Raw genomic sequence first — 57671 nt, forward strand, 5'->3', positions numbered from 1 at the left:
ATTTAACTAATTTTGGGTTTATAAAGAATAAAAAAACCGTAGCTAAATTAAAAGCTATGGTTTTTATCGATGAACTGGTGGGCTGCTTAACGATTAAAATAATTAGCAATTCAAGTTATAAAAATTTATATACCTAGTTATAAAAACAGCAAGTAGAACCCAACCAACTCTGATTGGGTTTTGTGATTTATACAAAACAGATGTCCTTCTTACCTCTTTCAACGCTTATTCATTTATTTAGACGAATTCCACTTAAATCATTGTTAATCATTACAACAAGTCCCTTTCTCTTCAATATGACCAGACTTATTAACTTTTGTCTTCAAATACTTCTCGTTATATTCCGAAATATCCCCCCAAATAGATTCTCTACCTGAAACCTCAAGACCTGCTGTTTTTAATGCTTGAAGTTTTTTAGGGTTGTTGGTTATAAGTGTAACAGGTTTTGTGCGTAATGCTTTAAGGACAAGAATTGCATCTCCATAATTTCTAGAGTCATCAACAAAACCAAGTGCCTCATTGGCTTCAACAGTGTCATAACCATTCTCTTGTAAAATGTAAGCCATCGCCTTACTAAATAAGCCAATTCCTCTTCCCTCATGGTTAGCTAGATAAAATAAAGCACCATTCCCGTGTTCTGAAATCATTTTCATGGATTGCTTTAATTGGAAACCACAATCACATCTCTTACTACCAAAAATATCGCCCGTATGACAGATAGAATGCAATCTAATAATAGCATTATCGTCATATTCAAAATCACCATAGACTAGGACGCTGGATTGTTGTAGCTCGGCTAGGTTTACAGAAGATAATTTATCAATAATCCTTTCAAAATCCTCCGTTACCTCATCACAATTCAGCCAGCAATACCAATGGAAAACAACAGTATCTCCATATAAATTAACAGGAAGCCTAATCGGACCAACTAAATAAATAGCACGTTTATTGGTCTTAATTAATTGGATTTTGTCTTCTAAAACCCCTAGGACTTTAGTGTCGAATGTTTTTTTCATATTCCGATCTCCTTTTTTAAAATAGTATTTACTACGACAACAAATAAACTCATGGAATTGTGGCAATCTTACTTTTTTTTCTTATAAGAAACTTTTTTTCATCCCTTTTACATTATTAGTTAGCTGACAAAAGGTTTCTCTAGACCCACTAGATGTTTTTGTTCAATAATATAAATGTAATTAATTAAACGGGGGAAAATTATGTAAGAACAAGCATATTGGATTTAAAAAGAGTAGAACACTTGAGGGAAGCATGTAAAAAAAGATACTGAAACTGTGACACAAAATTACTAAATATCGTGTAAACCTCTGTTATACCCGCACTTGCTGCTCATTAATCTATTGGCATATTGAATTTATTAATTGCTGTTTTTAGATCCTCGTTTCTAATATGAGTATAAATCGTTTCAATGGAAGAATGTCCAGGTCGTCTTAGCTTTGGTACATCATTTATTTCAGCTTGTTATCTTGTAGCAACGAATGGCGCAACTTATGTACAGATTAAGAAGGTTTACCGAATGCTGTGGCGTTAGCAACCTAGTAGGTAACGTTCTTGTTATTAATCTTTTAATATATTAAAAAGTCCCCACCTTCAGAGATGGGAACAATTACATTACAAATAGTCCTTGCCAGTCTTAGCCACTATCATCGTATCCTGAATATACTTTGCTGATTTATGCAGCCACTCAGTTTCCTGCTCGTCCAATTTAATTTCTAATTGCTTTTCCACGCCATTTCGCCCAATTACACATGGCATGCTTAGTGCAACATCTCCATCATAGCCATATTGCCCATGTAAGGTTGTGGAAACTGGATATACACTACGTTCATCAAGCATGATGGCTTTTGCTAATGTAATTGCGGCCTGGGCAACTCCTGCATTTGTCCACCCTTTATTATTTAAAACAGCAAATGCTTCTTTAACGACCTGCTGACCCATTTTCTCTCTGTTTAAAGGTTCTTTTCCATCAAAAACTTGATCCAATTCACCTTCTCCAAACCCTTTCACATTTAAGCGGCTAAAAACAGGGAAGGCTGTATGGCCGTGCTCACCCATCATATATCCTGTTACACTTTTTGGATCAATATTGTAATTCGAAGCAACGACATAGCATAAACGGGCAGAATCCAGCATCGTCCCAGTTCCAAAGACACGACCCTTCGGATAGCCAAATTCATTTTCAGCAATGAAAACCATTGTATCTAATGGATTTGTAATCATGATCACAATGGCTTCCTTCGTATACTTAGTTATCCCAGTCATTACCTCTCGAATAACCACTGCATTCTTTTCAGCCAACAATGCCCGGTCTGGCATTGCATCCTCATCAGTTTTCAGGACACTTGGACCAGCGGCACAAATAATAACATCTGCGTCTGCACATTCTGAATAATCACCTGAACGAACTGTCGTGTTGGACATATATGTAAGGGCAGTTGCGTGAGATTGGTCTAATGCTTCGCCAAAAGCAACTTCCTCTCTACAATCAATTACAGCAATTTCTGAAAAAAGGCCAAGCTTCATAGCATCGGCTAGAACGTATGATCCAACATGCCCTACGCCAACGATGACTAATTTATTTTTTTTCATCCTAATACCTCCTAAGCTTTCGTCAAAGATGTTTCCTTTAAATAATATTTCACAAAAATAGCTACAAGTAAATGGTTTAAAACGATTATTTGATTGAATAATTAAAAATATTAATATTCATACGGTTAAGGCCGTATTTTCCCCGCTAAATAGGAAACATTATACTTGGCAGTCAAAGACAGGAGGGAAAAAATGAATAAGCAGCGTGCAAAACAAATTTCAGAATCACCAGAGATGCATAAAGTTACTTATAACGGCAAGCAAGTTTATATTCAGCATGTAAATGAAGATGATACCGCAAGAATTTACCCCCTGGATGATCCAGCAAATGAGCAGGATGTGTCTTTGTCTCAATTAAAGGAATAAACAACACAAAAGGCGCTATCCTGATTACTTGTCAATAGCAGGAATGCGCCTCATTTAAAATATAATATTAATTTCAGCCTTTTCGAATTAATGTTTCACCTCTTAATCCCAAACAAACCTTTCCCCACAAAAAGGAATAAACATCAGCTTAGTTTTCCCAAGCTCAATTACGTCATATGGTTTCAGTTCGTCAGCTGTAATGACCTCTTCATCATTTAAATAGACAAGTCCCCGTGATTCACCAGGGTACACTCTGAATTGACGTTTTTTTGGACTAAAGCTGACAATGGCATGATTCTCTCTAGAAATTGCTTCATCCCCTGCAATACAAATATCCATTTTATCAGATCGGCCGATAAAGTTTCGTTCACTTCTTATCCGAAAATCCTTGCCTTTATCAGGTCCCTCTACACACACTAACCAACCAACTACTGGATCAATCCCCATTTGCTTGCGGAAAACAGCTACCGTTTTTCCATCCTGTTGGTTAGGTGGAACAGGGGTATTTCGAATATCATTTCGTATCTTGGCTACGGTCTTGCCTAATTCAGCATTTTCATTTGGGATCTTTGCCTGAGTTTTGGAAGGGTCATTTCCAGCAGGCTGCCTCATCGGCATTGTCATCCCAAGATTTAAATCAATATTGACCCCACAATGAGGACATAAACTATGTTTGGCTTCATCATAATAATGACCATTTATACACCTTTTCACTATCCTATCCCCCTTCTACCTCAGTTGCGGAAATAAGCCACTTAAAAATTCCGTCTGAACGAATAAAGCTATGAATTAATGTGCTTTTCGCCTCGAAATTTTGCGTACCGTCCGTGTAAGTCAAGATTTGAACTACTTTTGCTTTTGCAGTCTCTCCTTGTATCTCTAAAACTTCAATACTTTCAATTGTTGCTTGGATCTCGTCATAGGTTTCAAAGAAACTAGTAATGCTCTGCTTTGTAAGGCCTGCTGAACTTGGATCAATGGTACTTAAATAGGTCTCTACATCCTCATCCTCAAACGCAAACCCATTAGCGTAAATGGTGATTTCGATTTCCAAATCATCAGAGTAAACGTCTGTTCCTTGGTTATTATACATATCTTCAATCTTTTCCATATCGGGATGTGTCAGATTATTCTCTTTAAAATATTTAAAATCTGCTAAAACAAAATCCTTAAACGATTTATTTTCCAAAATTATTTCATCTTGATGTGAAGAATAAAGGGCTAATGCCGCATTAAATTGATTAGAAAATAAATAGGCATGGGCAAGATTCGCTTTAAACTCAATATTGCCCGGATCGAGCTCGAGTGCCACTTCTGCTGATTCGATCGCATCGTCAGACATTTTATTTAATAATTGAATATAGGACAACATCCCGTAAGAGTTTGCTAACTCAACATAATCATCTTGAAAAACAGGATCATCTTCAAGCAATTCCTCTAGTATATCCACACTTTCCTCTATATCTTTAAGTGCATATTCGTAATAACCTAAATTACTTTTGATAAGAGAAATATTTCTATATAATACGCCTATCGAATATAGGGCATCAAAATCATATTCATTCACTTCATAAAGAACCTTTGCCATATCCCTAGCTTGAATATAATGTCTTAGCGCATCCTCCTGTTCATTTTTCATATCTAGGTTATAGCCTTTATCCCAATATTCATTTACAATTGAAAGCTTCTTAATTTTTATGGTTTCTACATCGACTGGCAGATCTATTCCCTTACTAACTTCTAGGTGGACTAAATCGTTTTCATTTACCTTTTGGTCGGGGTTAATAGATTGCTTTATTACCCATCCTTTTTCGAGGAATAAACTTTCAACATAAGTGACATTACCGAACTTTAATCCTTCTTTTGCTAATAGTTCCTTTGCTTCTTCCTCGCGGATATCCATAATATTTGGAACAGTTACTTGTTTGGTAACGGGTTTAGGGGCTTCCTGAGTTTTATTGACGGCTACTGGGGCATCCTTCGTTTTCACTATTTCTTTTCCCGCTTTTGCACCGAATAGGATGGTTGCAGCAAAAATACCAGCAAACAAAAGGATCGCAACCGCCGCTCCTCCGCCAATCCAAACCCATTTTGAAATTCCCGTTTTCTTTGCCGATTCTTGATGCTGGGAAACTGTCGCCTTCGTTACCTGCTTAACTGGTCCTTTACTATTGATTTCATTCGTTTTATTCGAAACGGGCGCTGATTCATGTAAATTCTCAAGCAGCTCCTGCTGAAATTCTTCCATTGACTGGAAGCGGTCTGTTGACTTTACAGATAATGCCTTCATCAGTGCGGCTTCTGCTTTTGCAGGAATATCAATACCAAGCTTAGATGGTGGAATGATAGCATCCTCTTCTAACCGATCAAGAGATTCAGGTGGTACATGACCAGCAATGGCGCGATAAAATGTAGCAGCCGTTGCATATACATCTGTCCAAGGTCCTTGTTTTCCTTTACTTCGGTATTGTTCTTCTGGTGCATATCCAGGCTTTAATATAACGGAAATGCTTTTACTAAATTCTGTTATGGCGTGGCGAGCCGCTCCAAAATCCAGTACTTTAACTTGACCTTCGGCGGTAATGTAAATATTATCCGGACTAATATCCCGATGAAGTGTCTCTGACCGGTGAACCTCCCTTAATGCATCCATAACAGGCATCATGATCATAAGGGCAGTTTGATAAGGGACTTTTCCTCCCTGCATTTCTAGGTACTGCTTGAAATCGACACCTTCTAAATAGTACATAACTAAATAGGCGGTTCCATTCTCTCTAAAGAAATCCCGTACTCCAACAATTCCAGGATGATTATTATATTGAGCCAAAGTTTTTGCCTCATCTAAAAACTTATTCAAGCCATGCTCAAAATGAGAATTAAGACTGCCTGAGAATACGGATACCATCGTATGCCCAGGAGATCTTGTTGCAAAATCCCGAGGCATATATTCTTTAATGGCAAGCTTCATATCGAGATTTAAATCCCATGCTAAATACGTTATGCCAAAACCTCCATGTCCAAGAACTCTCCCCAAAAGGTATTTCTCATGCAGAATCGTTCCAGGCGGTAAATGCTGTGGTGCTTCTGCGGCCGACTCTGTAACCCAGCCACAGTGGGGGCATATATGATCGGATCCCTTATCTCCCATACACCCTAAACAAAGATGATTAATATCCGCCATCCCTTCACCTCATTCTGACAAATTATTCACTTACAAACACAGCAATGGCGCTGTAATTATCATTGTTTTCGAGAGTACGCCCCTTTAGATTAATCTCCATTAATTGAAGCCAGTCTGAAGGAGTTGAACATATTAGCCTAGTATTCTCCATTTCTTCTTCTGTGATATATTCCCAAAACCCATCAGAACATAGCAAGAAGGAATCCCCAGGATAAACGGTTATTTCATTTTCAGGAAAAGTTGCTTTGACAGCTCCTTCTGACCCTAACACTCGAAATAACCGGTTCCGATCCTCGTGAAAGCGAATTTGGTCGGCTGTTATTTCTCCTGCATTGACAAGAGCTTGGCATACACTATGATCCTTTGTTTGTACCATTACCTTTCCATTCCTGATCATATATAGACGGGAATCTCCTACATGGGCCCATGTGGCAAAACTATTTTTACATAATAGGACAACGACGGTCGTTCTCATTGGTTTTGCATTTGTTTCTAATAGTAGATGTTTGCGGATAACCTTTTGTGTTTGTTCAATGCCTTCCTTTAGCCATTGAATATCATTTCTCATCTGGGATTCTTGTAAAATAGTTTCTACCGCAAGTCTTGATGCAACCTCCCCAGCCTGATATCCGCCAAGTCCGTCAGCAACTACCCAGCATCCACCGTTTTCCAACTCATTAAAACCAATGAAATCTTGGTTAACTTCCCTTCCGCCTTTATTTGATATTGAAGCTGAGCTATACTGCATTATTTAATCTCCCAGCTTACTTCAAACATATTTTCCTTCGAGGTTAAATAAAAGCGATCACCTGAACGCAATTGAGTTATTTTCCCTTGGGGAATCCGTTCACCTGATACAAGATATGTCCCATTAGAACTGTGATCCTCAATCATGAACGTCTGATTATAATGATCATATCGGATCGTACAATGCTTCCTGCTAATCTCTTCAGAATTATGAGGATAAACAAACTGGCATTGCTTTGCATCCCGTCCAATTGATAAATGAGTCCCATTTAATTCAATTGTTTGGCCGGCAAAATAACCAGAAAGTCCCTTTAATTTTGGCACTGAACTTGGAGAGGAAGGTATAATAGGAACAGAAGGTGCTGCTTTTCCAGGTTTATTTCCTTTTTTCCTTGTCATTAAAATGATCACGACAATGATAATAAATAAGAAAAGTAAACCTGCTGCAGCTATTCCGATTATCCACCATATAGCTGTAGATTTTTCTTCAGTATCGTCAACTATTACTTCGACAATCGGATTACTGGCAGTTAAATAGTTAATTCCTCTAGATTCTAGCATTGGAATCAATTCTTCGATTTGGACGGCTCCATTTATCCCAGAAGCACTAGTAACTCCAAATGTATTAATCCCGATTACTTGACCATTTACATTTAGGAGCGGACCACCAGAATTTCCAGGATTAATATTGACGTCAATTTGCAAGATTCCCCTGCCGCCTTGGGTAGATATTTTACTGATAATTCCTTTCGTGATCGTTACATCATTAGGTTCACCAGATGGAGTATCATCGATTAAATCTGCATCTCCAGGGAAGCCTAAGGCATATACCTCTTGGCTTGCTTTTACCTCATCACTCTTTCCTAACTCCATAGGAGGCCGTTTAAATAGATCCTGCGACAATTCTAATATAGCCAAGTCCTTAATTTTGTCATAAGCGATAACAGTCGCTTCAATTTGGTCCTCCTTTGAAAGGAGAATCGTGACACCATTTAAATTTGGTTCTACAACATGATAGTTAGTGACGATATGACGGACAGGCTCTGAATTGCCAACAGCAAAGCCAGTTCCTGTATATAAGCCTCCATCTGAACCATAGCAAAGAATCCTTACTACACTGTTTCTAAGCTCATCGATCGATCTAGATTCCGCAATTGCTGCATGAGAATAGAAAAACAGTATAACAATGGAACATAGGAAAGTAATTAAAGTCCTATGAAAGGAGCTATTCCGCTTATTCATTTTTGGCATTTCCATCCCCTCTTCCCTTTAAATCTGTCCTAAAGTCAAAATGGCTACGGTCGCATTATCTTGATGAGGCTTTTGTTTCTTTAGCACCAACTCAATTAATCTATCTGCTGCTTCCTGTGTTAATAAGGAACTGCATACATCCATCATCTCCTCATTTGAAACAGATCCATAAAGACCATCGCTGCAGAGGATAATGGAGTTCCCCCTTTCTAGCGGAATCGGGTCTAATGAAACATCGAGCTCCTCGATTTCCTCTAAACCTAGAAAACTCGTTAAACTTTCTCTTTGAGGATCATTTTCTGCCTCCTGCCGGGAGATTTGACCAGAAGCTGCTTTTTCCTCCAGCTCTTTAGCATAAATATGATCCGTAGTCAGCTGCTTTACAGTATGATTTTGGTACAAATAAATTCGGCTATCTCCAACAGATAACCAGTACAATTGATTCTTGAAAACAACGGCAGCAATTAGTGTTGTCCCGACTCCTCTTTCTAACCCATTTTGTTTGGCAAATGCTTTAACAGATTTATTCGCCTCTTGAACTGCAGATACTAATTTGTCCGGTATAGAGTCTATTTCATTGGATTCCTGATAATGTTTGACAAAAGTTTGTACTGCAAGGAAACTAGCTTCCTTTCCACCTATAAATCCACCCATTCCATCAGCTAAAACCGCGAGAACTCCATACTTATTCATGAATGGCTGATCATGAATATCTGTGAACGCAAATGAATCCTGCTGCTCAGAGCGGCTTCCGATATGCTGGGCATTACCAGGAATAACGATAAAAGGTAAATTTGTTTTTGTTATGGGATCAGGTATAGTTGCTATTTGACGCTTCTTTAAAGCTTTAATATGAATAGGCAAATATATAGTCAAAACTAAAATACCCAATATAATAAGGTACCCCCACCATGGCAAGCTTTTAAGTATGTTTTTTACATTTGGAAAATCTTTTGAAACGGTATTCATAGTAGCTGTGAAAAAAACTAGCATCATGTTTAAAGCACCTTCAATCTAAAATAGATTTTGTAAATACAAAGGACGAATTATACTATGTGTATAGGACATGACACTAAGTACCATTAAACTGCTGGCTATTGATAAGCTAATTGATAAAAAGTGATTCTCAAGACGCCTAAATAATAGATAAAAGAATAATGAAATCCATATAAAAAGTGTACTGATAATTAACAATTGAAGGATCGCAAAAGATACAAGGGAATGGAAAGCCAGGTTAACAAAAGCTCCTGCTAATGAGAGGGGAATAAACATTTCACGGATATTTTTTATGATAGGGATGGCCTTTTTTTCCGAAGAATAATTAGAAATAATAGGGATAAGAAAAAAAGGTAACGTACTTCCAAATAAGATTCCAGTTGTGACACGAATAAAGTTATTTGTTGAATAAACACCTAAGTAAGATCCGAACCCGTCAACTACTAATGGCAATAGGAGAATTAATAGGAAAAAGCTATTTTTTTTATTAGGAATGGTTATATTCTTATACCTTTTCAGCACAGTGATAAACATGAGCGAACTAAAAATGCCCAGATAAATTCCTGTATCTCGAGCACAGACAGGTAAGTAATGCCCCTCCATCTGGAATGAACGTACAGGAAGCTGATGACAGATGGCTTTTCCTATGAAGAACGTGAATTTTTCTATACTTGAGAACATATACAACCCCCATTTTGAAGGAAGGGGCTGACCTTTTTGAGAAGATACTATTAAGGAAAGGGTGGTTGAATGCAAGATTTTAAGGGGTCAGCCTTACATATAATTAATAGGTGTAAAATGCTGGCAGCATGGAAAATGCAGATAATGCAAACCAGCATACACAGCTAAGAACAATCGAAATGATACTTATGAGCAAACATTTTTTTCCGACACTTTTTTTGTCAAAATCTTGATCATTCATCCAAACAATTCCTAAAATAATCCCCACGATCGGAATAAAAAAAGAAAGCAGGTAAAATAAAACCCTTTGCCCTCCGGACACTTTATTCACCTCCACGTATTTCTACATTTGGATTTCAATGCTAAAAGTCCTAGTCATATATATGTAAAAAATAGAATAATATTGCTTTTCCAACTTTAAGAATTAAGGTGAAACTTCAATTAGTGAGGTTTTTCCAAAGAAAAGGTGTAGCGGTGCCGACTGACGAATTAGCGGAGTTTACATATTTTTTGAGAAGAAGGGGATTTTATTAGTATCTAAATATAGGGAGATTTGCTTTATGGATTTCAAGATATTAAAGTCAATCAATCAGCTTTCTGGCCGCTGTTATCCAATTGATCTGCTTATGATATTGATATCAAATAGAATTCGTTATTTGTTTATTTTAATTTTGATTTTTATGTGGTTTAGAAATTATTCCAACAAAATTGCATCTCGTAATGCACTGATATCTGCAGGGATTTCATTGTTATTGAACATGTTAATTAAGCTGTTTTATTTTAAACAACGTCCATTTGTAAAACGCAGAGTTGGAATTCTTATTCCCGCCAAATTGGATTCATCTTTTCCCAGCAAACATACCTTGCTAGTGTTCGCAATTTCAACTTCAATTTTTCTTTATGAACGTTTCATTGGTTCAATCATGTGGATTTTATCTATTTTGACGGGCCTCTCTCGAATTTGGGTTGGGCATCATTATCCTTCCGATATTATTGGAAGTGCCCTCTTAGGTACTTTAATGAGTATCCTTATTGATAAAACTGCTCGTTGTGTAAATTTCTTTGCTCGTCCATAGTTTATTTCGATTTTGAATATGAAAATGCCCACAGTAAAGTGGGCATTTTCATTGAATAGGAATACTATTTGTTAGTTAAATTATCAGGTGCTAATTCTTTTGCAAACTCTGCTAAAGCCGCTTTAGGAATTTGCCCCTTAAAAGGGGTTTGCATCGTATTCATAACATTTTGAAGTGGGTTATTCATATTTTTATTGCGATTTCTATTTAATCCGTATGCTGCAGCACTTGCTCCTAGACCCAGTAATGTTGCCCAAATTATTCCGCGGTTACTTCGTTTTCTGCCAAATGCATTTTGTAATATCCTTGTATTTAAAAGCGCTATCATCCATTTATTCAAATCCAAGCACTTCCTCTATAAAAAATTGAAAAGCAATTTGCGGCTTTCCACTTTTAATATGTTCTATAAGAGGAATGTCGATGCTGGTAATAGTATGAAAAATTTATAGAAGGATTTTCAAACTATTTAGATGTTAGCACAATTTACTTGCCTATCGCTTCAGCAACATCATAAAGAGAAAGGTCAATTTCTAATGGTTGGCCAAGGGCAAGCTTTGCTAGTTCAGCACCCAAATAAGGTCCTACAGTTAAACCTGATGCGCCAAGGCCATTAGCAATTAATATTCCCTTATAATTCGGCAATGCCCCTATCACTGGAAGAAATCCAGGTGTGAACGGCCGAAAGCCAACCCTAGTTTCAAGCACCTCACTATTGCTTAAACCTGGGGCAACGGCAATTGCTTTGCTAAATATTTCATTTTGTCCGCCTGCTGTTACCCGGAGGTCAAAGCCTTTGTCATCCTCATGTGTGGCTCCAATCACCACTCTGCCTCCATCAAATGCTAAGATATATTGGTTATTTGGTGGCATGATGACGGGCCATTCACTCGTATCTGATTTTGCCAAATGGAGATGAATGATTTGCGCTTTTTGGGGAGAAACTAAAAAGTTTACACCAAGAGGCTGCATTAATTCTTTAGCCCACGCACCTGCCGTTACGATAACGTGATCTGCGAGAAATGTTTCCCCATTCACCGTTACTCCAGTCACTATTTTTTCATTAAATTGTATGACTGCATTTCCATGCATATACAAAGCTCCGTGCTTTTTAGCAGCATTTATTAAGGATTGGCAGAGCGCTCTGCCATTTACCCTTGCTGCACCGCTTATATATAATGAAGAATACTCCCCTGCCAAAGGAGGAAATCGCTTATTTGTTTCATCAGGAGATAATTTTGTAATTTCTCCTATTTCTGGTGCGCTCTCAAGACGTTTGAACGCTCTTTCCTCCATTTTTTCTAGTTTATCTTCGTCTGTATGGATGCTAATGGCTCCTACCTTTTTATAGCCAGTTTCGGTTTCCCCATCTGCTTCCAATTGTTTTATTAGAGAAGGATAATATTTTGCCCCGTTCTTAGCCAGCTTGTACCATGCTTGATTTCGTCTTTGTGAAAGCCAAGGGCAAACAATTCCTGCTGCAGCATCGGTGGCTTGTCCGCGGTCTTGGCGATCAACCAATATGACTTCTGCACCTGCTTTTGCGAGATGGTAGGCAGTGGATGAACCTAAAATGCCTGCCCCTATGACAATATATGATTTCATTGAATATGCCCCTTTTTCGTTAAAAGTATTTCCCTCGTTCACGAATCCATTATTTATTATACCTTTATTTTCTATGGGACAGAACCTTAATGGATATGGGAATGAGTATCTCTCTTTTTGCATCCTAAAAAAAACCACAATGCGTATACTAATCCATTTAATTGGAAAAATATACTTAAGAATTTATGGGAGGCTCATTTATCTTGGTTAAGCTGAAAAATAGGAAAAAATTATTTGACTTTATAAAAGAGAAATTACCGGAGCCTTCCATTGACCAATCTGAAAAATTAAGTCCTGACCTTTCAGCAAATGAAAGTGCCTTAAAAGAGATTTTTCAAAATTGTTCAGATTTTGTCCTGCGACCTATTTATGTGTTCAATGAAATAAAAATATTACTTGTTTACATTGATGGTTTAATTGATACCAAAAGTCTGGAAGAGGTTTTTCTAAAGCCTTTAATGTTTGAAGGCCCACCTAAAGGTTCGGCTGAGCCTCAATCAATAGGAAAAGTGATCGAACAACAGTTATTTTCAAGTGCACAGGTAAAAAATGTATCCACTCTTAAGGATCTTGTTGACGAGGTTTTAAAGGCGAATGTTGGCGTTATTGTAGATGGAGAAACAAAAGGATTAATTGCTGATTTGAAAGGCTTTGAAAAAAGAGGAATCGAAGAACCGCAGACAGAGGTAGTTATTCGTGGCCCAAGGGATGGATTTACAGAAACAATAAGGACAAACACCTCCCTTATCCGCAGGAGAATTAGAAGTCCAAAGCTTAAATTCGAGCCGTTTACTTTGGGAGAATATTCTAAGACTGATATCGCGATTGCTTATATTGAGGGGATTGCCCCAGACTCTTTAATTGAAGAAGCACGGAAAAGGATAGAGCGAATTCAAATTGATGGAATATTAGATTCTGAGTTTATTGAAGAATTTATTGAAGACTTCCCTTTTTCTCCATTCCCGCAAATCCAAAATACGGAGAGACCAGATGTCGTAACTGCAAATCTGTTAGAAGGACGAGTGGCCATTTTTGTTGATAACACCCCATTTGTACTCATCATTCCAATGACATTTTGGGCAGGCATGCAGGCAACTGAAGACTATTACGAACGCTTTATTTATACAACCTTTATTCGAATTATTCGCTTTATTTTATTAAATATTTCTCAATTCCTACCTTCCATCTATGTAGCCCTGACAACCTATCATCCTGGATTAATACCGACTACTTTGCTCATAAGTGTTGCAGCTGCAAGAGAAGGAGTGCCATTCCCTGCCATTATTGAAGCCTTAATTATGGAATTGGTTTTTGAAGGACTTCGTGAAGCGGGTATTCGGCTTCCAAAGCCAGTCGGTTCAGCGGTCAGTATTGTTGGGGCGCTCGTCATCGGTCAGGCAGCCGTACAGGCAGGTATTGTTTCCTCCCCGATGGTAATCGTTGTAGCAACGACAGGAATTGCCTCTTTTGCCATTCCTCGCTACAATTTCGGAACTGCTTTTCGGATGATCCGGTTTGCCTTATTAATTTTGTCAGGAATTTTCGGTTTATATGGGGTTGTATTGGGATTAATTGCGATTACAATTCATCTCGTAACTCTCCGTTCCTTCGGTGTTCCTTATTTTAGTCCTTTTGCTCCACAGATTTTTTCAGGCTTGAAGGATGTAATTATCAGGGTGCCTAAATGGGCTTATAATTATCGACCGCCATTTACGAGCGGTGTGAATAAAATGCGAATTCCATTTGGACAAAGACCAAATCCTGGTCAAGGCAGGGAAGAAAAATGATCAAAAAATGCATAATCATAATTCATATTTGCATGTTCTTAGTTCTCACCACCGGCTGCTGGGATCGCAAGGAATTAAACGAAAGGGCTATATGGCTCGCAACAGGATGGGATCTCGGAAAGAAAAAAAACATTCAGCTTAGCGGCCAAATCGTCATCCCTTCCAATATGCAATCTCAAAGTGGCAGCAGTGCGGGCGGAAATGAGTCTTTTACAATATCGGCAGAAGGAAAAAATGTTAACGATGCTACACAAGTTATGCAGGAAAAGCTATCAAGACAAGCCTTCGTAGGTCATAGAAGTGTTATATTTTTTGGGGAGGAATTTGCCAAGTTAGGAGTCAAGCATCAACTGGATGCACTTACCCGTGGATCTGATGTAAGTTTACGGACGGATATATTTGTCGTCAAAGAGGCCACAGCACTAGAAGCACTCAATATTTCTGATCCACTAGAAAAGCCTCCTGCTGTTGCTGCCATTAAAGGGCATGAGGAATACGGAGGAAGAGGTGACATTGCTTTAGTAAACTTTTTAATTGCAGCTATCAGCGATGGTATTCGACCATCTCTTCCAGTTATAGAGCTCACAAAAGTTCAAACGGGAAAATCTTCAGGTGGAGAAAGTTCTTCAAATGATGTTTTGAAAATAGGAGGTTTAGCTGTTTTTAATAAAGACATAAAATTAGTTGGCTATTTAAATAATGTGGAAAACAGGGCCTTTCTTTGGATTAAAGGAGTGTTAAGAAAAATAACTATTACTAATCCATATGAAGATGGGAATGCAAGTCTAATCTTAACTAAAATAAATAGTGAAATTGTAACAAAATTGGGAAGAGACAATAAAATAAAAATTACTGTGAAATTGACTGGGGAAGGAGCCATTCTCGAAAACAATACACATTTAGATCTAAATGAACCGAAAAATGTTCATAAGATGAGAAAGGTATTTGAAAAGACAGAAGAAAAAAGAGCACTTAAAACGATAAAGAAAGTCCAACATAAATACGGTCAGGATATTTTTGGATTTGGTGAAGAAATTCATAAAAAATATCCTCGTCAATGGAAGGAGTTAAGCAAGGATTGGGATAGGCATTTTTCAGAAGCTGAAATTATAGTAACAACAAATTTTGAAATCAAGCGGATTGGCATGACTGGCCCATCTATCTTGCTAAAAGAAAGTGAGATTCATAAATGAAAATTACTGGTTTGCAAATTTTTTGGATAATATTCACCTTTCAAACAGGCAATATGCTTCTACTGGCAGTGAATCCAACGATCATTGATGCAAAACAAGATGCATGGATTTCCGCGATTATCAGCATAATATTAGGCATCGTGATTGTTTTGATAGCTACAAGGGTAGCACTGTTTTATCCAAAACAAACCTTGATTGAATTCTGTAAACAAATTTTGGGCAAATGGATTGGGACAACTATTGTCTTATGTTATTTTATTCAATGGTATTCGGTTATTGGTAATATTCTAGGGGAGTTTGCACAGTTTACCATTACCATCCTATTACCTAGTACCCCATCGTGGTCGCTTATTGTAACGATGCTGATTGTCATTATTTACGTCACCAATATTGGAGGAATTGAAGGAATCGCACGCTGCAGTGAAGTATTTGGGCCTCTCGTTCTTCTCATGGTAACTGGACTAGTTTTTTTTACGATACCCAATTTTGATATTCAGAAAATATTACCCATTTATTCTGACACCGGATTTATCCAAATCATAAAAGGGTCCTTATCCCCACTTTCATTTCTTGGCGAGTCTGTTATTATGATGATGCTTGTTGCTTTTATGGATGAACCAAAGAAAGGTCCATCCAGGGCAGTATGGGGGATCATCATCTCTGGTTTCTTCGTGAGCACGGCGACAATCAGTGTATTGATGGTATTCGGCCCTCACATCTCGCAAAAACTATTGTTCCCAGCTATAGATATGGTCCGCTTTATTTCCATTATGAAATTTATTCAAAATTTGGAGATTGTTGCGGTTCTAATTTGGATTCTAAGTGTTTTTATTAAGCTATCTGTATACTTTTTTGCGGCAAGCTATGGAACAGCGCAATTACTAAAAATAAAGGATTGGAAAAAGGCCATTTGGTTTGTCGCAATCGTGACATTTGTTTTAGCGATTTTTCAGCCAACCATTACGTTATTTGGGGCCGAATATGTAAAAAAATATTGGGTGAAGTATGCATTACCGATAAATATGGTTGGAATCCCTATATTGCTGTTAATCGTTGGAGGAATCCGAAAACGTTTTGCTCCTGCCAATAAGGCATCTTAATTTTTTTCTGAAAAGCGCTGATGATCTTGCAAATCAGCGCTTTCTTGAACTCTTTGATAAAAATGCCTATGTTCATTGTATGTCATTTAATATTTGAAAAAGCTCCTCCAAATGACGGATTTCATAGGTAGGAATAACCTCATTTCGTTCTTTATCCTCCCTATTTATCCAAACAGATCGTATGCCTGTACGATTGGCGCCAAGGATATCTGTCATCAGATTATCCCCTACCATTATGACTTCATCTTTTTGCAGCGACATTAGAGATAGAGCATGTTCAAAAATAGAAGGATCTGGCTTCCCTCTTCCAAAACTCCCTGAAATGACAATTTGGTCAAAATAAGGGGCTATTTCAGGGGTAATCGTTAATTTCGTGTTTTGTAAATCAGGGGAACCGTTTGTAAGTAATAGGAGTTTGTAGTTTCCTTTTAACTGGTCTAAAACTTGAATAGTCTCTTCATAGACAAACGGAGTTTTACGGCGCTCCTGTGGGAAAAGCTCTGCTAATTCAAACCCAAAGTCTGGATCATCGATACCCAACCTTTTTAACCCTCTTGTCCATGCATCTTTCCGATAACCAGGAACAATTTCTTTCATTTTTCTAAAATCTTCATGATCATCTAAAAAGTTCCCCCATAGTCCTTCAAAAGGATTGATTCCGATCATTTGAGTAAATTCATAAGTTTCATAGGAAGAGTAAAGATTTCTTGCTTCCTCTCGAACAGCAGCTTCAAACTGGTTATGGTCCAATCCATAACGATCCCCTGCCATTTTACAAGTTGCTGCAAAGGCTTCCTTCACGCTTTTTTGATCCCAAAGTAGTGTATCATCTAAATCGAAAAAAACTGCTTTTATCATTTTGAGCCTCTCTTTAAGTATTATTTTATATACTAGTTTATCATGACCTATTATAGAAAAGTATTATTCTTTTTAATATTCATAAATTATAAACACCATTCAGCAATGCTGAATGGTGTCCGTAAAAATGATTATGATAATATTCTTTTTTCCCCTTCTATTGCTTTTATAGGATCAATATTTTGGGTGAATTCTAATGTGCCAATATATTTTTCGTTTTCGTCCCTTACGGCGAAATAACGAATATACACATATTTATCCCGGAATTTAATCCAAAAATCTTCAGTATCCTTCCGTCCTGATTTAAAGTCAGCTAATAATTCTTCAACAACATGCACGCTTCTTGGCGGATGACAGTTTTGAACAGTACGCCCGATTACAGCCTTAGTTCTCGCAAAAATTCTCTCTTTTCCATGTGAGAAATAGCGGACAACATCGTCTTGGTCGATAAAGGTAATGTCGACAGGTAAATGATTTAAGAGCATCTCCAGTTGCTTTAAAGATAAAATCCCTGTTTCCATTTTAATATAGCCCTCTGAGATGGCGTTCTCCCCTAATTGCTTCCTTTCTGGCTTCCATTCTTCTACAGGGCTAGTAAGGCAAAAACCAATTTCATCGCTTTCATGTGCGATCTTTACCCATTCATCCTCAGTTAGATTTTTCAAAGCCATCGGGAAAAGGATGTGCTCTTCTCTATAGATCATATTGATTACTTCTTCCATGATAAAATGAAAGAGATTCACGATTTCCTGTTTATTGCCATCATAATTGGACAGCTTATGTTTTGCCTCTTTAATGCCATCTCTAATAAAGTCGTCAATTCTCCACATATTGTTTGTCGGACCATAAATCCCGTACTTCTCAAGATACGGAAATAGCAGATTTTCTTTCCGGCTGTAATGCTTATCAATATCTAATAAAAGATTGCAATCCTCCAAAAGCTTGTAAACATTTTCAGCTGAATCTTCATCGATAAACTGTTGTAAGTGTAATTGGACCTTTGATTTTATTAACTTATCAAGCTCATGATTTTCTTGGACGAATGTATAAATAGGATGTCCAGGCTCATTTTCCGGCCTTATAGTACTTTCTGATTCCACAATATACCCCTTGAATATATCCGTATGGGCTTCATACAGACGCTGCAAATCATCCATCGGAATTCCGCCTTCTTCCATTAAATCATGCTGGAGCTGAGTAATTTCCTCAATGGAGACTTTTCCGATAAATGCATTAAAATGAGCTTTTACTTCATCTACATTTCTTCCGTTATGCAGATCAATAAAAATCTGTTTTAAAACGGTTTGACGTTCTGTATTCTTAATTGTATGCTCTCGATTATTAATGATTTCGCTCATAAGGATTCTCCTTTGCAATGGACTTCAATTAATTGATTATTGTTCTCATAAAATAAAGTAACATTTATTTGAGCAAAGGATTGTGATGACCATCATACTCTTTAAGATTGAGTTAAGAATAGTTTCATGATAATCTAACCGTAATCTATTACATAAGCATACACAAATCTAATTAAAGGGTGAGTACTAATGGATAATACTACAACTGTTGATGCCATAACCTATCTTCCGCCAAAAGGGAAATATGAAACCTTTATCGATGAAAACCATTACTCGGAGAAAGTAAGAGAATGGGGCCTATCAACAACGAAAGAGGTCAAAAAACAATTCCTCTATAAGGAAAAGAATCTTCAGTATACTGTTACAGTAAAGGGCTATGAGGTTTATGAGAAAAACAACGAATTAAATACAATCATTATTGAATTTCAAGACGGGAGTTTATGCTGCATCCATCCTGCCTACCTGAAAGAAATGCAGGCTTCAAGCTTCGGAAAAGGAACCTTTACCGATGCGACTGCACATAGCACACCTACCTCTAGTCAAGAGGTACAAATGGAAAAAAAACAGCCTGTGGAAAATAAAAGCATAGAAGAAACAAAAGAGCCTAAAAAGAAAAATGAGAAGAAAGAAAAGCCGGTTAAACTTGAGCTTCCGGAAGAGAAGGTTCATTTTACCGCAGTAGTTAAACAATTCGCTTTAAGCTGGAATAACTTTAATGAAGAAAATGATGAAGTTATTATTCTGGAGAATGTTGTCATCCTTCAAGAAAATCCAATTGATGTTGGACTATCATGGTGCTCACATTCAAAGACCTTGAAGAAATACGAACTGGCACCTGGTGATACACTTGAATTCGATGGGAAAATCGTTAAGAAGAAATTACCGAAAGGCAAAGATGTGGAGGAAGAATTTATCGTTGCCGACCCAGTCTTGTATAAAATTAATAATCCTTCTAAAATCAAAAAAGGCTAAAGGGACGTTCAATCCGTTCCCTTAGCCTTTTTCCTTTAGTTATCATAGCTCATATTCCCATTCATCCTTTAAATGTAAATATAGGACGAGCAGATTGTTTTCTAAGTCCTGAAAGCTTTTCCCTCTTGTATCCACCCTTGCTTTTGGAAGCAATATTTCAGCTACTTGCCTTGTCAGTCTGATACTCTCTTCTTCTGGTAAGTGAGTAAACCGGCTGCAATACGTTTTAACTAAGTTCCAATCCTTCGCTCCGAATGTTTTCAAAACCTGTTCCTCTACAAAGAGATCATTTTTTGCCAATCCGCGTTTTTCAATTTCTTTTTCTATAGGGGATAGCTTCTTTTTCTTTTTAGTATTTCTTTCATGTACAACGATTGTTCCAGCGACAAGGTCCCCTATTCTCTTATGCTTAGAATGAAAAAAGATCATCATCATGCCAAGAAAATAACTGGCTGGCAGTGAATCAATAATACGGAGGAAATTGCGAATAAAGCTTGATAGCAGAGTAATACTGTGGCCATTTTCTTGAATGACTCGCAGACCTAATACTTTCTTGCCAATTGTTCGCCCGCCCGAAAAGTATTCAAATGCAAAAAAGTACCCCCAATTGAGAATGAACAGTAAAATAATCGCGATCGCAACAGGGACAGAATTTAATTCAGCCCATAGCAAGAGATCGGATTGTCCATATAAAACCATAAAAAGAACAATTACAATCAAAATGTTTACTATGATTAAGATGATCTGATCGATTAAATAAGCTGCAGTCCTGCTTCCAAGACCAGCCAGCTGAAAGTTTAATGATACATATTCTGGAGTTTTTATTCCAATACGGTCTTGGTTCATGGGATCCCCTCCATTTTTTCATAATATTTCTCTAGCTGTTTCTATTTTTCTACAAAATTACTATAATAAGGAGAAAAGCAGTAACCAAGAGGTGTCAATATGAATGTTAAGCAATTTATAAAGCAGCACCGTGAAGATTGGCAGAAGCTTGAACAGATGGCAGCATCGATAAAGAAAAGAAAAAGGAATTATTCAGGTACGGACATTCACCACTTTTACAAGCTTTATCAAAAAGCTGCTCACAATCTATCATACAGTCAAACTTATTTCCCTAATGAAGACGTTACCCAATATTTAAATGCTCTCGTTTCAAAATCACACAATCTATTGTATAAAAATCAAGTGACAAGTATGAAACAAATCCGCTATTTTTTTAGGATAAAGTTTATTGGCTTATTAATAGAACAATGGAAATTTATTATTGCCGCCATGCTTCTTTTTACTATAGGCGCGGTAGGCAGCTTCTTTTCAGTTGTTGATGACCCGATGCATATTTACTCCATTCTTCCAGCAGATATCGCACAAGGAGTGGACCCTGCCAAGTTAGGTAGCAGTGATGGAGCGGTTGATTCCTCATTCATGTCTGCCAGCATTATGACGAATAATATTCAGGTAGCGATTTTGGCTTTTGCCGGCGGTGTCACCTTTGGAATATTAACCATTTATTTATTAATTTATAATGGGATCATTGTTGGTGCACTTGCCGCCCTCTTTTGGAATCATGGGAAGTCTTATGATTTTTGGGCATACATCGTCCCACATGGAATGATTGAGCTTACAGCCATATTTATTGCGGGCGGTGCTGGATTGTTAATGGGCTATAAGCTCTTCGTTCCAGGAAATTTCTCAAGAGGCTTTCAGTTAAAGCAGCAAGCCAACCGATCTGTTCAATTATTGCTTGGAACCATTCCGTTATTTGTCATTGCTGGAATCATAGAAGGATTTATAACACCCGCGGCAATACCATTAGAAGCAAAGTATATCGTTGCCTTCATAACGGTCATAGGTCTAATCCTTTACATTGTGATTGGCAAGCTATCATTAATGAAAAAACAAGCTATAATAGATTCCGATTTATAATATCTATGTAATGGGAAACGGCTGTAACTGCTAGTTTTTCCTCAACGGCCTCTACCATTAAGAGGCCTTGTTTTTCCCATTTAAGCTTTTCCCTTTTCTTAATAAGCATTTGCTGCTGTGCGATACTTTTTATCATTGCTTTTTGTACTTGGTCAGGCTTTGTATTGATTGTTTTTAATAGTGTCACATCTTCCAGGCCAATCATTAAAAATAAATGCCGTTGTCTAATCCGTTTTAAATAGGCAAGCGCTGTTTCCTCGTGAAGAAAAGTCGTAACATCACTAAATAGGAAAAGAAGGCTGCGCTTTTTCTGCATCGTTTCTAAATATTGCAGGACAGCAGCAAAATTTGATTCAGCTGCATCCACTTCTAGATTATAAATGGCATGAAGAATCGTCTGTAAATGAGCCATCCCCTTAGCTGGAGGGACAAAGACTTTCACTTCCTTTGAAAATGCCAAGACGGACACATAATCCCCTTTTTGAAGAGCAGCTGCAGTTACGGTAAGAGCTGCTTCTAACGACCTTTCAAGCCGATTTCCCTTCTCCAGCTCAGCTCCCATCATTCGCCCACAATCAATTAATATCGTAATATACTTTCCATGCTCTGGTTCATATTCATTTATCATCACTTCTCGCAGCTTGGCTGTTTGCCGCCAGTTAATTTTACGAGGATCATCCCCTACAACATAGCTGCGAATTTTGGCGAAATCCCCTGATCCACTTTGCATCTTGCGGATTTTTACACCCTCGTATAACAAAAATTGCTGAGCATTTTCTAAATACTGCTTCGTCTCCGATAAATCGGGAATGACTTTAACTGAATCATGTAATTCGACCGTTATCTGCTTTTCCCATAAGCCTAAGGAACTGGTGTAGCGGAAATAAAGCTTATTTATCTCATATCTTCCCCTCACACTTGCCTTCGTTTCATATGAGTGTATGGTGGAAGAACCCATTACAGCCTTTCCTTGAAAAGGAAAAGGACGATGAAAAACTTGAGGGATTCCATCTATGATTCTAAAATGAAAGGATTGCTGTGAATTATTATTTACCTCGATTTGGATGTAATATGTTTTCCCTCTTTCGATCTCTTCAGGAATAATACGTTTAAGAATAATCTGCTTTTTATTTGGTGATAACAGTAAATCTAGAAGACTTGCAGAAAATACAAAAATATTAACGATGATCACAAATTTCCATGAGATATTCAATACAGTTCCCATCAATAAAACGAAAGAAAGGATAAAGAAAATAATCACTAATTTTTTTGTCGGCATTACCCCTCTATCTTGGAACAGGAGTCGACCCCACAAGTTCTTCAATGATTTGGTCAACGGTCACTCCCTCCAATTCTATATGTGGAGATAACTGAATTCGGTGTCTTAACGCCGATTTTGCGACGATTTTAATATCATCTGGAGTTACATAATCCCTACCAGCAAGATACGCCCAGCTTTTCGCTGCTTTTCCAATGGAAATAGCTGCTCTCGTACTTGCCCCAAAGCGGATAGACTCTGATTCACGTGTTTTTCGTACGATTTGCATAATATAGTCTAATACGCCATCTCCAATCGTATTTTTTTGAATTTCCGTTTTTATCGACATAAAACTGTTCATATCAAGTATTGGAGTAACTAAACTACTGTCAAATCTACCTTCAATAACCTGCTTTAAAACATTCTTCTCTTCTTCAAAAGCGGGGAAGTCAATTTGTAGCTTAAATAAGAAGCGATCCTGCTGTGCCTCTGGCAACGGATAGGTTCCTTCAAATTCAATTGGATTTTGCGTGGCCACAACAAAAAAGACATCGGGTAGCTGATACGTTTCTCCTTGAATGGTCACTTGCTTTTCTTCCATTGCTTCTAGTAATGCGGCTTGCGTCTTCGCAGGTGTCCGGTTTATTTCATCAGCTAATAGAATATTAGTAAATACTGGTCCTTTTAATGTTTGAAAATTGCTGTCTTTCATGTTATAAATAGTGCTGCCTGTAATATCACTAGGCAGGAGATCTGGAGTAAATTGAATACGGTTAAAGCTGCCTCCAAGAAGGCTAGCAAGAATTCGTACCATTTGTGTTTTACCAGTACCTGGAACCCCTTCTAACAACACATGGCCCCCCGCTAATATGGCTGATAATAATAGCCTTAGATTCAATCTTTGGCCTATAATGCACTCTTCATATTTTTCCAGTAAGGATGCTAATTCTGTCCTCATCTTTCTTCCACCTCTTTCTTTAAACGATCAAGCTTTCTCGACCAAAGTAAGTATTCCTGTTTGTTTACTTTTTCATTAGCTAAAATTGTGGATAAGCCTAATAGAAAAGTTTGAATTTCATTTCGTGGCATATTTATCCATTTCCGTTCCAGAAAATCGGAGAGGTCCATCCATCGTTTACCATAAGGAATTCCCCATCGTTCCTGCATGAGAAGCTTTACATAATCTGCCTGTATTAATAATGAATCATGATATCTCCGGCCGCGAATATACCAAGCCGACAAAGCCTGAAGGCTCTCATCGCTAAATCGAACCGTTTCTTCCCTTGGAGAATAGATAGGCCCGAATCGCTTTCCTTTGTGCCATAGAAATAGAACAGCAATGAGTATCCCTTGCAGCATCAGCAGCAAGAACCATTTTGGATATAAGACTGACAACTTTGCGGCGTTCTCCCCGCCGTGTATGTATTCATCAAATAATATCGTATGTGCGTCCTCCTCAGTTAAAAGAACAGAGAGGAGAGTAGTATGATCAAAGTCTAATATTTTTTCATTTGCCATCCACTCCGGAGCAATGGAAACGATTAATTGTCCCTCGCCGAAAGGACGTTTTACTGCAATTGTACCTGCTTGATCAGACAATAATATTTCATCCTGCTGATTTGTCTGAAGACGTACAGTTGAGCTAATTTCTGCTCGATAATTATTGCCATCGCGGCTGTATACTTCAGCTGCATCACCAGATGACGATTCTCCGCTAATTGGAGCGGTTGTCAAATCAAACATCCCTTTAGGGTTTTTTTTCAATAATAGAATTGTATGACCAGCTTCCATAAAATTGATGTAAGCTTGCAATTCTTCATTTTTTGGGAAGAAATATGGTTCTGCCATTATAAGTAACTGATCTTTCTCTCCATTGTTCAAAAGATTGGGGGCATGGGACCATTTCTTCACTTTCTTTTCCTTGCCTAAATACGTGTACAATGCCTTTACACCTGTTGGAGAGGGAGAGTCTGTTACATAATTTGGATAATGCATAGGTTCTGGAGAAAAAGAGAAATAACTAATTAGCGTAAATAAGATTAGCATTACGAGCAGATAAATCCATGCTCGTCCCTTTGAAATAGATTTCAACAAATTGACATCCCCCCTTATCCCTCAAGCTCAGCATCCAGTTCCTCCAGCCAATACATAGCGTCACTGCGGAACTTGTCGTATTCTACTTTCATAATTTCACGCTCTCCATATGTTGCTTCATCAAATAATTGGGCAAGATGAAAAAACAGTTCAGCCCACCTAGCATTTACTTTCTGGAGCTCATCATAATACTCCCAGTTCGTTTTCCAAATCCTTGCCTCTAGCCATTCCTTCTCATGCAAATAAAGAAGCAGAGCTAAAAACATATGCCGGGTTGATAATGTGAATTCGCCCAAAGCCTCAAGTTTCTTTGCTTCTAATAAATGCTGCTGAAACGACCAATTCAATTCCTTCATGGATTGAAGGGGTTTTTGGTCACGAAGCATTCGATTTCGTTTCGTATTTCGGGCAATAATAAATACACTGATACTAAGCAAAACAACAACGATAATAAGAATAACAATTAAAATAAACCCAGATGCACCGCTAGTTGGTTCGAAGGAAGGAAAAAGTTTAGAGAGTTGCTCTGCCATCCATTTTTTCGCTTCTTCCCACCAAACCTCTATCATACTTTTAGAATCGTTATAATAGACTCGATATTCCTTGCCATCTAATATACGCTGAAGCTCATCCTTTGCCTTGTTCGTTTCCAACATTAATGATCACCTAACTTTGATAGGTAATTAATATTTATGATAGTCATCAATCATTTCCTTTAAGTCATCTGCATCATGCCTTATTTTTAAATCAAGATACATCACTCCATAGCCCACTGATAGAATCATAGTAGTAAATAAAGTGACCAAATTTGAAATGATTGACAGTAATACACTATAGCCTAGGAATATACTAAACGTCATTTCCACTGCAAAACTAATGCTCGAAATAATTAGAAAGAATAAAAGATATAGCCCTATTAATATCCACGTCCGATTACTTGTAAGCCTCCAGCTATTTGAAAATCCAGGGGATTCCCGATCTAGTACAACGGAACCAAAATAAAAGCTCCAGCGAGTTAATAAATAGCCAATTCCAACTGCACAGCCCAGGAAGAGAATAATAGCTAATAGAATTCCAATGGCCGGATGCAAAATAGATCCAATGAATCCAGTTATACTAACAAAGAAAATGGGAACAATCACTAAACCAAATGTGATTAAACCAAACAAGATACTGCTGCCAATCATGGGCCAGAACCTAGAAAAGGCTTCTTTAATAACAGATCCAACTGTATATTCTTCATTTTTTCGAATATGGTTAATGGCGAATAGAATCGCTCCCTCTGCAACCGGAAATAATAGGAAACCAAGTAAACCTGTGAGGATTAAACCAATATCCGCTCCTATACTAGATACGGATGTTTCGGTTTCAACAAGACCAGATAGAATTTGTTCATACCAAACATCCCCACTCCTTAACTCTCTGAAGAAGCTAACTCCGGAAAATAGCTGAATAATCGCCTGAAGCAAATAGATCGGTCCTATTAAAATAAGTAAAATCATAAAAAAATCTTTAAATCGATTTTTACTTAAACTAAAGGTGTGATCTAATATTTCACTGAATCCTTTTGGCTTGTTAAACTTTGAGTTCAATTGTAGTACTCCTCCTGACTTCGAAAACTAAATGGTAATATTGCCTATTTTATCATTATTCTGGGTTAATTTGAGTAAGGAATTGTAAAAAATTATTATAAAGTTTTTAAGAATATTTTCTCTGATAATGTGCTAAGGCAAGTAATGGAAAAATATAGCGATAGCTATGGTAGTGAATATAAAAGTCACCTGCCAATCCTTGGCCCTTTGGGTATTCAGTTGTCCAGTCATCTTTATTAAGGTTATTTAAAATAAACTGTATCCCAGAATTTATTTCTTTAGTTGGCTGTTCATATACCGAAATTAGTGCATCCACCGCCCAAGCAGTATGCGTTAATGTACTAATATTTAAAGGTATATACCTTTTCTCACTATCACTATTACAAGACTCTCCCCAGCCGCCATCTGGATTTTGGATTTGCTGCAACCAGTTGACCGCTTTTATAATAGTCCGATTTCCGGGTAAAACACCAGCTGCTCTTAGCCCTGTTACGGCGCCCCACGTCCCGTAAATATAACAGATCCCCCATCTTCCATACCAAGAACCATCCTTTTCTTGGCTTGTAGTTAGCCAGTTTATTCCCTTTTGGATTGCAAAATAATTCTTTGCTAGATTTGTATAGTTTCCGAGAAATTCAAGTGTTCTCCCTGTCAAATCTGCAGAAGAAGGGTCAGCCAAAATATACTCAGCCTTTTCAATTGGCAATAACTGCAGAAACTTGCTATTTGTATTTTTTTCAAAAGCAGGCCAGCCCCCATCGTTGTTTTGCATGGATATTACCCATGAAACCCCTCTTTCCCATGATTGACGGTAACTCGGATTCGTTATGACACTTCTGGCAATCGATCTTAAAGAAGAAGTAGTATCATCAACATCTGGGTGGATCGTATTCATATCAGCAAAACCCCAGCCTCCTGGAAATGCATTTGGATTATTTACGACCCAGTCTCCATATTTATATTGCTGTTTTTTCAGCAAATAATGGTTTGCTCTTCTCACCATTGCGTCTTTATCATAAACGCCTGCCTCCTGCAAAGCATAATTGATTAATGAAGTATTCCACACGGTTGCGGTTGTGTATTGCATATGGGGAAGTCCTTTAATTTCACACTTCATAGTCAATAATCCACTTATTGCCTTTGTAATTAAGGAATCTTTTTTTGAAACTCCAAGGGATAAAAAAGCAAAAATCATTAGAAATGTAGAACTAAAATATCCATAAAGGGTTCCATCCGGCTCAATACGATCAAGCATAAATTGTTTCGTCTGTACTGTTGCCTCTTTATGAATTTGGCTTGGCAATCCTATTAAACTTTTAATCCCTTTTTCAATGGTTGAGAAAATAGAACGCCATTCATCCCATTCACCTTCAAACTCAGATCCTCTCTGAATGATTAAATCTGATAAATCGGGACTGAAGCTGGATTTAAGCTGAAACTTTCGATCTGCAAGAATCATGATTGGGGCAAGATTTACCTTTCCGTAATCGGAAAAACTGTAGAAATTTACTGGGAATGATAGCGGAAGCAGAATCATTTCCAATGGAACGGGAAAGAACCTTGGCCAATTCATTTGTCCAGTTATTGCCAGCATGATTTTTGTAAACATATGTGCTTTCCCAATGCCGCCTTTTTTCAAAATAAAGCTTTTGGCTGCTTTCAATCTATTGTCCTTTTTCTGATAGTATCCGGATATTAGCAACGCATAGTAAGCCTCTATAGTTGCAGTGAGATTTCCATCGCCCTCATCATAAAATAGCTTCCAAGCCCCGTTCCCTTCTTGTCTGCTTAAAATTCTCTTCGTTAAATCCAAAATTAACTTTTCATCATTTATTTCTAATGTCCTTAATAAAATAATCATATAGCAATCTGTGGAAATGCCTGTTTCAAATGGATAATCCCAAGTTCCATCGGGTTTTTGGTCTTTCCTTAGTATCTCAATAAGTTCATTAATTCCATCCAAAATGGCATTATTCATCAATCTCATTCATCTCCTCGTAATATGAGTCTTACAAATACATATTCATCACAGAACAGGAGAATTCTTTGAGAAGGTGATTATCATCTTATTAAAAATATTTCAACAAAACAAACCTCCACTTTCCGAAACGCTTATTCATATAAAGAAAGATTTAAAGAAAAAAAACGGGACGCTTAATTTCAAAACTGAGCTCTCCCCCGAAGAAAAGTCTCTTATTCAGAAAATTAATGATCGGACAAGACTATTAAATAAAAACAATATCACCCGAACGAAAGCTTATTTAGATTTCTATAACCGGTTTCCAGAGATTCACTGGGCCTTTCTCGGGCATATGGTATCGCGAAATGGCGGCTGGAATATGACGGATCTAAAAGGCAGCTTCCTGAAAAGACTGCTTTCAAGAAAAGAAGCAGATTCTTTTTTTTCCTTTTTAGAACGAGGAAATTGGCTGATTTTTCAAGATGCTTACCCGCAATTTTTAATCTATGAAGAAAGTCTAAAGAGGGGAAGAAATTTATTTCACCTTTTGCCTCATTTAAATATATCCTCGTTCATGGAAACTATTTGGAATCATTTTTTGTATAATCATGATCCATATATTCTTACTATGGCCCTAGTTGTTAATGAACAAAGCTATCTTGAAGAAAGGGTGCTCAAACATCCCGCTTATAAAAAGAATGTCTTTGAGACATTAGAATTTATGCTGCAGGATTTCCTTTCGATGAACCATATTCTTTTTCCATTTATGGAAAATGGGAAACTGAAGCTAGTTGGGCAGACGCTACACCATTTTGAAAGCTTGCATGAACGGATCCTTTTAGGAAAGAGACTGTATGCCGTTTTATTTAGTCATAAAGAACGGCATATATTTGTGAAGAATTGGGCGAATGAACATCCACATACAGGTTCCCGAAAGGATTACTGGCCGCACATATTTAATGATATCAATGAAGGGGCCCCTGGAACGTTGCTGAAACCTAGTATTAAATCTTGCCAACACGCACCTGGTGCATCTAAATTTTATAGTCCGAGGCTAGAATTTGCATGGAAAAATAGAGTGCATCCGCCAGCTGAACCGGGGGACTGGTTTAAAGATTGGAAGGTCATTCAATACTTGGTCGAAACAAATGAAAAATTTGATGGGGAGATTGAAAATGACTATTGCAAAACACTTGAAAGGCTCGAACTTGCAGCAATTACAAAAAAGGCCATTTTTCTTCGAGATTAAAAAAATGGTCCCTGCAATACTTCTTGCTTCATTATTAGGAACTTATCTTGATCTTTTTTTTGTTGGCATAGGTATGTATTCTTTTCCAGAAAGATTTCTGCCGGATGTTTTTTCTATTAATATTGTGTTTACTCTAATCGGATTGCCTTTGTTTGTTGTCTTTTTTTTATTTATGATGAATAGGATCAATGTCTGGAAAAAAGCGGGTTTTATTATAGTTATAAGCTTATTAATGGCATGCGCAGAAAAGCTCGCGGAGGAAATCGGATTTTTTATCCATAAAGATTCTTGGAAGCACTGGTTTTCTTTTTGCGGATATATCATTTTTCTTATTTGTGTTTATTTATTTAATCGAATAAGCTTTTTATCAGATTCACGAAAAAAATAATCATAAACAAGAAGCAGCCGTGTTTACAACTGACTGCTTCTTAATGTTACGACATATTAATCATTTAATTCCTTCCAAGCTGTAACACCGCCTGATAGCAGAGTAACATTAAAGCCTTTCTCTGATAATATGTCAGCACATTTTCTTGCCGAATTTCCAGTCGTACAAGTGACGATGATCTCTTCGTTTTTGGGCAAGGATGAAATCACGTCCATATCATCTTCGTTTAAAGAAAAAATGTTCGATTTTTCAATGTTTAAACTACGTACATTTTCATTATCAATATGGTAGGTATTGTATTTATCAGTAGATCTTACATCCAGAATAATAACTTCTTCATTCTTTGTGATTTTTTCAGCAAGTTCTGATGCTGTAATTGTTTTCATTTCGTTAAAGCCACCTTAAATGTTTTTTATACAAATATCGTATCACATTTGCGTATCGGTGATAAAATTTGAAATTTTTTCGATATCAACATTTCCGCCTGAAATTACTGTAACGATCTTTTTTTCTTGGAATGGCAATTTATTAAACATAGCTGCTGCAACTGTTGTAGCACTTGAAGGTTCGATTAATTGTTTCATTCTTTCCATCACAAAGCTGAAGGCCCTGCGGATTTCAGCTTCACTGACGAGAACGATATCATCCAAATACTTCATTAGTATAGGGAAAGTGACATCTCCGGGCTGATTCGTTCTTAAACCATCAGCAATCGTATTCGTCCCTGGAATGGAAATAATCTGTTTCTTTTCAAAGGAAAGATATGTATCGTTAGCCAAGGCAGGTTCTACTCCGATTACTTTTATTTTGGGATTCCTTTCCTTTATAGCTGTTAAAATGCCCGAAATAAGACCGCCGCCGCCAATTGGAACAATAATTGCATCTACATCGTGGATTTGGTCTAATATTTCTAATCCAATTGTTCCTTGCCCAGCCATAATATAAGTGTCATCATATGGAGGAATATAGATCCCGTTCTCTTGTGCTGCTATTTCCTTCGCTCGCGGTAATCGCTCAGCTGAAGTTGTGCCGCATTTTTCAATACGGCCATTGTAACCTTTTATAGCGTTTTCTTTACAAAAGCTTATATCTTCAGGGACGACAATTGTCGCCGGAACTCCGTATTGGTTCGCAATATAGGCCACTGCCTGCCCATGATTTCCAGAAGAAGCTGCGGTCACATATTTTGCCCCATCTTGAACGGCTTGAATCACTTTATTGGCAGCCCCTCTAATTTTAAAGGAACCTGTTTTTTGTAAATGCTCTGACTTCAAATAGATTTGATTGCCACAAACCTTCGATAATTGATCTGATTTCAATATCGGTGTGACATAAGTAAAATCTTTAATTATCTCTCTTGCCGCTTGTATATCAGTTAATGAAATCATCGGTCTCTCCCTTCCTACTCCCTTATGGCAATGATAAAGTCAATCTCAATGGGAGTATTGCTTGGAAGCTCGGCTACCCCAATGGCCGTTCTTGCGTGGCGCCCTCTTTCATCGAAAATTTTCACTAGTAGTTCAGAAGCAGCGTCTAAAACATTTGGCTGCTGTGAAAATTCAGGGGCCGATTGCACATAACCAGTTACCTTTAAAACCTGCTCCACCTTATCAAGACTCCCAATAGCTTCTTTTAAGCAGCTTAATGCCTTTAACACACATATTTCTGCTAATTCACGCGCTTGTTCAATCGTTACCACTACACCTACCTTGCCTTTATAAGGGATATTCCCGTTCACCCGGGGCACTTGGCCGCTAATATACGCAATATGATTGTGGATCACAATAGGTACATAGCTATAAAGTGGAGGGACTGCCTCGGGTAATGTTAAACCAAGCTCTTGTAATCGTTGTTCAATCATCACTATTTCTAAACCCCTTTTATCTTATATGTTGCTTATATTATCATTCTGTAATGTCTAGAAAAATCCCTTTAAAAAAGGACAATTCCTGTGTAAGGAATTGTCCCAGATTCTATTTCCACGGAATAAGCTTTCTTTCCAGCCACTGAAGCACTCGATTAAAAAGCAGTCCTAAAAACGAAAGTAATAAAACGCCTACCATTAATTTATTGGTGATCATCAGGTTTCCGTAATGCAGCACCATTGCGCCAATCCCATATTGTGCAGCAATCATTTCAGCAGATACCAATAGCAAAAGAGCTGTACCGGCTGCTAATTTAAGACCAGCAAAAATAGTCGGAAGTGCACCAGGCAATATGACCTTCCGAATCACATTAAAATGATTTGAACCAAATGTGACCGCTGCTTTTATTAATATTTGATCTACGCTTTTTACACCAGAAAAGGTGTTAATTAGGACTGGAAAAAATACACCTAGAGCAATAATAGCGACTTTTGGCAATTCCCCAATTCCGAACCATAAAATAATAAGCGGGAGTAAAGCAATTTTTGGAATCGGATAAATTGAATACACGATTGGTGTAAAGATCGCGTCAGCCCATTTTGAAAAGCCAAGAATGAGACCAATAATAATACCTAAAGTGGCACCAAGAAGGTAGCCCCAACCAATTCGGTATAGACTTGCTAAAAGGTTTTTTAGAAGCTCCCCGCTGCTAATCAATTCCCATCCGGCTGTTACGATGGCTGTTGGTGCCGGTAAGAAAAGTGGAGGGACGATGTTCATACGGCAAACAAGCTCCCAAATGAGCAAAAGTCCTGTAATTCCTAAAACGGATGCATAGGTTGGAATTTTCCGTTCCAGAAACCCAACCCGATTTTTGATGATTTGTTTATTTTCACTCATTTTCTACGCCTCCTTCAATGCTTCCTGAGCATCATGGCGTATTAAATTCCAAATATCTGTGGAATATTGTTCAAATTGGCTACGATACTTTTCTTCATCTCGGCCCATCTTTGGTAAATCAATATGAATAATGCTTTTGATTTTGCCGGGATGGCGGGACAACACGATAACCCGGTCTGCTAAGTAGACTGCCTCCTGAATGTTATGTGTAACATAAAGCGTACTTAATTTAGTGCGATTCCAAATCGTTAAAAGCTCTTCTTGCATGATCGTTCTAGTTTGTGCATCTAATGCAGAAAATGGTTCATCCATGAGAAGGAGGTCAGGTTCTACAGAAAGGGCACGGGCAATTCCTGCACGCTGCTTCATTCCCCCTGAAAGCTGCTTAGGATAAGCACCTTCAAAACCTGTTAATCCTACCATATCAATATAGTATTTCCCTTTTTCTTCTCTTTCCTTTTTACTGACTCCCTTTTCTTCAAGTCCGTAAACGACATTTTGAAAAACGGTACGCCATGGAAATAATGCAATTTCCTGAAAGACGATTCCTAAATTGGGCTCCCTTCCTTCAGTGCCTTCAAAATATACTTGTCCTTCACTTGGCGACATTAATCCTCCCACAATATTAAGCAAGGTAGATTTTCCGCAGCCACTCGGACCAACGAGAACGACAAACTCTTGATTTTCGATGGAAAAATTAATGTTTTCAAGAGCCGTTACTTCTCTTTTTTTGGAATCAGCAAATTTCTTACTGACGTTTTCTACGACTATTCTCATGATGTTATTCCCCTAGTTCTTTTAGTGCTTCCTCTAACAATTGTGTGTTGACGATTTCTTTGCTATCTATAGCTTTGTCGATAAGTTTCTCTTTTGCATACCAATCAATTTGTGTTTGAATGTCAGACTCAAGTAATTTACCGTCACGATCCATATATGGCAGCCCTTTTTTGATAAGCTCAGGATCTTGGTCCGTATACTTGGCAATGATATTTATAACTTCATCATAGTTTTCCCCTGGTACAGTTTCTCCGTCCTTTTTCACTAAAACGGCATCATAGTAGTATCGGGATGCTTTGATATAAGCTTTAAAGAATCTTTTTGCTGCATCTTTATTATCTGCAAATGCTGGTGAGAAGAAAATTCCTGAAGTTTGATAATCGATTTCTTCACCAATTTGAGAAATGACTTTTCCATATCCTTCTTGTACGACAGTTGAAATATTAGGCTCATTTAAAATAACAGCATCCACCTGCTTGCTATTTAAAGCTTCCATTAGACCCTTAATACTGTTGAGTGGTACTAATTGAACGTCAGCAATGCTTAAGCCATGATTTTCTAATACTCTACCTGCCATATAATGGAATGTGGAGCCTGTTTGAGTAATCCCGATTTTCTTTCCTTTTAAGTCTTCAATCGTTGCTGCACTAGAATCATTCGGTACAAGCAGGGCAGATGAAGAGTAGCCTTTCTGCTCTCGGCCTTTATCAGCAACAATCCATAATTTCTGTCCGCCAGCAACCATATTATATAGACTCGCAGTAATTCCAGTAGCACCAACATCTACACTGCCACCTGCTGTTGCAACTGCAATCGGTTGTGCTGCTTCAAACCAAGTTGCTTTTGCATCTATATTTTCTTCCTCGAAAAATCCTTTTTCTAATGCAATAAATAATGGTGCTGAGCTCGTTAATTTAAGCATTCCAATGTTGACAGAGGCCTTTTCCGGGCCTTTTCCAGCATCAGACTCATTTCCTGTTGATTGATTTTCTTCTTTTTGTCCGCAACCTGTAAGCGCTAGAGTTAATGATAGAATAGCGGCAAAAATGATTGTTAAAGATTTTTTCAATGTAAATACCTCCATGCTTTAATGTAGTACATTATTAAATATTAACATAAGTGAAGTGCATTCGACATAATTTTCAAAAAAAAACCTATAAATTATGGTTATTTACACATGTGGGATCGCTTCAAAGCTTTGAAAATATTATTTTAAATATATAAAAAGCAGAAATAATAGTCAAAAAAAAAATTCCACGACATCTTTTATCGATATCGTGGGTCTTTATTATGACCTGCTAATTCTTAGACTAATTGTTTTTCTAAAGGATTCAGCCGCTGTGTAAGGATTCGCGGCCTTCATAATACCGGAAACAATTGCATAACCAGCGATGTGTTTTTCTGGAAGCTCCGATAAATTATCAACTTTAATTCCCCCGATAGCTACTACTGGGATTGAAACTTTTTTCGTAATGGCTTGAAGCATCCCCTCAGGAAGCAGTTTGGCATCGTTTTTTGATGTTGTTGGGAATACTGCACCGACTCCTATATAATTTGCTCCATTTCTCTCAGCTTCCACAGCCTCTTCGACCGTTGAAACAGAGATTCCCACGATCATAGAGGCGGGGACTATTTTTTTGGCGGCAGACAAAGGCAGATCGTTCTGGCCGATATGAACTCCAGCAGCATTTACGGCAAGAGCAATATCAATTCGATCGTTAATAATAAGTGGCACTTGATGCTGATCTAGCAAGTTTTTTAATTTTTTTGCTTTTTCGTAAAAAAGCTTTCCGCTGCTTTGTTTTTCACGGAGCTGAACAATCGTCACTCCGCCTTTCACAGCGCTCTCAACGGTTTGGAGAAGCTTTTCAACTGGAGCTGATTCTTCAGTAACTAAATATAATGTATAGTTTGGTTTCATGCGAAACGAACACCTTCTTCCCATATTTGTCCATCCATTAACGATATCTCATCCATAAGCTTGATACGGTAAGTCCCGATCCCATCAAAATCTTGTAATCTGTTTCTTGCCCTTTCTCCTGCTAAACTCATAACTGACATTCCAGCGATGGCGGCAGAAAATAGGTCATCTGTGATTCCGGCAAAGCAGCCGATTAAAGAAGCTGTCATACAGCCTGTTCCTGTAATACGGGTTAGCCAAACATCACCATTTTCTATGTTGACGGTTTTTTCTCCATTGGAAACTACGTCAATCTCGCCGCTAATGACAGTTATTGTATTAAGCTGCTTTGCAGTCTTAATAGCTAGTACTTCCTTCGAGATTGAAATGTCTCCAGCGTCAACCCCTCTTGTTACGGCCTTACCGCCAATTAGGGCAAAAACCTCTGTTGCGTTTCCTCTTATAATGGATACATGAACTTTTTTCAGAAAATCAAATGCTTTTTTCGTTCTAAATGGAGTAGCCCCAACACCGACTGGATCAAAAACGACTGGAATTCCCTTTTCATTTGCGGCTTGCCCTGCACGAATCATCGCACTATAGGTCAAATCATCAATCGTACCAAAATTAATGACAAGTGCATTAGCCAAGCTCACCATATCTGCAACCTCTTCGATACTTGTAGCCATAACGGGTGAACCGCCAATGGCAAGTGTTGCATTTGCACAATCGTTTATCGTTACGTTATTTGTAATATGGTGAATAAGTGGATTGCGCTCCTTTATTATCGTAAATAAATTTTTAATCGTATCTTTATTCATGATCATTTGTCCTCCAAGCTAAAATGTTTAGGAGTTTTGCTTAAATAGCAGATTTGCTTTTTCATAGAGTTCATAAAAATGGTTCGTAGGGCCGTGGCCATGTCCAAGTTCAAGACTATGTTTAATGGCGGTCGTGATATAGTTTTTTGAAGATCGTATCGCCTCTAATAAAGACTCTCCTTTTGCTAAATTGGCTGCAATAGCAGATGAAAGAGTACAGCCTGTACCGTGTGTATTTTTTGTATGAATTCTTTCTCCCTTTATCCATTGAAAGCTGTTTCCATCAAAGAATAAATCATTAGGCTCTCCGCTAAGATGTCCGCCTTTTAAGAGAACTGAACCCGCCCCTAGTGCTTTAATGACTACGCAGGCATCCTTTATATCTTCTTCACAGTTAATCTTACTTCCAGTTAATACCTCTGCTTCAGGAATATTGGGGGTTACAACTGTTGATAGCGGAATTAATATTTCCTTAAGGGCCGACATTGCCTCTTTTTGTAATAAGTGATGTCCGCCTTTTGAAACCATGACTGGGTCTAATACAATGTATTTTGGTTTATATTTTTGCAAAGAACCGGCAACTACCTCAACTGTTTCAGCAGTAGAAAGCATCCCTATTTTAACAGCATCAACTTGTATATCATCGAATACCGCTTCTATTTGATCCCGGATGATGGAAAGATCAATATTTTGTACTGATCTTACTTCTTGTGTATTTTGTGCGGTAACGGCCGTAATGACTGACATTCCAAATACTCCTTGCGCGGCGAATGCCTTTAAATCTGCTTGAATTCCTGCACCGCCGCCAGAATCAGAGCCTGCGATTGTAAGTGCTGTTTTCATGAAGCATCCCTCCGATCGCCTTATTTTTAATTAATATTTTTAGTAGTGCATATCCCATAATTGCACCAGTAAATGAACTCATCGTAAAAGCAGGTATTAATCCGAATAAGGTTGCTTCCTTCCCTAATAGAAGTACAGCAATTGGGTACGTTGCCATTGCACCAAGAATCCCTGTACCAATGACTTCCCCTGTAGCAGCAATCCCAATATTCTTCGTTTTTTGATATAGCATCGCAGCCAGAAATGCTCCAATCATACTGCCTGGATAAGCAAATAAACTTCCGGTTCCGAGCATATTTCTAATCGATGAAGAAAGAAAGGCTTGAATCACTGCATACCAAGGTCCAAGTAAAACAGCTGATAGGACGTTGGCAAAATGCTGAATTGGAAAAATTTTCGCAAAGCCAACTGGAATGTAAATGAAACTGCTTGAAACTGTGGTGATCGCTGCGATGATGGCAGTTAAGGTAAGTTTTTTCGTTTTTTGCATGTCTGTCACTCCTTTGTTTATATTTTTGACACGATATTTTCAAAGGCTTCTTTCGGGTCGATCGGCTCTTTTATAACCTTTGATTTGTAAAGCCAATCAGCAACATTCTCCCAAGATGCTTCTACTTGATAGCCAAATGGCACATCCTTATCCTCCATTAATGGTAAGAGAACCTGCAAGCTTTCCTTTTCGACTTCTTTATCTAGTGGAAAGCTATCATTTTCATGATCAAGCAAAACTTGGAGACCAGCATCAGGGTCTGCTTTCACGTCTTCATGGCCTTTCGTGACCGCATGCCAAAACTTTTCAATCGACTCTTTCTTATTGCTTAATGTATTTTCACCTGTTACGATGATTAGCTCATAATTATCAGGGACACCATAATCCGGCAAATGAAGAACATCAATGTTGTATCCTTCTTTTTTCAATAGAACCTGCTCATGGTTAATATAAGCACCGACTAGAGCATCCACATTATCAGTTGCTAAGGAGGCAATTAAATCCCAGCCAACATCAGTCATTTTCACCTTGCTCATATCACCGCCGTCAATTTCGACCATTGATGAAACTACGGCCTCACTTACTGAAGCCGATGGGTAGCCAACATTTTTCCCTTCTAAATCCTTTGGAGATTGAATTCCGCTTTCCGTCTTATACATGATTGCATCAAGGGAATGTCTCACAAATGCTGCAATGGAGACGACAGGGATATTCTCCGCTCTTGAAACTAAAAGCTGACTTTGATAGCTGATTGCTAAGTCAACTTTTCCAGTGGCGGCAAGCTTCAATGGGTCGTTCGTATCGGCAGGCATTTCAATTTTTACATTTAGACCTTCATCTTCAAAATATCCTTTTTCTTTAGCGACATAAATGGCTGAGTGAACTGCATTCGGATACCAATCAAGCATAATGCTTAAATCCTCTAGCTCTTCCATTTTATCTGCATTACTCGTTTCGTTTTGCCCTGCGTTACAGCCTGCTAACATGATGGCGATAACAATCAATAATAGTTGATATAACAGTGATTTTTTCATCTTCTGAGCAACTCCATATGTGAATTATTCTACATTTTTCCATTTCAATATATAATTCTCTGCTGCTTTAACAATGGCGAATAAAAGGATGCCAAGTAAAGTTAGGATCATAATGGCTGCAAAAACTCCTTCTGCATTTAAATTTCCTGACATTCTGCGGCTATAGTATCCTAAGCCCTCACTTGCCCCTAGCCATTCTCCAATCGTCGCACCAACTAAAGCATAAACGATAGCAAGTTTTAGCCCAGAGAAAAAAGAAGGAAGTGCCATCGGAGTGTTTAATTTTAAGAAGATATGCCAGCGGTTTGCTCCCATGGAACGCAATAATTCGCTATATTCCTGATCACTCGATTTAAGTCCGTCATATGTGCCTACAACAATAGGAAAAAATGAGATAAGAATCGTTACCGCGACCTTACTCCAAATCGTATAGCCGAACCAAAGGACGAAAATTGGCGACAAGGCTATGATTGGAATCATTTGCGAAATTAACACTGCAGGATAAAGCATTTTTTCTAGTGTTTTGAAAAAAAACATCCCTGCTGCCAACACAATCCCTCCAATAACAGCTAGGAGAAATCCAATTAGAAATTCAATCATCGTAGCTGGCAAGTGTTCTAATAATAGTGGCTTCCAATTTTCAAAAATTGATAAGATCACTCTTGTTGGTGCCGGAATGATAAAGGCAGGAATGAACTCACTTTGTACTAGCCATTCTAATAAGAGTAAGATTGTCAAGAAGAATAGGAGAAATAAACTATAAGTCTGTATCCATAATTTAATTTTTTTCATAGGCAATCTTCTTCTCCAGGCTTTGTCTTAAAGTAATTAGCTCTTTTTCATGCAGCATATCAAGTTTTCTAGGACGTTCCAGATTGACCTGAATTTCTTCTAGCGTTTTATCAGGGTGCAACAAGAGTATTCGGTCACTTAAAAAGCATGCTTCCTCCAAATCATGGGTAATAAACAATACCGTTTTGTTTAATTCCTGCCATATCGACAGCAGCCATGCCTGCATGTCTTTTTTCGTTAAGGAATCAAGCGCTCCGAACGGTTCATCCAGCAATAATAATTCCTTGCCTGTTAATAAGGCCCGAAGAAAAGAAACTCTTTGTCTCATCCCTCCTGATAGCTGTTTTGGAAATGAATTCTCGTACTCTAGTAAACCTACTCGTTGAAGCCACTCTCTTGCTTTGTCTTTTGTAAGCCCATTTTTCTTCTGAATTTCAACTGAAATCATAATATTTTCTAGTATAGTACGCCAAGGGAGGAGCAAATCACGCTGGGGCATATAGCCAATATCCCCCAGCGTGATTGGTTTTTTATTCAGAAAAACCTCTCCACAATCTTGTTTAAGCAGACCGGTAATTAATTTTAATATAGTCGTTTTTCCTGTTCCGCTTCTTCCAATCAAAGAGACAAACTCGCCATTAGGTACTGTTAAGCTTAGATTTGATAGTATTTTGTTTTCTTGATTTCTATCTTTAAAGGCATAAGATACATTCTTTAATTCTAATGTCATATTTCCACCGTCTAATTCTTTAAATTGGCCAGTCCTGTTTGTAATAATTCATATCCCAGAATAAATACTCGTATTTCGAAGTCATCTGGAAATGCTCCTCAAGGACAGCGAGCTCTCTCTCTGGTTTCCCTTCTGCCAGTTCATCCATTAGTTCAATCAGCCATTTAGCTCCATTGCCAAATGTTTCAGAATCATACGTTTCTACCCATTTAGCATATCGGTTAGTAGATAATTGATCCCCATACTGCTTTCTTAAAAGCTTCCCAATCTCCCAATAATCCCACGCGCAAGGAAGCAAACAAGAAACCACTTCCGCTAAACTGCCATTTTGACCGACATGCAGCATATACCTCGTATACGCCAAATTTATAGGAGTAGGTTTTGTTGCCTCCAATTCTTCGCGAGAAATCCCAAATTCCGCGGCAAACTTCCTATGTAATTCCATTTCAAAATGCAACGTTTCATGCAGAATTTTAGCAAACTTCCCCATTGTTTCTAGATCCTGCGCCTTCATAACACCTATTGCAAAAAGTTTCGAATAATCAATTAAATACACGTAGTCTTGTTTCATATAATGAATAAACTTCTCTTTATCTAATATTCCCTTCCCCAATTCTTGAACAAAAGGATGATTGTGATTCTTTTCCCAAATAGGCTGTACATTTTCAAATAATCTGTCAGTAAATCTTTTCGTTTTAACCGTTTCCATTACATTCTCCTCCTGAAAATTAATATTTATTTTGTGTTGCGATAACACACGAAAAAATAGAAAAACCGCTTCCCATTAGGAAAGCGGTTAAGTCAATACGTTGAAAAATACGTAATCGTTAACTACTTCCCTACGCTAGTATGACCTAGATCAGGTTCGAAGGGTTCATCTCAGCCTCAAAAGGCGCCCCTAGTAGAATGAAAATATTTATAATATTCATACATAGAATAGCATGAATATTATATAATGCAAGTAAAATAATTCCATTAAAAAAAGAACTGCATAGGAGCAGTTCTTTATACTTCAATAGACCATACAAAGGGATCTTCAAGTGTTCCATTTTGGATTCCTGTTAAAGTATCATATAATTTTTTCGCTAATGGACCTGTTTCGCCATTATTTACAATCAGTTTTTCGTTTTTCCATGAAAATTCGCCTATCGGTGAAATAACAGCAGCTGTTCCAGTGCCAAACGCTTCCTCCAGTTTTCCATCTAAGCTTGCTTGATAGACCTCATCCATAGAAATTTTTCGTTCAACAATAGGTAAATTCCAATGCTTTATAAGTTGAATAATAGAATCGCGAGTAACACCTTGTAAAATACTGCCATTTAGTTCAGGAGTAATAATTTCGCCATTAATCTTAAAGAAGACATTCATACTGCCAACTTCCTCAATGTACTTCTTTTCTTTTCCATCGAGCCATAATACTTGAGAATAGCCTGCTTTGCCGGAAACCTCTTGTGCTTTCAGACTGCCAGCATAATTTCCTGCCGTTTTTGCATCACCAGTGCCGCCTTTTACTGCACGAACAAATTCTGTTTCAACTGCAATTTTTACTGGGTTAATTCCTTCTTTATAGTAAGCTCCTACTGGAGAAAGAATAATAATAAATTGATAGTTTAAAGAGGCTGATACACCTAAATGGACTTCAGTTGAAATAATGAAAGGTCTAATGTATAAAGACGTGCCTTCAAGATTAGGGACCCAGTCTCTGTCTACTCTGATTAGCTCCTTCAATGCCTCTAATGCAAGCTCTTCATCCAGTTCAGGCATGCACAAGCGAGCGCTTGATCGGTTTAACCGTTCAAAATTTTTATTAGGCCTAAATAAAAAAACTTTTTCATCCTTTGTTAAGTAGGCTTTTAACCCTTCAAATACAGTCTGTCCATAATGAAAAATTGTGGCTGCAGGGTCTAAAGTGATAGGTTGATACGGAACAATCCTCGGATCATGCCAGCCTTTTCCTTCCGTATAGTCCATAATAAACATATGATCAGTGAAGGTTCTTCCGAATTCAAGCTTGTCGAACGCCGGCTTTTCTTTTCTAGTTGTTGCTAAGTTAATTTCAATTTGATGGTCTTTCATTCTTCAATTCCCTGCCTTTTAATATGCTGTGTACTTTAAATGATTTATTCAATCACTAAAAAAGTTCCTTAGGATTAACACTAAAGAGAATTAAATATTATTTTTAAATAATTTCTAATTGTCGTGATTGTTATTTTAATTATCCGACAATTCATGGTCGTTTGTCGAGAGGTTTTTACAAATTTTTTAAAAAATTATTTTTATCATTTAAACCAGCCTTTTTCCTTCGACTGAGTTATGGCCTCAATTCTGTTTTTTACCTCAAGCTTATCTAGAATTTGCGAGATATAATTTCGAACAGTCCCTGTTTTAATGCTCAATTCATCAGCAATTTCTTTCGTGTTTTTTCCATCTGCCACAAGCTCAAGAACCGCTTTTTCCCGATCTGTTAAAGGATTTTCTTCGTTATAAACATCATCCATTAATTCTGGGGCATAAATTCTTCTTCCGGCCATCACTGTTCTGATTGAGTCTGCCAGCTCTTCACTTGGACTATCCTTTAATAAATAGCCACGTACACCAGCCTTCAATGCTCTTTGGAAATAACCTGTTCTAGCAAATGTTGTTAGTATGATGACCTTGCAATCGAAGTCCTTTAATTCTTCCGCCGCTTCAAGTCCACTTTTTTCCGGCATTTCGATATCCATCATACAAACGTCTGGCTTATATTTTTTTACGAGTGAAATCGCTTCTTCTCCATTGCTCGCTTTTCCGACTACTTCCATATCATCTTCCAAATTGAGCAGTGAACCTAATGCCCCTAACATCATGCGCTGATCCTCTGCAATGACAATACGAATCATGAATGTTCCTCCTAATCTGCCTGCTTTATAACATTTGGTACTTTCATCGTAATGGCAGTCCCATCTTGTTCAATGATATCAAGCGTGCCATTGACAAATTCCAGCCGTTCTTTAATACCAAGTAATCCGCTGCCTTTTAACTCGTCATAATTGCTTCCGATACCAATCCCGTTATCTTTAATCTTTATACAGACCTCATTTGCTGTTTGCTCAATTGTTATTTTACATTTAGTAGCCTTGCTATGCTTAACAACATTTGTTACTGCTTCCTTCATACACATGCTGAGAATGTTCTCAAGAAAAATGGATACATTCGTAAGCTTTAGTTCATTTCTGCAAATGAATTCGATTTGTGCTGCATCAAGAAGCTGCTTTATGCTAACAAGTTCCTCTTTTATTCGTATACCCCTCATTTGAGAAACCATTTTTCGTACTTCATTTAATGCTGTTCTAGCCGTTTGCTGAACATCCTTCATTTCATTTCGTGCTTGTTCCTGGTCTTTGTACACTAATCTTCTTGCCAAATCACTCTTTAATCCAATGAGAGAGAGCTTTTGCCCTAATGTATCATGCAAATCCCGGGCGATTCTCTGGCGTTCTTCCTGTTTCACCAGGTCCGCAATTCTCTTGTTGGCATATTCAAGCTGTTCTTCAAGCTTCTCTTGTTTTTTCTTATTATACAAATTAAATGGAAGAAGAATGACACTAATCCAAATAATAATTATAAATGGCAATTGACTAAAAAAAAGCTCATCCCTCAGGATAAAGTTATAATTAATTGAAAAAGTTGTGGCTACTAAATGGATGATATATAGCGTTAAAAAAGCTATGCGATTTTTTATATTTCCATTATAGTAGGCAATGTAAAAAGCAAAATAGACAAATTGAAAGTGAATGGTCATGGTTATGGAAATACCGATAAGAATACAAGTCCATAAATAAACTGGCCACTTTTTTGAAATAAACGCAAGCCTGTATGTGACAAAAAAGAGAATGGTCAGGATGATTCCAATAATGATATCGATCGTTGATGAAAATTGAAAAATAAAATAAAAAGGCAGTATACTAAAAACACTCCAAATGTATGGAGCGATTCCTGAGCTTTTTAATGTTGTTAAATACTTTTTTACCATACTTATACCTCAAATAAATTAATTATTTCTTCCGTATTTTGATTTTAACATAAATAAGGCAAGGTTCTCATTCAATGTGAGGCCCTTGCCTTTATTTATAGGAAGTTTTAACGAAGTTGATTATTTAATAATATTAAGCTGTTTCTCTCTTTCACTCTGTTTCTTCATGTAATAAGAAGCCTCTTTATAAGTAACAAACTTATTATTTAACTCATCCCAAAGTCGGAAGCGAAGTGATTGGATGCTTGTTTTTAATGAAACAGTTGGAACGTTCTTTAACGGTTCTGTATTTTCGTGTGCCTCCTCTAATTTATAGTTAGGCACTCTTGGACTTAAATGGTGGACATGGTGGTAGCCGATATTCCCTGTTAGCCATTGCAGCAGCTTCGGAAGCTTATAAAAAGAGCTTCCTTCAACTGCTGCTTTTACATACTCCCAATGCTCATCTGCTTCGAAATATGAATCTTCAAATGTATGCTGAACATAGAAAAGCCATATTCCAGCTGAACCCGAGATTAAGAAAATTGGCGCCTGAACTAATACAAACGATTCCCATCCAATTGCCAAGCACATTAGACTGTATAGTGCAACGATCGAAATATTTGTTAAATAAGTATTGAGCCGCTCCTTCATCCTTGCTCCTTTTCTGTTAAAGCGATTCATAATTAAAAATTGATAAATCGGGCCGAGGCCGAACATGACAAACGGATTACGGTATAATCGATAAGCTAAACGCTCCCAAAACGATGCAGAGATATATTCTTCAACTGTGAGCATCCAAATATCGCCGACCCCACGCTTATCTAAATTACTACTTGTGGCATGATGGACAGAGTGGTCGTGCTGCCATTGGCTGAATGGAAAAATGGTAATGATCCCTGTAATCGTTCCAACAATTTTATTAGCAGTTCGATTTTTAAAGAAAGAATAGTGACAGCAATCATGAAAAATAATGAAAATCCGAACTAGGAAACCGGCAGCCACAACAGCAATCGAAAGCGTTAATAAGTAGGATACTGTTAAACTTTTATATGCTAGAAACCATAATAAGAAAAAAGGAATTAATGTATTTATCATTTGCCAAACACTGGCTTTCATATTTGCTTTTTCGTAAGGAGCTATTTGTTTTCTTAAATGAATTTGCTTTTGTTTGGTCATATTAAGTGTATCCTTTCCCTCAGTTTTTTCTTATTATATATAATTGAATAGAGAATTATAAGGCATACGTGTCATGTACAAACCATGATAAATGTCATGTTTGAAAAATAAATGACAGAGGAGATCAAGAAATGAACCGAATACTTAATAAGTTTTTACACAAAGCAAAAACGACTTTACACTCCACAACTGCTCTAGTTAAAGAAAGAATATATGCGGTGACTGGCACTTCTTCTACAACAGTTGTGCAGCTGGCTGATTTTATTCGAAAACACCCGGATACAAGTGTAAAGAAAAAGGAGCTATTAGGGCAAATATTTTATTTTTACGAATTGAAAAAAGATGAGGTACAGTATTCTCTTGAATGTAGAAATTCGTATATACTCCAATTGGACGTACATGCTGGGGAAGAACGTATTGTGACATACCGTTCATACAGGGACCACTATCAAATAAATACACCGATAAAATTTCCTGAACTAAATGCGGAATAAAAGAACTAAGGACCTCCATAGAAAATAGAGGTCCTTCCATTATGAAAAAATACTTTTAATACTGTCGATTAGATTCTTAAAAAAGTCGGAAATAGCCTGCAGAAACCCTTTATCACCTACAGCATCTTCAATGCGCTGCTTAATATCCTTTGAAATATCCTCGAGCTGAGATTGAACATTGTCAAAATTAATATTTAAACTGCGCATTTTTTCGAATAAATCAATAAGCAGCTGACGATCTTGTTCACTCAGTTGGATTTCCAATGTCTTTAATTGATCATTAATGATTTGTTCAATTTCTTCCTTCGTTGCTGGATTTCGGCTGGCAATCTCTTTTTTGATTTCTGTCAAAAGCTCTGTAATCTTATCTTGATCCATGCCTTCCTTTTTTGCTAATTGAGTGGCAAGGTTTAGCTCTTCATTGGCAACCTCGGTGTGCTCTGTATTTAATCCTTCGCCATTTCCTTCATCATAGGCTTTATAAATCCCGACTAATGCCGAGTGTCCTGAAACTTTCACTGGAGATGCAACTTCTACTACTGCATCCTGTATCCCCGCAGTTAAAAGCGCATTCGCATACATTTCATCCGTTACTTCGGTAATATTTTCGGGGGTAACTTGTTTGATGACAAGTCCTTCACCCGCTTCTTTTCGGGTGATTTTTGCGGAAGAATACATATTCGCACGCTTGTCCCCTTTAATGTAGGTGACCAAATCATCTCCAGTCACCGTTATTTCAGTAACTTTACTCGTGTCGTTTACGCCTAATAATTTTCGTACCTCATCCTTTTGGGCAGAGGATAATTTCTCCCCATATACAACGATTGGGAGTCCAAATTTTTCATTAATACTTTCCTCACCATTGCTACCATTAGCTGCGAGTGCAATTGTTCCGAGATTTGCTGCAAATAAAAAAACGAATCCAATCATCATCCATTTCGTTAAATTCTTTAACATGTATACACTCTCCATTTAATTTTGAATTACTATAGCAATCTATCAGCTATACGATTTAATGACAAATATAGCGATGCAGAAATTTTAACACACATGATGAAAAAATTCTTGTCCTAGACATAAAGATTCATTCTTTTTGAATGGGATGACTTGTTAAAGCATGAAAGGAATAGGCAAGTTTCTTTGCAAAATTCAGTGGTGGTTCAACGGATTGCAAATGTATATACAGGATATTTGGCTTCGTAAAAATCCAGTGATTGTGTAAGGCGCTGACGAAAATTCCCTGTGAGACAACCGCATGCATAAAGCCTGGGATTTCCTCTTCTAAAATAGCGATTTCAGCTAAATTTAGGGCATTTCCATTCTGATCTAATGCCTCAAATGAAAAGCCTGCTGGTACAACTGATGATGTTGGACGCCCTTGAACTGATGCTTTAAAATCGCGCTGCATTTCTACAGAACAAACACCTTTGTTAAACTTCCCTTTTCCGTTCAATATTTTTGCAAATTGATCGCATAACACCTTTATGTCATTCATATGAACCCTCCTCATTTAAAAGATTCATATGAATGAGAATAAAAATTTATGAAATATGTTTATTATTGAATTCTTCCTTATTGATTATGATCTTCAACTGCCTCTAAGAGCTTAAATAGAAAAAGATAAATAAGCTTGCATGCTTCGCCGATTGTCATTTCTTCTGTAAAGCCTTCCACACCATTAAGTGCAAAATTGAAATCCCATAAACCATCGGCTTGAGAAAACAGTAAACTAAATTTTGCTTCCCCTTTTAATTTATTTGTTAAAAAGGTTTTAATGGACTTTTCATGCTTCTTCTGCAGCTTTAAACCTAACATAGCTTCATATGTACTAAAGACATCATCTACTTCTATACATAACGAATCTGTACCCACTTTATTAAAACGGCTTGATTCAATGTAAATAAACTCATTTTTATGGGTATGCAAATAGTTAAGAGGCTGATCAAAAAAATCCAACGACTCTTCAGCAAGTAGTTCTTCTGTTTCCTTATTACTGCGTTCAATATAAGCATCGTTAAATACTGAAGCATCATTTTTTTCTGTAACAATCATTTCTTCAGTAATCAGTTGCTGTTTCTTGGCATAGTCTATTTCTTCCTTAAATAAGACTATGTTTGGCTGTTCTTTTAACATAAATTCTTTAAATTTTGACTTTAGCATGTTCACGTTCTCCTTTGTTTCATAGTTGGACGTTTCTTTTTGGAGGGTTTCCCTTTGAATGGTTTTGGCTCCATTATTGCTTTTGAATTGTGTTTTTTTGATTTTGTGGATTGTTTTGATTCACTATCATTTTGTTTTTTTCTTGGCTTTCCCCAGTTATTTTTATCCTTATTTCTATCCTGATTAGTTTTCGAACGATTTTTATCCTCATCCTTTTTATCCGTATTGCCTATATTTTGTTTATTAATTGTAATGTTAAGCTCTTTTTCAATGAGATCAAGAGTTCCTCTATCTGCTGATGAGTATAGCGTAATAGCCAGGCCATTCATTCCTGCCCTGCCAGTTCTGCCAATCCGATGAACATAGCTCTCGGAATCCTGAGGAATATCATAATTAAATACATGGGTCACACCATCAACATCAAGACCTCGTGACGCGACATCCGTTGCAATGAGGAATTGAGTTTCTGCATCCCTAAAGCGTTTCATGGCTTGCTCCCGTTTTGCTTGTGAAATATCGCCATGTAGTTCGTCACAGTTATACCCTTTTGATTTGAGCTCTTCAAATAGTTTGCTGACCCTTCTTTTCGTTCGGCAAAAAATAACGGCTAAGTATGGTCGATGAGTTTCAATTAGTTGAATAAGCGTTCCTTGTTTCGCGCGGTCAGTTGTGTGAATGGCCACTTGTTTTATATTTTTTGCTGGACCTTGTCTTTTCTCTATTTGGATGTATTTTGGATCCCTCATATACTTTTTAGCAAGCTTCCTAATTTCCGCTGGGACGGTCGCAGAGAATAACATTGTTTGACGTTCAGCAGGGGTTTCCTTAATAATGTCTTCAACTTCTTTTAGAAATCCGATATGAAGCATTTGATCAGCTTCATCGAGAACGAGATAAGAAACATTAGATAATTGCACGGTATCCCTTCTAATATGGTCTATTAATCGCCCTGGTGTACCAACAACAATTTGAACATTTTTCTTAAGCTTTTTCAGCTGTTTGTCCACATCTTGCCCGCCGTAAACCGCTAAAACCTCTACTCCATCTATTTTTGAAATTATTTTCTCAATTTCATCTGTAATTTGCAGTGCCAATTCCCTTGTGGGTGTAACAATTAATGCTTGAATAGTTGAGGAGTATGGTTCAATCTTTTCAATGATTGGCAATATAAAGGCAAGCGTTTTCCCCGATCCCGTTTCGGACTGAGCAATGATATCATTTCCTTCTAATGCAAAAGGAATCGCTTGTTCTTGTATAAGTGTTGGATTAGTGATACCGTATTGTTGTAATGTTTCGAATAAACCTTTCGAAATACCTAATGACATAAATTTAGGCAAAGTATTCCCTACTTTCTAAACTGCTCGTGGAATTATTATCTTTTTCATTTTGCTCGTTTTTCTTAGGAATAGCAAACAAAAAAACAGACATTCAAAATTATAGTCTGTTTTTCTTCTGGAATTTGTTATTTTACGCCTGAAAGTTCTTATTTTCAATTACAGTTACCTTGGAATGGGTGCTGCTTCCAATTTGTTTAGTAGTCTCTACTAGCTTATGGATATTTAGACACGATTTCTTTGCTCCAGCGACTAATAAGGGTACACCAATAAAATCGATTTTTAACCCTCTTGAAAAAAAACCTCCCATTGTCATAGCAAAAGGTACTGTTGGTGACGTGTTAGAAAAAATAATTTTTTCATCTATTTGAAACCGTTCCTCGAGTAATTGATATAGATTTTTTAATGCCGGAACAACAAGCTTAGACGATCTTCTTCCTAAAGTATAAACAGAATGTCCATCTTCATCTTTACCATGAAAAATAAACTTTCCAGCATCCGACTTATTAAGCTTATTAAAATACGGAACATTTAAAATTTCTTCCCTAGTTAGCACCCGATTTGTCGGAAGCTTTTGTAAATGGTAGGATGCAGCAAGTGATGTAGTATGTGTGCCGCCGAAATCATTATATACATAGATCATTTTGATCATCCTTCTAATAAGTCCTGCTGTTATTATTTCCATGTAATATGTAAATATTCCAAGTCTGCTCATTAACTAATTAATTATCCCCTTTTGGATGATTTTTACTTTCACATCTGTGTTAAAAGTTATAGTTGGATACACAGAGTGCCAATCAAGCTTTTTCCATATTTTATGATGCAGAGCGATCATTCTTCTCCCAATACCTAACCCGTCACAATTTGCTTCTTGCAGCTGTTGTGTTACTTTTTGTGCTTGGTCAGTCAGCTTTTTTGAGAGAATGCTATTAAGCTTATGAATTTCCTTTTGTGAATCCAAAACATCTTGTGGATATTCTACTACTTTTGCTTTTAATTCAAGGCTTAAATGAACATGAATAGCAGAAGGGCTCTTCGCTTCAATCGATAAATTTCTATTTACGTCTGAAATATCAATCGTAATAAAATCTTTAATACTTTCCGTATCGTTGACCTTCATAGTTAGTCTCGCTAATTTAGAAAGATTGCCCTTTAACAGTTGAAATAGGATCGAGTCGTCCTTATTTAAATCCATTCCTGAGTAATTTTTGCCGTCAAACAATGCAGCCCCCATTACTTTGGCAGTCTTATGATCAATACGATGAATGACTGGAACAGTTATATCTTGGCCTGGATCTAAGATGATTGTGCCAATCGATTGGATATCATTATTTTTCAACATAGTCGCCTCCTCGGCACTTGTTAATAAATCTGAAAGATATTCACCTACTAATAAATCAGTTTCACTCCCTAATTTTATGACTTCTTTAGCTTTTCCTTTTACTACTGCTACCTTGGCATTTAAAGCACTTTTGGGATCTCGATAGAAAACGTCTAGAGTCGAGTAGAACTCTTTTCTTGCAAGCTTTTCTCCAACTAGAAGAACCTGTAATTTGGATGCATCGATTTTTTTTGACACTTCCAGATCAATTAAGTCACGTGCTCCACGAGGTGTACGATTAATTTCTGTAAATGTTTCGGTTTTGGCCTTCTGCACACCCGTCACTTCGGAGCCTTGTAAAGCTCGAATGGATACAGTAGTTGAAATTTTATCGGTATCTTCCATATCAAATGCAGAACTGTTAATCAAGCTTACATCCTTTAATAAATTTTGATCCCAGCAGCCTGTTAACAAAGGAATTGAAAGGAATAATACACTAATTATCTTTCGCATGCTGCTGCCCCTTTCGGCTAAATAGAACAAACGGTAAAAGGACCATTGGAATGGAAATAATCATATATCCTGCATATGAAGCATACTTACTAAATTGATTCATTGACTGTTCAGTATCTAATGGCAATAGTGCCGCGAAAAAAATGATCGCTAATATAATGAATGTATTTTTAGAAGATTTTTCGCTGTTAAAGATGCCTTTTATACATTCAGCACCCCAGAAGACATAGGAAACAAAAGACGTGAAAACCAAAACAATCCATAAAGATAAAAAGAGAAGATCCGTCCGCTCAATAATTTTAAATGAGAAGGCTTTTATTAAATAAAGTAATGGTTCTGGTATTAATAGGATGTCAGCCGGACTGAAAAACAAGAAGCAAGCGATAGTTGTTAATAAGTAGAATAATGTCACGACTATGTTTGAAGCCGTAATGAATTTAATTTTTAACTCTAAAGTTCCTGAAGTCATAGCAGTTAAAAACATGATAATTTCAAATCCAAGCAGAGCAATAATGACATCTTTCGTGCCAAATAAAATGTCCTTCCAGCCAGAGCTTCCAATTGGCAGTATATAATAAATATTTGCATCCTTAAGCGAATAAATGATTAATGCTATAAAGATAAATAGAAACAGAGATACGATTACATAAAATCTTGCAATAACCCGTATTTCTTCTTTCGCCAAAAAATAACAACTTACAACCATGATTAAGGAAAGGATCCAGTTAGGTGTTTCCGGTAAAACCCATCTATCAAGCATTCTTGTATATAAATTAAGAATCAGGACACTTACAATAATTGAATAAAGCAAAAGTCCAATTTCGAATATTATCTTCATTTTTTTCCCGAATATTAGCTCTACAATTTCTTTTACTTTTTTATTTGGGAATTTTTTCATAATAAAATAATAGAGCATAATAAAAATTTGAACAACGATGCCGCCGAGGAAAAGCGAGATCCAGCCATCAATTTTAGATGCCTTAGCCATCGTATTTGGTAAAGAAAAAATACCCACTCCTATTTGGGTTTGAATAATGATAAAGAAAAGCTGGGCAGGCGATATTTTCTTTGTTTTATTTTTCATCTTTGTCCCAGCCTCTGACCCAATTAATTTTTTTCTGTCTATTTGTCATAGTGTCTTGAGGGCGATTTTTCATTAACCATAAAGGCAACCGAACAAAGGAATCCTTTAGTCCATTAACTCTAAACGGGGCAACTGGATAAAAATATGGTACACCGAATGATTCTTGCTTACATAGTTTTATCAGAATTAATATAAAACCGAACACTAAGCCAATGAATCCAAATGTTGCTGAAATAAGCATAAGTGGAAACCTTAATAACCTCACAGCTGCACTTAGTTCATTCGATGGGACGACAAAAGATGAAATGGCAGTTATCGCAACAACAACGATCATTATGTTAGATACGATTCCTGCTTTTACTACAGCGTCACCGATGACTAATCCACCAACAATGCCAATGGTTTGGCTAATAGGAGTAGGCAGCCTAATTCCTGCCTCACGAATTAATTCAATTGTTAACTCCATAATAAAAGCTTCCATGATGGGTGGATATGGTATATCTTCAACTGCATTTTGCATAGGAATTATTAACTCATTTGGCAATACTTCCAAATGAAAGGAAACCACTCCAATATAAATAGATGGGAAAGTGATGGCAATTACAAAGCTGATCATTCTTAATAATCGAATAAAGGTAGCCGTAGTCCACCTGCTATTATAATCATCAGGTGATTGATAAAAAGAGAAAAAAGTTACGGGAACAATTAAAGCAGCAGGACTTCCTTCTGTCATAATGGCAATTCGGCCATCCATGATATTGTCCCCAACACGATCAGGTCTTTCTGTGTACAATATTTGCGGAAATACTGTGAACGGATCGTCCTCAATAAATTCCTCAATAAAGCCTGGGCTAATGATTACATCTGTCTCGATATTTATATAAGAAAGTCTTCTCTTTACTTCCGTTAATATCTCCTGATTGACAATGTCATTTCGATAAATAATAGCTGTTCTCGTCTTTGTTTTCGTTCCCAGTTCTATTAAATGTACAACTAAATCTCTATTATTTATAAGTGTTCTAATCATATGAAGATTTGTATTTAATCTTTCGACAAATCCTTCATGGGCACCTCGAACAATTAATTCGGACTTTGGCTCTTCTATCGATCTTTGTACAGGTTCCGTCATACTTACAAGGAATATTTCATCCTTCGTTGCAGTTAGGATCCCGATATGGCCTCTTAGAAGCATATCTACAGCTATTTGAAAGTCTTTTGTTTGAATCCTTTTAATATTATGCAGATATTCTTGAAAAAGATAACCCTCAAGTCTTGTCAATAAAGGGATGAATGTTTCTGTTAATTTCTCGTTTGAGACTAAACTTGAAAAAAACAAAATATCAATTGTCGAATCCTTGACATACAGAGTTTTAAATGAAAAATCACTTGATTCGATAAATGTTTCTTTTATCTGATCCATAAGATTGTTTCTGTGTCCACGCATTTATATCCCTGCCAATCAAATTCAAATTTTATTTTCATCAAATTATTCGTTATCATGGCTTGTCCTTTTAAAAAATGAAATCTATTTGTTTTTCCTAAAGGCTATTAATGAAGTTTTTAAGGAAGCGTAGCTTCCAATTGCAGCATATCCATAAAAATACCCCATAAATAGGCCAGCAAGAAGATTATTTTTATGGCTAATAAAAATGGAAATTCCGAAACCAAGTAAAATGGCAATCAAAGGAACAAACTTTTTCGGCGTTTTAAAAAAAATCTTGATTAGCTGCGTGATTATGATAATTGAAGGAATTGCTATGACCGCATCCCAAAAATTCGTGTGAATTGTAGGAAAATCGATTGATACCACCACCTTATCCATAAGTTCTCCTTTTATTTCCTATTTATACAGAAGGTGAAATTCACAGCATCATGATGCATTTACGCTAATACTTTTCATAATAATTAACATTTAGGTAAAGTTTGAATAAAATACTTGGGAGGGTGTGGGCACATTGCAAAATAAATCAAAACTTCAAAAAGATCTTCAACTCATCGCTTCCCTCCAACGGGATCTTAATTTAGTTACTGCTTTTTTATTATTGACTGGTCAAATTACACTTGTTGGTGTTTTCGTTAACCCAGGAGAATTTAGTCTTTCTTTAAGTGGTCCAATATTTGGAAGGGCTCGCTTGGAAAGTAAATTTCGTGATGAGCCATTTGTAAATACGATAATAGACGTTGTTGATGTCATTGTTGCAGTTCTTTTAATTATTGATGAGATTCGGATTGTTGGTGTGTTCATAGGTTCAAGCAGGTTCTCAATTGTCGTAAGTGGTCCGATTTTCGGATCGCCGAAACATGAACCTACACTGCCATGCTTAAAACGGGAATATAAATTTTACAAAAAAATAGTAACGAAGTATTTTTTTGTTGATCCAACAATTTTTAGAAACATTTGAAGGGAATGGTGGGTATGCCGTTAACTGATTTACCTGTAATCAGGCTTTCAGAGGGTGGAAGATTTCTCCTTGTCCTCTCTATCGTTATTTTCATCTTCTTTTTTACACAGCTAAAAGAATCAGACTTACAATAATGAAAGGCATGGCTATGAACATCTCTTCCATAGCCATGCCTTTTAATTTTAATTTCTTTATTCATTTCTACTATTATGTTCTATGACAGACAAAAGAGCTTTTTCAATTTCCTCATAGCTTGTGCACCGGCAAATATTAGAAGAAAGCCATTCCTTAATGGTTTCCTTTGAAGGATTCTGATCTTTTGAAATCAATGCTTGGCAATTCATTATGAAACCAGGAGTACAATACCCGCACTGAAAAGCAAATTGTTCAATAAATGCATGTTGGATGGGGGTATTTTTCAACCCTTCAATCGTTATTATTTTCTTTCCTGCTGCTTCGATAGCTAGGATGATACATGATTTATATGGAAGTCCGTCTATCATAACTGTACATGCACCACAATCTCCATTTAGACAGCCTGGTTTTGTACCTGTCAGTCCTAATTGAAGTCGGAGAATACTTAATAAGGTACTAAATGGTCTTATTTCTACTTGATAGATTTCATCATTTATATTAAGAGCAACATTAAATCGGTTAATTGGTGAGATATCCACTTATTTCTCCTCCAACTCTATTAGAATATCCATCATTGTATTTTTAAAAACAAATAAACGATATTCTTTTGACCCTTCAATATCATGTAGTATTGGGCTTGGCAAATACTTAATAGAATTATCGATTCTCTCATTTATCGACACTTGCTGATTATTCAATTCTCTTTCAACCTCTAATGAACGAAATGGAAAAGGGCATAAACCGCTAAATGCAACTCTTACATGATCATCCTTTTTAAGTGCTGCAAAGGTTATTAATGGATATCCTGTCTCCCATTGCTGCCTTTTTTTGATAGTAAGATGAGGCAATTCCAAATAACTTTTCTCAGTTATTAATTGAACGAGAAGCTGGCCTTCCGAAAGATTAAGAGTTTGGTTAAAAACCATATGAATAGGGAGACTTTTCACTCCGTCCTGTCCAGCTATAACACATAGGCTATCCGTTAATAGAAATGGCAAAACGGCTTCTCGATAAAAAATTTGCCCACAAATATTTCCGCCTAAAGTAATTTTATTTCGAGCTGTGTAATCCGCCACACCTTGAGAGGTCTTACTCAATAATGGAAAAAAGTTTTTTTCTTCTAGAAAAGTTAAGGAAAGTGCCGCACCCGTAATTAAAAAATTTGCATCCAATTCGTGAGTCATGCATTCGGGTATTCCTTTTATATCAATGACGGCTCCCGTATGAATGAGATTTAATCTTCGGAATGTGATAATTTCTGTGCCTCCGGAATAATATATGGGCTGTTTATTTTCATGCTTTAATTGATAAAACAATTCAACGGCTTCCTTCAAGCTCTTTGGTTTATAGTATTCAATATCAGTTTGTACCACCGGCAGCACCCCCTTCTTTCATCCTCCAAAGTAATTCAGGTATTAAAGGTAAATAGTTTATCGGAGTTGAAAGTGCTGCAGATAGACTATTTCCAAGTGCGGCAGGCATTCCAATTAATCCATGCTCGCCAACTCCTCGTGCTCCAAATGGTGCATCAATTTGCGGAGTTTCAACAAAATCTACAATGTATTTAGGATGCTCTCCGAATCGGATGGGACGATACGTTCTGAATTGATGGTTAAGCACTCTCCCAATTGAATCAAAAACAAACGTTTCCCTGCCGCCAAAGGAAAGTCCCATGCTCATCGCACCCTTCACCTGTCCTAAAGCAGTTTCTCGATTTAATACCTTCCCAACATCAATGACAGATACGGCTTTCAAAATTTTGTAAGTATAATTGCTCATATCAATCTCAACTTCAACACCTTGTGCTCCAACGGTCCATTCTGGTCCAGGCTTCCCTGCAGTTGTTTCTTTGTCCAAATAGGAAATATGTCTTAATGTATAAGTGCCGCGTCCAATGATTTGTCCGCCAATCGTATTTCCATTTGGAAATTTGTAGCCGTATGCTATTTCTTTAATTGGAATCCTTATACTAGGATCATCACGCAGATAAACAAATCCATAACCAACCTCCAAATCCTCTACGGGGGATCGCAACAGAAATACAGCAAGCCTTTTTAATTGGCTGATGACATCATCAGCTGCCTCTACTAGTGCTCTTCCAGCCATAAATGTTCCTCGGCTTGCAACCGTCTTCCAGTGCTCTGGCGTACTTTGGGTGTTGACAGTCATTTGGACATGAATGTCTTTCATTTCCATTTTCATTATTTCTGCAAGCATTTGCGCTAATACGGTTTTTGTCCCTGTTCCGATCTCGACTACCCCAGAAATTAAATTAATTGTTCCATCTTGATTAAAGGTTAAAATTACTCCTGAGCTTGCATCCGTATCTATGGTGGATGTTTTCCATATACAGCTAATTCCTTTTGCTCTTATTTTATTTGTCCCAGTTTCAATGATTTGCCCTTCATCCCAATGAATTAATTCTTTTAATCTAGAAATGCATTTTGGAAGATTACCAACATTGCTAGAATTTAAGAGGACTTGTGTTGGGGTTGTATGACCTGGCAAGATCGCATTCCGGCTTCGTAATTCTAGTGGGTCCATATTAAGTTTTTTTGCTAACATATCCATCGTTCTTTCGAAAGCAAAATGGACTTCGGGATGTCCGAATCCTCGGAATGGAGAAGCATACGGATGATTCGTATACATGCATAAGGAATCGCA

The 57671-nt window shown here is 37.2% G+C and carries 62 protein-coding genes and 1 riboswitch (1 of these 63 running past the window's edge); of the genes, 11 read left to right on the forward strand and 51 right to left on the reverse strand.

Going from position 1 to position 57671, the window contains the following annotated elements; all coding sequences use genetic code 11:
* Positions 1–263: 263 nt before the first annotated feature.
* A complete protein-coding gene (locus V7127_RS07885; protein ID WP_335345823.1) occupies positions 264–1016 on the reverse strand; it encodes a GTP cyclohydrolase II in 753 nt (250 codons plus the stop codon).
* 613 nt (positions 1017–1629) lie between these two features.
* Positions 1630–2607, reverse strand: a complete 978-nt coding sequence (locus tag V7127_RS07895; RefSeq protein ID WP_335484679.1) for an L-lactate dehydrogenase — start codon at positions 2605–2607, stop codon at positions 1630–1632.
* Between the two features lie 192 nt (positions 2608–2799).
* Here V7127_RS07895 and V7127_RS07900 point away from each other — a divergent pair, with 192 nt between their 5' ends.
* Positions 2800–2973 carry an H-type small acid-soluble spore protein gene (locus V7127_RS07900; RefSeq protein WP_335484681.1) on the forward strand — a complete coding sequence of 58 codons (174 nt, stop codon included), beginning with the start codon at positions 2800–2802 and terminating at the stop codon, positions 2971–2973.
* Positions 2974–3075: 102 nt separating this feature from the next.
* On the opposite strand, the gene V7127_RS07905 is transcribed toward V7127_RS07900, so the two are convergent.
* From V7127_RS07905 to V7127_RS07935, 7 genes are all read right to left on the reverse strand, one after another.
* Positions 3076–3687, reverse strand: coding sequence for an FHA domain-containing protein (locus V7127_RS07905; RefSeq protein ID WP_335354817.1), 612 nt, complete (start codon positions 3685–3687; stop codon positions 3076–3078).
* A 4-nt stretch (positions 3688–3691) separates the two neighbouring features.
* Positions 3692–6121 (reverse strand): protein kinase domain-containing protein, encoded by a 2430-nt coding sequence (locus tag V7127_RS07910; RefSeq protein ID WP_335484683.1) that lies wholly within the window; start codon positions 6119–6121, stop codon positions 3692–3694.
* Between the two features lie 55 nt (positions 6122–6176).
* Positions 6177–6902 carry a PP2C family protein-serine/threonine phosphatase gene (locus V7127_RS07915; RefSeq protein ID WP_335354819.1) on the reverse strand — a complete coding sequence of 242 codons (726 nt, stop codon included), beginning with the start codon at positions 6900–6902 and terminating at the stop codon, positions 6177–6179.
* Positions 6902–8152 (reverse strand): trypsin-like peptidase domain-containing protein, encoded by a 1251-nt coding sequence (locus V7127_RS07920; protein ID WP_335354820.1) that lies wholly within the window; start codon positions 8150–8152, stop codon positions 6902–6904. Before V7127_RS07920 ends, V7127_RS07915 begins: the two co-directional genes overlap by 1 nt.
* An 18-nt stretch (positions 8153–8170) precedes the next feature.
* Entirely contained in the window at positions 8171–9148 is a 978-nt protein-coding gene (locus V7127_RS07925; protein WP_335354821.1) for a PP2C family protein-serine/threonine phosphatase, read from the reverse strand.
* An 18-nt stretch (positions 9149–9166) separates the two neighbouring features.
* A complete protein-coding gene (locus tag V7127_RS07930) occupies positions 9167–9829 on the reverse strand; it encodes a DUF2085 domain-containing protein (RefSeq protein ID WP_335484686.1) in 663 nt (220 codons plus the stop codon).
* A gap of 103 nt (positions 9830–9932) precedes the next feature.
* The gene (locus tag V7127_RS07935) at positions 9933–10151 is read right to left on the reverse strand and encodes a hypothetical protein (protein ID WP_335348501.1); all 219 of its coding nucleotides are present in this window, start codon (positions 10149–10151) and stop codon (positions 9933–9935) included.
* A gap of 238 nt (positions 10152–10389) precedes the next feature.
* On the opposite strand from V7127_RS07935, the gene V7127_RS07940 reads away from it, so the two are divergent.
* Positions 10390–10905: an undecaprenyl-diphosphatase gene (locus tag V7127_RS07940; RefSeq protein WP_335354823.1), complete on the forward strand. Its 516-nt coding sequence runs from the start codon at positions 10390–10392 to the stop codon at positions 10903–10905.
* Between the two features lie 64 nt (positions 10906–10969).
* On the opposite strand, the gene V7127_RS07945 is transcribed toward V7127_RS07940, so the two are convergent.
* Entirely contained in the window at positions 10970–11245 is a 276-nt protein-coding gene (locus V7127_RS07945; RefSeq protein ID WP_335354824.1) for a hypothetical protein, read from the reverse strand.
* A 143-nt stretch (positions 11246–11388) separates the two neighbouring features.
* Positions 11389–12507, reverse strand: coding sequence for an NAD(P)/FAD-dependent oxidoreductase (locus V7127_RS07950; protein ID WP_335354825.1), 1119 nt, complete (start codon positions 12505–12507; stop codon positions 11389–11391).
* A 203-nt stretch (positions 12508–12710) separates the two neighbouring features.
* On the opposite strand from V7127_RS07950, the gene V7127_RS07955 reads away from it, so the two are divergent.
* The 3 genes from V7127_RS07955 to V7127_RS07965 are packed head-to-tail and all read left to right on the forward strand — an operon-like array spanning position 12711 to position 16587.
* Positions 12711–14294 (forward strand): spore germination protein, encoded by a 1584-nt coding sequence (locus V7127_RS07955; RefSeq protein WP_335354826.1) that lies wholly within the window; start codon positions 12711–12713, stop codon positions 14292–14294.
* Positions 14291–15487 carry a Ger(x)C family spore germination protein gene (locus V7127_RS07960; RefSeq protein WP_335354827.1) on the forward strand — a complete coding sequence of 399 codons (1197 nt, stop codon included), beginning with the start codon at positions 14291–14293 and terminating at the stop codon, positions 15485–15487. Before V7127_RS07955 ends, V7127_RS07960 begins: the two co-directional genes overlap by 4 nt.
* Positions 15484–16587, forward strand: coding sequence for a GerAB/ArcD/ProY family transporter (locus V7127_RS07965; RefSeq protein ID WP_335344086.1), 1104 nt, complete (start codon positions 15484–15486; stop codon positions 16585–16587). Before V7127_RS07960 ends, V7127_RS07965 begins: the two co-directional genes overlap by 4 nt.
* A 72-nt stretch (positions 16588–16659) precedes the next feature.
* Here V7127_RS07965 and V7127_RS07970 read toward each other — a convergent pair whose 3' ends face one another.
* Together V7127_RS07970 and V7127_RS07975 are read right to left on the reverse strand one after the other, a co-directional pair.
* On the reverse strand, positions 16660–17445 hold the full coding sequence (locus tag V7127_RS07970) for an HAD family hydrolase (RefSeq protein WP_335484688.1): 786 nt from the start codon (positions 17443–17445) through the stop codon (positions 16660–16662).
* Positions 17446–17576: 131 nt separating this feature from the next.
* A complete protein-coding gene (locus V7127_RS07975; RefSeq protein ID WP_335484690.1) occupies positions 17577–18803 on the reverse strand; it encodes a DUF438 domain-containing protein in 1227 nt (408 codons plus the stop codon).
* A 189-nt stretch (positions 18804–18992) separates the two neighbouring features.
* Here V7127_RS07975 and V7127_RS07980 point away from each other — a divergent pair, with 189 nt between their 5' ends.
* Positions 18993–19775, forward strand: coding sequence for a hypothetical protein (locus V7127_RS07980; RefSeq protein ID WP_335484692.1), 783 nt, complete (start codon positions 18993–18995; stop codon positions 19773–19775).
* Positions 19776–19817: 42 nt separating this feature from the next.
* Here V7127_RS07980 and V7127_RS07985 read toward each other — a convergent pair whose 3' ends face one another.
* Complete coding sequence (locus tag V7127_RS07985) at positions 19818–20621, reverse strand: RDD family protein (RefSeq protein ID WP_335484694.1); 804 nt, start codon at positions 20619–20621, stop codon at positions 19818–19820.
* 99 nt (positions 20622–20720) lie between these two features.
* Between V7127_RS07985 and V7127_RS07990 the strand changes: the two genes are divergently transcribed.
* A complete protein-coding gene (locus V7127_RS07990; RefSeq protein ID WP_335484696.1) occupies positions 20721–21701 on the forward strand; it encodes a stage II sporulation protein M in 981 nt (326 codons plus the stop codon).
* On the opposite strand, the gene V7127_RS07995 is transcribed toward V7127_RS07990, so the two are convergent.
* The 6 genes from V7127_RS07995 to V7127_RS08020 all read right to left on the reverse strand — a co-directional run bounded on the left by V7127_RS07995 (position 21679) and on the right by V7127_RS08020 (position 28623).
* On the reverse strand, positions 21679–22980 hold the full coding sequence (locus tag V7127_RS07995; RefSeq protein ID WP_335484698.1) for a DUF58 domain-containing protein: 1302 nt from the start codon (positions 22978–22980) through the stop codon (positions 21679–21681). The two genes, V7127_RS07990 and V7127_RS07995, sit on opposite strands and share 23 nt — an antisense overlap.
* A gap of 7 nt (positions 22981–22987) precedes the next feature.
* Positions 22988–23917, reverse strand: a complete 930-nt coding sequence (locus V7127_RS08000) for an AAA family ATPase (protein WP_335484700.1) — start codon at positions 23915–23917, stop codon at positions 22988–22990.
* Positions 23914–25053 carry a DUF4350 domain-containing protein gene (locus V7127_RS08005; protein ID WP_335484702.1) on the reverse strand — a complete coding sequence of 380 codons (1140 nt, stop codon included), beginning with the start codon at positions 25051–25053 and terminating at the stop codon, positions 23914–23916. The genes V7127_RS08000 and V7127_RS08005 overlap by 4 nt, the downstream gene beginning before the upstream one ends.
* 14 nt (positions 25054–25067) lie before the next feature.
* The gene (locus V7127_RS08010) at positions 25068–25709 is read right to left on the reverse strand and encodes a DUF4129 domain-containing protein (protein WP_335484704.1); all 642 of its coding nucleotides are present in this window, start codon (positions 25707–25709) and stop codon (positions 25068–25070) included.
* Between the two features lie 27 nt (positions 25710–25736).
* On the reverse strand, positions 25737–26645 hold the full coding sequence (locus V7127_RS08015; RefSeq protein WP_335484706.1) for a hypothetical protein: 909 nt from the start codon (positions 26643–26645) through the stop codon (positions 25737–25739).
* 106 nt (positions 26646–26751) lie between these two features.
* Entirely contained in the window at positions 26752–28623 is a 1872-nt protein-coding gene (locus V7127_RS08020; protein WP_335484761.1) for a terpene cyclase/mutase family protein, read from the reverse strand.
* An 85-nt stretch (positions 28624–28708) separates the two neighbouring features.
* On the opposite strand from V7127_RS08020, the gene V7127_RS08025 reads away from it, so the two are divergent.
* Together V7127_RS08025 and V7127_RS08030 are read left to right on the forward strand one after the other, a co-directional pair.
* Entirely contained in the window at positions 28709–29854 is a 1146-nt protein-coding gene (locus tag V7127_RS08025) for a DUF2515 domain-containing protein (RefSeq protein ID WP_438823984.1), read from the forward strand.
* A gap of 4 nt (positions 29855–29858) precedes the next feature.
* Positions 29859–30242, forward strand: a complete 384-nt coding sequence (locus tag V7127_RS08030) for a CBO0543 family protein (RefSeq protein WP_335484708.1) — start codon at positions 29859–29861, stop codon at positions 30240–30242.
* A 56-nt stretch (positions 30243–30298) separates the two neighbouring features.
* On the opposite strand, the gene V7127_RS08035 is transcribed toward V7127_RS08030, so the two are convergent.
* The 18 genes from V7127_RS08035 to V7127_RS08120 all read right to left on the reverse strand — a co-directional run bounded on the left by V7127_RS08035 (position 30299) and on the right by V7127_RS08120 (position 45564).
* Positions 30299–30628 carry a rhodanese-like domain-containing protein gene (locus tag V7127_RS08035; protein ID WP_335484710.1) on the reverse strand — a complete coding sequence of 110 codons (330 nt, stop codon included), beginning with the start codon at positions 30626–30628 and terminating at the stop codon, positions 30299–30301.
* A 42-nt stretch (positions 30629–30670) separates the two neighbouring features.
* Positions 30671–31630 carry a threonine ammonia-lyase gene (locus V7127_RS08040; RefSeq protein WP_335484712.1) on the reverse strand — a complete coding sequence of 320 codons (960 nt, stop codon included), beginning with the start codon at positions 31628–31630 and terminating at the stop codon, positions 30671–30673.
* 14 nt (positions 31631–31644) lie between these two features.
* Entirely contained in the window at positions 31645–32103 is a 459-nt protein-coding gene (locus V7127_RS08045; protein ID WP_335484765.1) for a RidA family protein, read from the reverse strand.
* 112 nt (positions 32104–32215) lie between these two features.
* Complete coding sequence (locus tag V7127_RS08050; protein ID WP_335484714.1) at positions 32216–33007, reverse strand: ABC transporter permease; 792 nt, start codon at positions 33005–33007, stop codon at positions 32216–32218.
* A 3-nt stretch (positions 33008–33010) separates the two neighbouring features.
* The gene (locus tag V7127_RS08055) at positions 33011–33784 is read right to left on the reverse strand and encodes an ABC transporter ATP-binding protein (protein ID WP_335347816.1); all 774 of its coding nucleotides are present in this window, start codon (positions 33782–33784) and stop codon (positions 33011–33013) included.
* Positions 33785–33788: 4 nt separating this feature from the next.
* Entirely contained in the window at positions 33789–34853 is a 1065-nt protein-coding gene (locus V7127_RS08060) for an ABC transporter substrate-binding protein (RefSeq protein WP_335484716.1), read from the reverse strand.
* 219 nt (positions 34854–35072) lie between these two features.
* A complete protein-coding gene (gene thiE, locus V7127_RS08065; protein WP_335484718.1) occupies positions 35073–35705 on the reverse strand; it encodes a thiamine phosphate synthase in 633 nt (210 codons plus the stop codon).
* On the reverse strand, positions 35702–36511 hold the full coding sequence (thiM, locus tag V7127_RS08070; protein ID WP_335484720.1) for a hydroxyethylthiazole kinase: 810 nt from the start codon (positions 36509–36511) through the stop codon (positions 35702–35704). The genes thiE and thiM overlap by 4 nt, the downstream gene beginning before the upstream one ends.
* Positions 36512–36532: 21 nt before the next feature.
* On the reverse strand, positions 36533–37348 hold the full coding sequence (gene thiD / locus V7127_RS08075) for a bifunctional hydroxymethylpyrimidine kinase/phosphomethylpyrimidine kinase (protein WP_335484722.1): 816 nt from the start codon (positions 37346–37348) through the stop codon (positions 36533–36535).
* Positions 37317–37838 (reverse strand): energy coupling factor transporter S component ThiW, encoded by a 522-nt coding sequence (gene thiW, locus V7127_RS08080; RefSeq protein WP_335347884.1) that lies wholly within the window; start codon positions 37836–37838, stop codon positions 37317–37319. The genes thiD and thiW overlap by 32 nt, the downstream gene beginning before the upstream one ends.
* Before the next feature lie 17 nt (positions 37839–37855).
* The gene (locus V7127_RS08085) at positions 37856–38872 is read right to left on the reverse strand and encodes an ABC transporter substrate-binding protein (protein WP_335484724.1); all 1017 of its coding nucleotides are present in this window, start codon (positions 38870–38872) and stop codon (positions 37856–37858) included.
* Between the two features lie 24 nt (positions 38873–38896).
* Positions 38897–39664 (reverse strand): ABC transporter permease, encoded by a 768-nt coding sequence (locus tag V7127_RS08090; RefSeq protein WP_335484726.1) that lies wholly within the window; start codon positions 39662–39664, stop codon positions 38897–38899.
* Complete coding sequence (locus V7127_RS08095) at positions 39651–40394, reverse strand: ABC transporter ATP-binding protein (protein ID WP_335484728.1); 744 nt, start codon at positions 40392–40394, stop codon at positions 39651–39653. Before V7127_RS08095 ends, V7127_RS08090 begins: the two co-directional genes overlap by 14 nt.
* Positions 40395–40413: 19 nt before the next feature.
* Positions 40414–41103, reverse strand: coding sequence for a thiaminase II (gene tenA, locus V7127_RS08100; RefSeq protein ID WP_335484730.1), 690 nt, complete (start codon positions 41101–41103; stop codon positions 40414–40416).
* A 110-nt stretch (positions 41104–41213) separates the two neighbouring features.
* A riboswitch (TPP riboswitch) is annotated at positions 41214–41304 on the reverse strand.
* A gap of 95 nt (positions 41305–41399) precedes the next feature.
* Positions 41400–42470, reverse strand: coding sequence for a branched-chain amino acid aminotransferase (locus V7127_RS08105; RefSeq protein WP_335484732.1), 1071 nt, complete (start codon positions 42468–42470; stop codon positions 41400–41402).
* Positions 42471–42673: 203 nt separating this feature from the next.
* Positions 42674–43273: a response regulator transcription factor gene (locus V7127_RS08110; RefSeq protein ID WP_335484734.1), complete on the reverse strand. Its 600-nt coding sequence runs from the start codon at positions 43271–43273 to the stop codon at positions 42674–42676.
* A gap of 11 nt (positions 43274–43284) precedes the next feature.
* Positions 43285–44406: a sensor histidine kinase gene (locus V7127_RS08115; protein ID WP_335484736.1), complete on the reverse strand. Its 1122-nt coding sequence runs from the start codon at positions 44404–44406 to the stop codon at positions 43285–43287.
* A 120-nt stretch (positions 44407–44526) separates the two neighbouring features.
* The gene (locus V7127_RS08120; RefSeq protein ID WP_335348295.1) at positions 44527–45564 is read right to left on the reverse strand and encodes a fatty acid desaturase; all 1038 of its coding nucleotides are present in this window, start codon (positions 45562–45564) and stop codon (positions 44527–44529) included.
* 131 nt (positions 45565–45695) lie between these two features.
* On the opposite strand from V7127_RS08120, the gene V7127_RS08125 reads away from it, so the two are divergent.
* On the forward strand, positions 45696–46058 hold the full coding sequence (locus V7127_RS08125; protein ID WP_335484738.1) for a hypothetical protein: 363 nt from the start codon (positions 45696–45698) through the stop codon (positions 46056–46058).
* A 39-nt stretch (positions 46059–46097) separates the two neighbouring features.
* Here V7127_RS08125 and V7127_RS08130 read toward each other — a convergent pair whose 3' ends face one another.
* From V7127_RS08130 to V7127_RS08170, 9 genes are all read right to left on the reverse strand, one after another.
* Positions 46098–47015, reverse strand: coding sequence for a DUF1002 domain-containing protein (locus V7127_RS08130; RefSeq protein ID WP_335484740.1), 918 nt, complete (start codon positions 47013–47015; stop codon positions 46098–46100).
* A gap of 127 nt (positions 47016–47142) precedes the next feature.
* Positions 47143–47553: a DUF1259 domain-containing protein gene (locus V7127_RS08135; protein ID WP_335484742.1), complete on the reverse strand. Its 411-nt coding sequence runs from the start codon at positions 47551–47553 to the stop codon at positions 47143–47145.
* A gap of 77 nt (positions 47554–47630) precedes the next feature.
* Complete coding sequence (locus V7127_RS08140; protein ID WP_335484744.1) at positions 47631–48218, reverse strand: branched-chain amino acid aminotransferase; 588 nt, start codon at positions 48216–48218, stop codon at positions 47631–47633.
* Positions 48219–48220: 2 nt separating this feature from the next.
* Complete coding sequence (locus tag V7127_RS08145; protein ID WP_438823982.1) at positions 48221–49555, reverse strand: DEAD/DEAH box helicase; 1335 nt, start codon at positions 49553–49555, stop codon at positions 48221–48223.
* A 130-nt stretch (positions 49556–49685) separates the two neighbouring features.
* Positions 49686–50195 (reverse strand): DUF3189 family protein, encoded by a 510-nt coding sequence (locus V7127_RS08150; RefSeq protein ID WP_335484769.1) that lies wholly within the window; start codon positions 50193–50195, stop codon positions 49686–49688.
* A gap of 75 nt (positions 50196–50270) precedes the next feature.
* The gene (locus V7127_RS08155; RefSeq protein WP_335484746.1) at positions 50271–51386 is read right to left on the reverse strand and encodes a Ger(x)C family spore germination protein; all 1116 of its coding nucleotides are present in this window, start codon (positions 51384–51386) and stop codon (positions 50271–50273) included.
* Positions 51370–52470, reverse strand: coding sequence for a GerAB/ArcD/ProY family transporter (locus V7127_RS08160; RefSeq protein WP_335484748.1), 1101 nt, complete (start codon positions 52468–52470; stop codon positions 51370–51372). The genes V7127_RS08155 and V7127_RS08160 overlap by 17 nt, the downstream gene beginning before the upstream one ends.
* Positions 52460–53890 carry a spore germination protein gene (locus V7127_RS08165; RefSeq protein WP_335484750.1) on the reverse strand — a complete coding sequence of 477 codons (1431 nt, stop codon included), beginning with the start codon at positions 53888–53890 and terminating at the stop codon, positions 52460–52462. Before V7127_RS08165 ends, V7127_RS08160 begins: the two co-directional genes overlap by 11 nt.
* 105 nt (positions 53891–53995) lie before the next feature.
* Complete coding sequence (locus V7127_RS08170) at positions 53996–54271, reverse strand: hypothetical protein (protein ID WP_335345448.1); 276 nt, start codon at positions 54269–54271, stop codon at positions 53996–53998.
* A gap of 145 nt (positions 54272–54416) precedes the next feature.
* On the opposite strand from V7127_RS08170, the gene V7127_RS08175 reads away from it, so the two are divergent.
* Entirely contained in the window at positions 54417–54872 is a 456-nt protein-coding gene (locus V7127_RS08175) for a hypothetical protein (RefSeq protein ID WP_335527217.1), read from the forward strand.
* On the opposite strand, the gene V7127_RS08180 is transcribed toward V7127_RS08175, so the two are convergent.
* The 4 genes in view from V7127_RS08180 to V7127_RS08195 are tightly spaced (at most 15 nt apart) and all read right to left on the reverse strand, a layout consistent with a single transcriptional unit that may run on beyond the window.
* On the reverse strand, positions 54859–55071 hold the full coding sequence (locus V7127_RS08180; protein WP_335484771.1) for a hypothetical protein: 213 nt from the start codon (positions 55069–55071) through the stop codon (positions 54859–54861). The two genes, V7127_RS08175 and V7127_RS08180, sit on opposite strands and share 14 nt — an antisense overlap.
* Positions 55064–55531: a (2Fe-2S)-binding protein gene (locus V7127_RS08185; protein ID WP_438823985.1), complete on the reverse strand. Its 468-nt coding sequence runs from the start codon at positions 55529–55531 to the stop codon at positions 55064–55066. The genes V7127_RS08180 and V7127_RS08185 overlap by 8 nt, the downstream gene beginning before the upstream one ends.
* Positions 55532–55546: 15 nt before the next feature.
* The gene (locus V7127_RS08190; protein WP_335345435.1) at positions 55547–56380 is read right to left on the reverse strand and encodes an FAD binding domain-containing protein; all 834 of its coding nucleotides are present in this window, start codon (positions 56378–56380) and stop codon (positions 55547–55549) included.
* A protein-coding gene (locus V7127_RS08195; RefSeq protein ID WP_335345436.1) for a xanthine dehydrogenase family protein molybdopterin-binding subunit crosses the window boundary here: on the reverse strand, positions 56367–57671 show its 3' portion. It continues 1029 nt past the right edge of the window; 1305 of the gene's 2334 nt are visible here — the last part of the coding sequence; its start codon lies off the right edge, out of view — the gene reads right to left on this strand; its stop codon occupies positions 56367–56369. The genes V7127_RS08190 and V7127_RS08195 overlap by 14 nt, the downstream gene beginning before the upstream one ends.

The sequence above is a fragment of the Bacillus sp. JJ1773 genome (genome assembly GCF_036962035.1).
Classification (GTDB): domain Bacteria; phylum Bacillota; class Bacilli; order Bacillales; family Cytobacillaceae; genus Cytobacillus.

Coding starts and splice junctions, on each gene's coding strand:
- V7127_RS07885 (WP_335345823.1), bottom strand. CDS start 1,016: ATGAAAAAAACATTCGACACTAAAGTCCTAGGGGTTTTAGAAGACAAA.
- V7127_RS07895 (WP_335484679.1), bottom strand. CDS start 2,607: ATGAAAAAAAATAAATTAGTCATCGTTGGCGTAGGGCATGTTGGATCA.
- V7127_RS07900 (WP_335484681.1), top strand. CDS start 2,800: ATGAATAAGCAGCGTGCAAAACAAATTTCAGAATCACCAGAGATGCAT.
- V7127_RS07910 (WP_335484683.1), bottom strand. CDS start 6,121: ATGGGAGATAAGGGATCCGATCATATATGCCCCCACTGTGGCTGGGTT.
- V7127_RS07915 (WP_335354819.1), bottom strand. CDS start 6,902: ATGCAGTATAGCTCAGCTTCAATATCAAATAAAGGCGGAAGGGAAGTT.
- V7127_RS07920 (WP_335354820.1), bottom strand. CDS start 8,152: ATGCCAAAAATGAATAAGCGGAATAGCTCCTTTCATAGGACTTTAATT.
- V7127_RS07925 (WP_335354821.1), bottom strand. CDS start 9,148: ATGATGCTAGTTTTTTTCACAGCTACTATGAATACCGTTTCAAAAGAT.
- V7127_RS07930 (WP_335484686.1), bottom strand. CDS start 9,829: ATGTTCTCAAGTATAGAAAAATTCACGTTCTTCATAGGAAAAGCCATC.
- V7127_RS07940 (WP_335354823.1), top strand. CDS start 10,390: ATGGATTTCAAGATATTAAAGTCAATCAATCAGCTTTCTGGCCGCTGT.
- V7127_RS07950 (WP_335354825.1), bottom strand. CDS start 12,507: ATGAAATCATATATTGTCATAGGGGCAGGCATTTTAGGTTCATCCACT.
- V7127_RS07960 (WP_335354827.1), top strand. CDS start 14,291: ATGATCAAAAAATGCATAATCATAATTCATATTTGCATGTTCTTAGTT.
- V7127_RS07965 (WP_335344086.1), top strand. CDS start 15,484: ATGAAAATTACTGGTTTGCAAATTTTTTGGATAATATTCACCTTTCAA.
- V7127_RS07970 (WP_335484688.1), bottom strand. CDS start 17,445: ATGATAAAAGCAGTTTTTTTCGATTTAGATGATACACTACTTTGGGAT.
- V7127_RS07975 (WP_335484690.1), bottom strand. CDS start 18,803: ATGAGCGAAATCATTAATAATCGAGAGCATACAATTAAGAATACAGAA.
- V7127_RS07980 (WP_335484692.1), top strand. CDS start 18,993: ATGGATAATACTACAACTGTTGATGCCATAACCTATCTTCCGCCAAAA.
- V7127_RS07985 (WP_335484694.1), bottom strand. CDS start 20,621: ATGAACCAAGACCGTATTGGAATAAAAACTCCAGAATATGTATCATTA.
- V7127_RS07990 (WP_335484696.1), top strand. CDS start 20,721: ATGAATGTTAAGCAATTTATAAAGCAGCACCGTGAAGATTGGCAGAAG.
- V7127_RS07995 (WP_335484698.1), bottom strand. CDS start 22,980: ATGCCGACAAAAAAATTAGTGATTATTTTCTTTATCCTTTCTTTCGTT.
- V7127_RS08000 (WP_335484700.1), bottom strand. CDS start 23,917: ATGAGGACAGAATTAGCATCCTTACTGGAAAAATATGAAGAGTGCATT.
- V7127_RS08010 (WP_335484704.1), bottom strand. CDS start 25,709: ATGTTGGAAACGAACAAGGCAAAGGATGAGCTTCAGCGTATATTAGAT.
- V7127_RS08020 (WP_335484761.1), bottom strand. CDS start 28,623: ATGAATAATGCCATTTTGGATGGAATTAATGAACTTATTGAGATACTA.
- V7127_RS08030 (WP_335484708.1), top strand. CDS start 29,859: ATGGTCCCTGCAATACTTCTTGCTTCATTATTAGGAACTTATCTTGAT.
- V7127_RS08035 (WP_335484710.1), bottom strand. CDS start 30,628: ATGAAAACAATTACAGCATCAGAACTTGCTGAAAAAATCACAAAGAAT.
- V7127_RS08040 (WP_335484712.1), bottom strand. CDS start 31,630: ATGATTTCATTAACTGATATACAAGCGGCAAGAGAGATAATTAAAGAT.
- V7127_RS08045 (WP_335484765.1), bottom strand. CDS start 32,103: ATGATTGAACAACGATTACAAGAGCTTGGTTTAACATTACCCGAGGCA.
- V7127_RS08050 (WP_335484714.1), bottom strand. CDS start 33,007: ATGAGTGAAAATAAACAAATCATCAAAAATCGGGTTGGGTTTCTGGAA.
- V7127_RS08055 (WP_335347816.1), bottom strand. CDS start 33,784: ATGAGAATAGTCGTAGAAAACGTCAGTAAGAAATTTGCTGATTCCAAA.
- thiE (WP_335484718.1), bottom strand. CDS start 35,705: ATGAAACCAAACTATACATTATATTTAGTTACTGAAGAATCAGCTCCA.
- thiM (WP_335484720.1), bottom strand. CDS start 36,511: ATGATCATGAATAAAGATACGATTAAAAATTTATTTACGATAATAAAG.
- thiD (WP_335484722.1), bottom strand. CDS start 37,348: ATGAAAACAGCACTTACAATCGCAGGCTCTGATTCTGGCGGCGGTGCA.
- thiW (WP_335347884.1), bottom strand. CDS start 37,838: ATGCAAAAAACGAAAAAACTTACCTTAACTGCCATCATCGCAGCGATC.
- V7127_RS08085 (WP_335484724.1), bottom strand. CDS start 38,872: ATGAAAAAATCACTGTTATATCAACTATTATTGATTGTTATCGCCATC.
- V7127_RS08090 (WP_335484726.1), bottom strand. CDS start 39,664: ATGAAAAAAATTAAATTATGGATACAGACTTATAGTTTATTTCTCCTA.
- V7127_RS08095 (WP_335484728.1), bottom strand. CDS start 40,394: ATGACATTAGAATTAAAGAATGTATCTTATGCCTTTAAAGATAGAAAT.
- tenA (WP_335484730.1), bottom strand. CDS start 41,103: ATGGAAACGGTTAAAACGAAAAGATTTACTGACAGATTATTTGAAAAT.
- V7127_RS08105 (WP_335484732.1), bottom strand. CDS start 42,470: ATGAAAGACCATCAAATTGAAATTAACTTAGCAACAACTAGAAAAGAA.
- V7127_RS08110 (WP_335484734.1), bottom strand. CDS start 43,273: ATGATTCGTATTGTCATTGCAGAGGATCAGCGCATGATGTTAGGGGCA.
- V7127_RS08115 (WP_335484736.1), bottom strand. CDS start 44,406: ATGGTAAAAAAGTATTTAACAACATTAAAAAGCTCAGGAATCGCTCCA.
- V7127_RS08120 (WP_335348295.1), bottom strand. CDS start 45,564: ATGACCAAACAAAAGCAAATTCATTTAAGAAAACAAATAGCTCCTTAC.
- V7127_RS08125 (WP_335484738.1), top strand. CDS start 45,696: ATGAACCGAATACTTAATAAGTTTTTACACAAAGCAAAAACGACTTTA.
- V7127_RS08130 (WP_335484740.1), bottom strand. CDS start 47,015: ATGTTAAAGAATTTAACGAAATGGATGATGATTGGATTCGTTTTTTTA.
- V7127_RS08135 (WP_335484742.1), bottom strand. CDS start 47,553: ATGAATGACATAAAGGTGTTATGCGATCAATTTGCAAAAATATTGAAC.
- V7127_RS08140 (WP_335484744.1), bottom strand. CDS start 48,218: ATGCTAAAGTCAAAATTTAAAGAATTTATGTTAAAAGAACAGCCAAAC.
- V7127_RS08150 (WP_335484769.1), bottom strand. CDS start 50,195: ATGATCTATGTATATAATGATTTCGGCGGCACACATACTACATCACTT.
- V7127_RS08155 (WP_335484746.1), bottom strand. CDS start 51,386: ATGCGAAAGATAATTAGTGTATTATTCCTTTCAATTCCTTTGTTAACA.
- V7127_RS08160 (WP_335484748.1), bottom strand. CDS start 52,470: ATGAAAAATAAAACAAAGAAAATATCGCCTGCCCAGCTTTTCTTTATC.
- V7127_RS08165 (WP_335484750.1), bottom strand. CDS start 53,890: ATGGATCAGATAAAAGAAACATTTATCGAATCAAGTGATTTTTCATTT.
- V7127_RS08180 (WP_335484771.1), bottom strand. CDS start 55,071: ATGAATAAAGAAATTAAAATTAAAAGGCATGGCTATGGAAGAGATGTT.